This is a genomic window from Achromobacter ruhlandii (assembly GCF_902859695.1).
In the GTDB taxonomy this organism is placed as follows: Bacteria; Pseudomonadota; Gammaproteobacteria; order Burkholderiales; family Burkholderiaceae_B; genus Achromobacter; species Achromobacter ruhlandii.
In genome coordinates this window covers 1-53,218 of sequence record NZ_CADIJL010000040.1, presented here as the reverse complement: position 1 = coordinate 53,218, position 53,218 = coordinate 1, and the positions used below count along the sequence as shown (strand labels likewise).

The window sequence follows — 53,218 nt, the reverse complement described above, 5'->3', positions numbered from 1 at the left end:
GGTGACGCGGCGGCGGGGGCCTGCGGGGCCGGCTTGGCGGCGGGCGCCGGCGCGGGCGGCGCCTGGACCGCCGAGGCACGGATCGGGCCGTCGCCGCCGGTGCCGAACATCTGGTGCAGCGTGGCCAGCAGCGTGATGGCGGGCACGCCCACCATCAACGCCACGGCGATGAGGATGCCATTGCGATGTTCGATCATGATCACACCAGCCGTCCCGGCGAACGCAGGTAGTCCGCCTTGATTTTCTCGACAATCCAGTAGGCCGTGGCGCCTACCGTGCCCGTGGGGTTGTAGCCCGAGTTCTGCGGGAACAGCGCCGCCCCGGTGACGAACACGTTGGGCACGTCCCACGATTGCCCGTAGCGGTTCACCACGCTGGTGGCGGGATCGGCGCCCATGGCCGCGCCGCCCGTCAGGTGGGTCGACTGGTAGACCGTGGCCGAGAACGGCCGCTTGCGCGGGCCGGGCTCGGTGCGCGTCACGCCCTTCATGGCGCGACCGATCTCGTCGCCGCGTTCGGTCAGGAACGCCGACATGCGGATGTCGTTGTCGGGGAAGTCGTAGGTCACGCGCAGCAGCGGCAGGCCCCAGGCGTCCTTGTAGGTCGGGTCCAGGCTCAGGTAGCCCCCGCGCCACGGCTGGGCCGAGCCGGTGATGGTGATGTTGGCGGCGTGGTTGTAGTAGCGCTTGACCGCCTTTTTCCACTCGGCGCCCCAGGCCGGCGTGCCCTTGGGCGTGGGATGAAAGCCGATCGGCGCGCCGCTGACCACCTGGATCTGCAGATAGCCGCCGCCAACGAAGCCATGCGGACCGTGGTCGAAGTTGTCGGCGCTGAAGTCGTCCATGGTGACGGCCACCGCGCCGGCGCCCATGAACGGATTGATGTTCACCGATTCATCGAAGAACAGATTCACCCCCGAGGTGGTCTGGTGGGTATAGTTGCGGCCCACCACGCCTTTGTCCGTGACCGGATCGTAAGGCTGGCCGATGCCGGACAGCAGCAGCAGGCGCACGTTGTTGATGCCGAAGGCGCACAGCACCACGATCTCGGCCGGCTGGAAGACCTCTTCGCCGGCCGCGTCCACATAGGTCACGCCGCGGGCGCGCTTCTTGTCCGGGGTCAGTTCGACGCGCAGCACGTGCGCGCCGGTGCGGATCTCGAAGGTCGGCAGCTTCAGCGCCACCGGCAGGATACAGACCTGCGGCGATGCCTTGGCGAAGTGTTCGCAGCCGAAGTTGGAACAGAAACCGCAGTACACACAGGCGCTCATGTGCAGGCCTTCGCTGTTGACGTAGGGCCGGGTACAGAGCGCGGACGGCTGCACGTAGGGGTGGTAACCCAGTTTCCTGGCGGCCTCGCCGAACAGCGCCGGCGCGTAGGGCACCTTCATGGGCGGGTTGGGGTAGGGCCGCGAGCGCCACGGTTCGAAGGGATTGCCGCCTTCCTGCTTCTGGCCCTTGAGATTGCCGGCCTGGCCGGAAGCGCCGATCAGGTAGTCGTAGCGGTCGAAGTACGGTTCCAGCTCATCGTAGGTCAGCGGCCAGTCCTGGCAGGTCAGCTCGGGGTCGAAGATCTTGGCGCCGTAGCGTTCCGTGTAGTGGCTGCGGATGCGGAAGTCCGTCGGGTCGAAACGGTAGTACGCGCCGGACCAGTGGTTGCCCGCGCCGCCCAGGTGCGTGCCGGGGTAGGCGAACTGCCAGCGCCGCATCGGCAGCGCCTTCTGGTCGGTGTTGTTGCGGAAGGTGAAGGTTTCGGTGGCCGCGTTCTGGTGCAGTTCGTGGCGCCGCGTGTACTTGAGTTCGTCGTGGACGTAGGGGCCCTGGAAATCGGGCGAGGGCCAGCGCGCTTCGCCGCGTTCCAGCACCACCACGCGCTGGCCGGCCGCGGCCAGCTCCTTGCCGATGATGGCGCCGGTCCAGCCGCCGCCGACGATTGCCACATCCACCGCGGGCAGGGTCTTAGCCATGGCCGTCTCCCGGTTTCATCATGTGGCCGCGCGCATTGGCGATGGACACCGGCTGGCCGGCCCAGATCACGCCATGACGCTCGATGTCGTTCGAGAACGAGGCGTAGGCGCCGGGAAACCCCACCAGCTTCCAGCCCACCATGTCGACATTGCCGCCATAGAGCGGGTCGGAGAAAAAGCCTTCGATGGTGGCGTCCAGCAGGGCCTGGAAGAACACCTCCGACGGCAGCGGCGAGAAATCCGGCTTGCCTGCCTGCATGTCGTGCAGCCAGGCGTCCTGGCGCGCGCTGTCCAGCTCGGCATAGGGCTTGCCGTCCTGCTTGCGGGTGGCGGCGTCCAGCGCCGCCAGGCCGCGGCGGAACATCTCGGCGGGTGTGAACGACAGCTGGTAGCCCTGTTCCGGCGTGCCTTTTTCGAAGGGGCCCTGGCGATAGAACTGTTCGCCCGCGCCCCAGGCGCCGGCCAGTTGGCCATCGATGAACTGGGTCACGCCGGCTTCCTTGGCGCCCGGGCCGAGCTCGTCGGCCGGAATCAGGCGCGCGGCAATGGCGTCCATGGCGCGCGCCTCCTGGGCGTTGAAGAATCGGAGCGCGCGGTTGGGGGCCTGGGCGGGCGCGGCGGGCGGTGAAGTCGCCGATGAGGCTGCCGGCGGGGTGGCGGCTTCGGGCGCGGCCAGGGTGGCGGGCACCCAGGCCGCGCCGGGGACACCCACGGCCAGGGCCTTGAGCAGGCCGCGCCGTCCGGATACAGGTTGGTCTTTCATTCATCGCTCCAGCATTGGCGCCGGCGTCCGGACAGGGCGGGCCTGGCGGCGCTGCGGCCCGCGAGGCGACGACCTCCGGAGCGTTCGGCTCCCGAGTGAATGGGATCCCGCGACAGCTTATGTGTAGTGGTGTAGTGCACGTGCGCTGAGTTTGTCACTGATTCCATGACCACGACAACCTTCCAATGCGGGTCGACCCCGATTTTTCTCTTTTTTACCTTTCAGCTAATATTCAGATTCCTGAAAGAATGAGAGCAGGGCGGAACACGCGGCCTGCGCTTGCCCGGCAAGCGCGGACGGTTTCGCCATCTATGACCGACGACCCGCCTCCTAGTAGGGCGCCGCTCGCGCAGCGGCGCCCGATTCCCCCTCCCAGCCGGCTTCCGGCGTCTGGCCGCTCCTGGCCGGCTCCTCACGATCGCGCCGCCGCGCCCACGCCCCGCATAGGCGGACGGGCGCCGCCGGCCCGCCGGATCACCCGCGCCCGGCCGCGCCGGACCGGCGCCGCTGAACTATCCTTTTCCTGCCTGTCCCTTGCGACAGCCTCCGGGCTGCCGGACGCGTGCGCGCGTCCGCGTCCGATCCTTTTTGTGGAACGTTGATGATCTTCGACTGGATGTCCGACCCGACCGCCTGGCTTGGCCTGGCGACGCTGGTCATTCTTGAAATCGTGCTGGGTATCGACAACCTGGTATTCATTGCCATCCTGGCCGACAAACTGCCGCCGGCGCAGCGCAACCGCGCCCGCATGATCGGCCTGACGCTGGCCATGCTGATGCGGCTGGGCCTGCTGGCCAGCATCGCCTGGGTAGTGACGCTGACCGCGCCGCTGTTCACGGTGCTGGGCGCCGAGATCTCGGGGCGCGACCTGATCCTGATCCTGGGCGGCCTGTTCCTGTTGTTCAAGGGCACCATGGAACTGCACGAGCGGGTCGAGGGCAGCCGTGGTCACGACACGGGCCAGAAGGTCCAGCACGCGGTGTTCTGGCAGGTGATCCTGCAGATCGTGGTGCTGGACGCGGTGTTCTCGCTGGACTCGGTGATCACGGCGGTCGGCATGGTGCAGGACCTGAGCATCATGATGATCGCGGTGGTGGTGGCGATGGCCGTGATGATGCTGGCCAGCCGCCCGCTGATGGGCTTCGTGGCGCGTCACCCGACCGTGGTGATCCTGTGCCTGGGCCTGCTGCTGATGATCGGCTTCAGCCTGGTGGCCGAAGGCCTGGGCTTCCACGTGCCCAAGGGCTACCTGTACGCCGCGATCGGCTTCTCGATCCTGATCGAGCTGTGCAACCAGCTGGCGCGCCGCAACCGGGCCAAGGGCACGCATGCCCTGGGCCGCCGCCAGCGCACCGCGCAGGCCGTGCTGCGGCTGTTGCGCGCCGACCGCGGCGCCCAGGCGTCGCAGCAGGCCGACGATGTGGTGGCGCTGGTGGACAGCGCCGGCGAGGAGCCGGCCTTCGCGCCCGAGGAAAGCTCGATGATCGAACGGGTGCTGGCGATCGGCGGCCACGACGTGCGCGCCATCATGGTGGCGCGCGGCGACATGGTCTGGCTGGACGTGGCCGATACGCCCGACGCGATCGTGCGCAAGTTCGCCTCGGGCCACTCGCGCCTGCCGCTGTGCGCTGGCGATCCGGCCAACGTGCTGGGCGTGCTGCACTTCAAGGACCTGCTGCCGCTGTTGCAGAACCCGGGCCCGATCGACCTGGTCGAACTGGCGCGCGAGCCGCGCTACGTGATGGAAACCACGCCGGTGCTGAAGGTGCTGGACGAATTGCGCGCCTCGCGCGACCACATGCTGATCGTGGTCGACGAACACGGCGTGTGCGAAGGGCTGGTGACGCCGATGGACGTGCTGACGGCGGTGGCCGGCGAGCTGCCGGAGGACAGCGAGGCGGCGCCCGAGGCGCTGCAACTGTCGGATGGTTCCTGGCTGCTCGACGGCCGCCTGGCGCTGGCCGAGGCGGCGCGGGTGCTGGAGGTGGCGGACCTGGCCGATGACGCCGGCGACGCGACGCTGGCGGGCCGGCTGCTGCGCGCCGAAGGCCGCATTCCCGACACTGGCGATGTGATCGTGTGGCGCGACTGGCGCTTCGAGATCACGCGCCGCGACGGCCTGCGCATCGACCAGATCCACGCGCGCAAGGCGGCGGGTCCCGAACCCGTCGGCACCTGAATGCTGTCGGCGCCGCTTACTCCGCGACCGGCGCCGACAGCCAGCGCAACACGAAGCGCGCGCCGCCCATCGGGCTGTCCTGAACCTCGATGGTGCCCTTGTGGCTGGCGGCGACGCGCTTGACGATGGCCAGGCCCAGGCCGGCGCCGCCGGTGCCGCGGTCGCGGCTTTCGTCGAGGCGGATGAAGGGTTCGAAAATGCGCTCGCGGTCAGCGGGCGCGACGCCGGGGCCATCGTCGTCGACGATCAGCTCGTAGCCGCCGGCGGGGCAGCTCGTCAGCGAAATCTCGATGCGCGCGCTGGCATAGCGCACGGCGTTCTGCACCAGGTTGAGCAGGGCCCGGCTCATGTAGCGCGGATGCAGCTGCACATGCGCCGGCAGGCCGTCGCGCACATGGCAATGCACGCCGCGCGCATCCGCCTGGTGGGCCACCTGCGCCAGCGCTTCGCCGAGCCAGTCGCGCACGTCCACGGTTTCCTGCTTGACGACGTCGTCGGCGGGGCGTTCCAGCCGCGCGTACACCAGCAGTTCGTCGACCATGGTTTCAAGCTCGTGGATATCGGTGCGCATGTCGTGCAGGATCTGCTCGCGCCGCGCCTGGAATTTTTCCTGGCCCAGCATGTCGACCTCGAACGACAGCCGCGCTAGCGGCGTGCGTAGTTCGTGCGAGACGGCGTTGGTCATGCTGCGCTGGTTTTCCACCAGGGCGGAAATGCGCTCGGCCATATGGTTGAAGCTCTCGCCGACGTGGCGGATGCCGGAGAAATGCGACAGTCGCGCCCGCACGCCGAGATCGCCCTGGCCCATGCGCAGCGTGGCATTGCGCAAGGCGTCCAGGTCGCGCCACACGGGCAGCGCCCACAGCACCAGCAGCACCACCGCCAGCACCATGCTGAGCGCCAGCCAGGCGCCCCAGGTGATCCACTTTTCCAGCGTCGGTTCGCCGGGCAGGCGCATCTCCAGCCACTGCCGCGGCTCGCCGGGCAAGGGGGCCAGATAGGTGTTGTATTCATCGCGCATGATGAAGCCGCGCGTGGCCAGGTCCTGCTTTTCCTGCGCGGTGGCTTCGATCCGCTCCGGCGTAACCAGTTTCAGTTCCAGGCCGTAGTGGGGCCGCAGCGAGTCTCGGATGAAGGCCGCGCGGGACTCGGGTTCGATCGGATCCAGTTCCTTGTGCAGTGCGTACATCTGGCCGCGCACGGCCTGGTAGGACAGATCGGCGCTGACCGATTCGAGCAGATAACCCAGGCTGCGGTTAACCAGCTGGGAGGCGGCGATGTAGGCAATGGCGGCGACCACGAAGATTCGGATCGTGAACTTGAGCATGCTGGAATTCCTGTGGGCGCGTGGGCCGCACATCTGCCGTCCGGGCGCGCCGATCCACCGCGTGGGCTGCCGTATGCTACCGGGCAGGACCGTGGCGATCCGACGGTATTTGTATGGAAATTGTGAAGATTCATGCAGCATTTCAGCCGGGCCCGTCCGGCGGGGCGATTGAAACGCCGACGCCGCCCGGCTATAAGCTTGACTGATGGCGCTCCGGGATCCAGGGGCGCCGCCCGTTTTCGAGTGTCCCGTCCCATGCCGCAGCAACCGCCTTTCCACGATGAACATGTGGCCAGCAAACCGGCCGCCAGCGAGGCCGCGCCGGCCACGCGCGGTTCCTGTATGGAGGTGTTCCTGGCCTTCCTGCGGCTGGGGCTGACCGCGTTCGGCGGTCCGGTGGCGCACCTGGCTTACTTTCGCGAGGAATTCGTTGATCGCCGCCGCTGGCTCGACGACTACGCCTTTTCCGACCTGGTGGCGCTATGTCAGTTCCTGCCCGGCCCGGCCAGCAGTCAGGTCGGCATGGCGCTGGGGCTGAGGCGGGCGGGGTGGGCCGGCATGCTGGCCGCCTGGCTGGCGTTCACGCTGCCGTCGGCGGTGGCGATGATCCTGCTGGGATTGGGATTGGCGCGGTTCGGCGGGCTGGCGGCGATGCCGGCGGTGCATGGCTTGAAGGTGGCCGCGGTGGCGGTCATCGCCCAGGCGGTGTGGGGCATGGGGCGCTCGCTCTGTCCGGACCGGCCGCGCGCCGGGCTCGCCATCGTCGCCGCGCTGGTGACGGTGGCGCTGCCGACCTCCTTGGGGCAGGTCGGCGCGATCCTGCTGGGCGCGGTGGCCGGCGCCGCGCTGCTGCAAGTGCCGCCGCGGCCCCTGCTGGCCAATCGGACGCAGGGCGCGTCGCGCGCCGGCGGCTATGCCTGCCTGGCGCTGTTCGGATTGCTGCTGGCGGCGCTGCCACTGTGGGCCCAGTTGTCGGGCACGCCGCTGGCGGCGCAACTGGCGGGCTTCTATCGCGCGGGCGCGCTGGTGTTCGGCGGCGGCCACGTGGTGCTGCCGCTGCTGGAAACGGCCGCGGTGGGCGGGGGCATGGTGCCCAGCGCGGATTTTCTCGCGGGCTATGGCGTCGCGCAGGCGCTGCCGGGGCCTTTGTTCACTTTTGCCGCCTTCCTTGGGGCGGCCTCGTCCGGCCCGCTGTCGGGCTGGGCCGGCGGCCTGCTCATGCTGGCGGCGGTCTTCCTGCCGGGCGCGCTGCTGGTGGCGGCGGCCCTGCCATTCTGGGAAAGCCTGCGGCGACGCCCCGGCGTGCGCAACATGGTGGCGGGCGTGAACGCGGCAGTGGTCGGCATCCTGCTGGCGGCGCTGTACGACCCGGTCTGGACCCAGGCGATATCGAGCAAGGCGGATTTCGCCCTGGCGCTGGCGCTGTTCGGCCTGCTGGTCTACGCGCGCTGGTCGCCGCTCTGGGTGGTGCTGGCCGCCGCGGCGGCCGGCTGGGGGCTGAGCTGGCTGGCTTGAGCCCGCCGCCGCGCGGCGACGCCGCGGGCGCGGCCATCGGCCCATGTCACTGGCGCCAGCGCGGCGCGCGCTTTTGCAGGAAGGCATCGATGCCCTCGGCGGCGTCTTCTTCCATCATGTTGCGCGCCATCACTTCAGCCGCATAGTCATAGGCCAACGCCTGCGGCATCTGGCGCTGGGCGTAGAACATGCGCTTGCCGTAGCGGATCGCGGCGGGACTCTTGGCCACGATGACCTCGACCAGCGCCCGCACGCGCGCGTCCAGTTCGCCGGCGGGCGCGACGTCGTTCAGCAGGCCCCAGTCGCGCGCCTGCGGCGCGTCGATGAAGCGGGCGGTGACCAGCATCTCGAAAGCGCGCTTGGCCGATATATTGCGGCTGAGCGCCACGGCCGGGGTCGAGCAGAACAGGCCGGCGTTGATGCCGGACACGGCGAAACGCGCATCGTCGGCGGCCACCGCCAGGTCGCAACTGGCCACCAGTTGGCAGCCCGCCGCGGTGGCGATGCCGCGCACCTTGGCGATGACCGGCACCGGCAAGGCCTGCAGGCCCTGCATTACGCCGCCGCACTTGCGGAACAGCGCCAGGTAATAGTCGAACGACGGCTGGCTGCGCATCTCGCGCAGGTCGTGGCCCGCGCAGAAGGCGCGGCCGGCGGCTTCCAGCACCACGCAGCGCAGGGATGGCTCGCGCGCCAGGATGTCGATCTCGGCGCGCAGCGCGTCCAGCAGGCCTTCGGACAGGGCATTGAATTGCGCCGGACGGTTCAGCCGCAGCGTCGCGACGCCGTCGCTCAGGCTGCGCTCCAGTACGGGTTCGCGCGTTGTGGAATCGAGGGCCATGACATCTCCGTCAAAGGGGGGGCATGCCTCGATAGTAGGCCAATGCCGCGTCGGCGCGCAGGCGCGGCGCCGACGCCGCAAGCGCCGATCAGGCCAGCACCTGGCTCAACAGGCCGCGCAACCACCCCAGGCCCGCGTCGCCATCGGCGCGTTCGTGCCAGATCATTTCGAACGCCAGCGGCGCGATGGGGAAGGGCACCGGCGCCACGGCCACGCCCGGCGGCGCGGGGTCGAGCGTGCGGCGCGCCACCGTCAACACCAGGTCGGTGCCCGCCAGCGCCGCCGGCGCCGCCGTCCAATGCGGCAGGCGCAGCGCGACGCGACGCGCATGGCCCAGCCGCGCCAGCGCGGCATCCACTTCCGCCGCGCGCTGGTCCTGGCTGGCGGCCACCAGCACGTGCGGCCGCGCCAGATAGCCGTCGAGCGTGGCGGGCACGCCCTGGCCCGCGTCGGCGGCGCAGACGAATCCCTCATGAAACAGCACGGCGCGGCGGATATCGGCCGGGGTTTCGCCGAACACCGCCAGCGCCAGATCGAGCTGGCCGTCGGCCACGCCGGCGATCATGCCGCTGCGGCTGGCATAGCTGATCTCCAGGTCGATGCCGGGCGCGTCGCGCCGCAGGCATCGCATCAACGGCGGCAGCGCCACGCTGGCGCCGTAATCGGACATCGCCAGCCGGAAGACGCGCCGGCTGGCCCCCGGCTCGAACACCGCGCCCGCCAGCAGGCGGCGCACCTGCGCCAACACCTCGCGCAGCGGCGCCTCCAGCGCCAGCGCATGCGGCGTGGGCCGCAGGCCGCTGCGGGTGCGATGGAACAGCGGATCCCCCAGCAACAGCCGCAGGCGCGCCAGCGCGTGACTCATGGCCGGCTGGCTCATGGGCAGTCGGGCGGCCGCGCGAGTCAGGTGGCGCTCATGCAGCAAGGCATCCAGCACCACGAGCAGATTCAGGTCGATGGTCCGTAGGTTATTCGTTGGCTGCATGTTTAATAGACAAAAATCGAATTGGATTCAACGGATCATGAATAAGAGAATAACGCCAATCCTTCTTGAATCGGAGCCGCACCATGAATTCCTCGACCTTCTACGCTGTTCCCGCCGCCATCCTGGCTGGCGCGCTGGTGCCGATCCAGGCCGGCGCGAATGCCGCCCTGGGGCGGAACCTGGGCCATCCGCTGTGGGCCACCATGGCCTCGCTGGCGATCAGCGCCATCGCGGCCATGGCAGTGATGGCCGTGCTGCGCGTGCCGGCGCCCAGCTTCGCCGAGATCGGGCGGCTGCCGTGGTGGGGCTGGACCGGCGGGCTGGCGGGCGTGTTCTACATCACGGCAGCGCTGATGCTGGCGCCGCGCTTGGGCGCGGGCGCCTTCCTGGCGGCGGTGATCGCCGGCCAGATGCTGGCGGCGTTGCTGCTGGACCGCTATGCGCTGGTGGGCTTCAGCGCCAGCGCGCTCAATCCCGGCCGCCTGGCGGGCGCGGCGCTGATTGCCGGCGGCGCGCTGTTGATGCACCTGTCGAGCGCGCCGCGGGCGGCGGCCTGAGGCGCGCTGGCGGCGCGAGGCGCCGGTTCAGTGGCCGGACGCGGCGCCGCGCCGGGCCATGACGCCCGACAGGCACAGCAGCGGCGCGACGATCACCACGCCGATCAGTCCCATTGCCACCTGCGGCGCCACGCCCTGGTCCAGCAGCGCGGTGGCAATGACGGCCGAACCGCTCATCTGGAACAGCCCGTAGACCGCGGCGGCGGTGCCGGCGCGCTCGGCGAACGGTTCCAGCGCCAGGCTCAACGCCGAGCCCAACGCCAGCGAAAAGCCGACCGTCAGCACCGCCACCGGCAGCATGAAGATCCACGCCGCCGACGGCCCCCAGCGCCAGGCCGCCAGGTGCAGCAGCGCGGCCAGCAGCAGCGCGATCATGCCGACCCGCAGCATGACGTGGCGGCCGAAGCGCGCGATGAACACGGGCGCCAGGAAGAACGCCGCGATATTGATGGCGGCGTTGCCGCCGAACCAGGCGGAAAAGCCCAGTTCGGTGTAGCCGAGCTGCTGCACCAGCACCACCGGCGCGGCCGAGACGAACACCAGGATCATGGCCATCCCGGCCATGCCGAACACGGCAAAGTACAGGAAGCGGCCGCTCGCGACGATCGGCGCGTAGCGGCGCAGGCTGTACAGCGGCGAGCCCGCCGCCGGCGCCACGGCGCGGGTTTCGCTGAAACGCCAGGCGAGCAGGGCGGCCAGCGCCAGCGCGAACAGCACCATGAAGACGAACGTGCTGCGCCAGCCCGCATGCACCGCCAGCGCGCCGCCCAGCATCGGCGCCAGCGCCGGCACCGTGCACAACGCGCCGTTCAGATAGCTGTAGACACGCGCCCCGACCGCCGGGCTGAAACGGTCGCGCACCGCCGCGAAGGCCACCAGCGACGCCGAGCACGCGCCCAGCCCCTGGATCACGCGAGCCGCGTAGAACAGCTCCAGCGTATTGGCCGCGGCGCCCAGCGCCGACCCGGCCAGGTAGGCCAGCGCGCCGCCCAGCGCCACCGGCCGGCGGCCGTAGCGGTCGGCCAGCGGGCCGATCAGGATCTGGCCGACGCCGACCGAGAAGATGAAGAGGGTGATGCTGGCCTGCAGCGCGCTGATCGGCTGGCCGAAGCCGGCCGCCATGGCGGGCAGCGAAGGCAGGTAGATGTCGATGCCCATCGGTGTCAGGGTGACCAGGCCCATCAGGAGGCCGATCAGCCACCGTTGGCTTCGCGCGGGTAATGCAGACTTCATTGGCGGACTCAGGGCGCACCGCGCGCCCGGGAAAACCTGACATTATCCACGACTGGCGACACGCGCCGCGCGTACCCGGCTGGCGTAGAATGATCCGCGCCATGCAGACCGCCACCCCGCCCGCCGCCCATCGTCCCCGCATCGTCATCCTATATTGCACGCAGTGCCAATGGCTGCTGCGCGCCGGCTGGATGGCGCAGGAGCTGCTGTCCACGTTCTCCACCGACCTGGGCGAGGTGGTGCTGCAGCCCGGCACCGGCGGCATCTTCCAGATCACCTATGACGGCGAGCTGGTATGGGACCGCAAGCGCGACGGCGGCTTTCCGGAAGCCAAGGTGCTCAAGCAGCGGGTGCGCGACCGGCTCGATCCGGGCCGGCCGCTGGGCCATATCGACGGCCATCGCGCGGCGCCGGGCACCCCCTCCGACGCGTAGGCGGGCATCGGGCGCGCCGCGAAAAACAGCCGCCCGCGGGCGGCTGTCCATGGCGCCCGGCGCGGATCAGGCCGCCGAACGGGATTGCTGCAAGGCCGCCCGCGCCTTGTGCTTGTGGCGCACGGCCGACACCAGCAGCAACGCGATCAGCATCACGCAGGCCAGCACGAAGCCCAGGCTGATCGGCCGCGTCACGAAGATCGACAGGTCGCCGCGCGACAACAGCAGGGCGCGGCGGAAGTTCTCTTCCACCATCGGCCCGAGCACGAAGCCCAGCAGCAGCGGCGCCGGTTCGAAGCGCAACCGGATCAGCGCATAGCCCGCCGCCCCGAACAAGGTCACCATGCCCACGTCGAACAGGTTGTTGTTGGTGCTGTAGACGCCGACGCAGACGAAGAATAGCGCCGCCGGGAACAGGTAGCGGAACGGCACCGTCAACAGCCGCACCCACATGCCGATCAGCGGCAGGTTCAGCAGCAACAGCAGCACGTTGCCGACCCAGAAGCTGGCGATCAGCCCCCAGAACATGTCGGCGTGCTCGACCATCATCTGCGGACCGGGCTGGATGCCGTGGATGATCAGCGCGCCCAGCATCAGCGCCATCACCGGGTCGCCCGGGATGCCCAGGCTCATGGTGGGGATGAAGCTGGTCTGGGTCGAGGCGCTGGTGGCGGCCTCGGGGCCGGCGATGCCTTCGATGGCGCCGCGGCCGAAGCGGCGCGGCTCGCGCGCCACTTTCTTTTCCACCGCGTACGAAATGAACGAGGCGATGGTCGGGCCGGTGCCCGGCAGGATGCCGAAGGCCGCGCCGATGGCGGTGCCGCGCACCAGGGCGCCGCGCGACTGCTTGATGTCGCCAGCTTCCGGACGCATCGACTTCATGCTGACCTTGGTGCTGGTGACCTTGGCGTCGCCGCCGATCTGGTTGATGTTCTTGAGGAAGTCGGCCACGCCGAACAGGCCCATCGCCAGCGCCACGATCTGCAGGCCGTCGCTCAGTTCGAGGATGCCGAAGTGAAAGCGCATGGTGCCGGTGTTGACGTCGGTGCCGATCACGCCCAGCAGCAGGCCGACCACCACCATCGCCACACCCTTGATCGCCGAGCCCTTGGCCAGCGTGGCGCCGGCCAGCAGGCCCAGCATCATCATCGAGAAATACTCGGCCGGGCCGAACTTGAAGGCCACGTCGACCAGCAGCGGCGAGAACAGGATCATCGCCAGGATGCCGACGGACGCGCCGCAGAACGACGAGAACATCAGCATGAACAGCGCCGAGCCGGCCTTGCCGTTGCGCGCCAGCGGATTACCGTCCAGGCAGGCCACGGCGTGCGAGGCGGTGCCCGGCAGGTTCAGCATGATCGAGGTGATGCCGCCGCCGTATTGCGAGCCGTAGTAGATGCCCGACAGCATCACCAGCGCGGCGGTCGGGGTCATGGTGTAGGTCAGCGGCAGCAGGATCGAGATGGCAGCCAGCACGCCCATGCCCGGCAGCACGCCGATCAGGTTGCCCATGAACACGCCGAACACGGCCCATAGCAGGTTGTCGAGCGCGAAGGCGACCGAGAAGCCATGCATCAGGTTATTGAGAATTTCCATCGATCAACCCCAGCGGAACAGCGGAAACTGCAGCTGCAGCGCCCACGAGAAGACGGCAATGCCGAGAATGGTCACGCCCACGGCCAACAGCGCGGCGCTGCGCACGGTGTGCTGGCGGTCGCCCATGGCCGCGATGAAGACCAGCGCGAACGTGGCGGGCACCAGGCCGCCGTACTTGCCCAGCAGGATGAAGGCCATCAGGCCGCCGATGATGCAGCCCCAGCCGCGCCATTCGGGCGCGGGGATGTCTTCGGCTTCCTCGTCCACGTCCGGCGCGGAAAAAGCCGTGCGCGCGATGATCAGGCCCAGCAGGACCAGCAGCACGCCGAGAATGGCGGGGAACATGCCAGGCCCCATGCGGGCCAGGCTGCCGATGTTGTAAGTGGATGCCTGCGCGATGGCGCCCAGGCCGAGCACGATCATCGTGCCCGCGGCCCACGCCTCGCGCTTGATGACGCTGCGTTTGGATTGCATTGGATTCATTCCTCCCTTTGTTGTGGCTTTCATTCGAACTGACTTCTGTCTGAATAAAAGCTGACATTCCAATGAATGCGGGAGTCTAAGAATCCAAACTTCCGATCACCTTTCATGAAAGGGAAAAAATCCCGTCGCGAGGCGGCGCACGGGGGAAAAGGGCGGGAAATCCCTAGGACACGTCGTGCGCGTCAACGCCCCTTGCGAAGACCCGCAAGGCGGGCCGGCGTGGCTTTCAAAGCTCCACACAATGGGTCAAATCCGTGCAATCCCCGCTGGCCACACTGTGCAGACCCGCAAGGCACGCCGCCACCCGCCGCGCCGCCCGCGGGTTCCTGTGTGATTGCCTTGGAGTCCTAGCGCGATGAAAGCAGGCCGGTTAACGACGGATAGGCAGTACCCGCCCGGGCGCCGGCAGCGCGGCTTCACGCTGATCGAGATCATGGTGGTGATCGTCATCATGGGCATCCTGGCGGCGCTGATCGTGCCGCGCCTGCTGGACCGGCCCGACCAGGCCCGCGCCGTGGCCGCGCGCCAGGACATCAGCGCCTTGATGCAGGCGCTCAAGCTGTACCGGCTGGACAACGGCAGCTATCCCAGCACCGAGCAGGGCCTGCGCGCCCTGGTCGAGCGCCCGGCCTCGGGGCCCGGCGCCTCCAGCGCCTGGCGCGCCTACCTGGACCGCCTGCCGAATGACCCCTGGGGGCATCCTTACCAATACCTCAACCCCGGCACCCGCGGCGAGATCGACGTGTTTTCACTGGGCGCCGACGGCAAGCCGGACGGGGATGGCGGCAATGCCGACATCGGCTCCTGGCAGCTGTGACCGGCAGCGCGGCATGGCGGTGATCAGCGCCTTGCTGGTGGTCGCCGCGGTGACCATGATTGTCGCCTCATTGCTGCAGCGGCAAGATGCCTTCCTGCGCGCTGTGCAGGCGGCGCAGACCCGCGCCCAGGCGCAGGCCGTGCTCGAGGCCGGACTTGCCCTGGCGCGCGGACTGCTGCGCGAGGACGGCCGGCGCCAGGCCGCGACACGCGCGGACGGCGACTGGGCCGCGCCCATTCTTGACACCCGCCTGCAGCAGCCCGGCCGCGATACCGCGTTCGTCGGTCGGCTGGAGGACGAGCAGGGCAAGTTCAACCTGCGCAACCTGGTATTCGAAGGTCGCTTGTACCAGGACAGCGTGGATGAGCTGCTGCGCCTGTGCGCGCTGGTGGGCGTGACGCCGGAGACGGGCCTGGCCATCGCCCGCCGCATGCTCGACTCGCAAGCTGGCGCCTTCCCGTTGCCGCCGCCGCGCCGCCTGGACGAACTGGCCGGCGTGCCGGGCGTGGACGCGGCGGTGCTGGCGCGCTTGCGACGCCATGTGACGGTGCTGCCCCGCGTCACGCTGGTCAACGTCAACACCGCCAGCGCCGAGGTGATCGCGGCGCGCGTCCCGGGCCTGTCGCTGGAGCAGGCCAAAGCCATGGTGGCACAACGCGACGCCGGCCTCTGGTTCGTCAACAACGGCGATTTTGCCAATCGCCTCGCCAGCGCCCACGGCGCGCCGGGCGTCCAGGGCCAGGGCAATCGCGGTGGCGACACCGCGGCGCCGCCGGCGCCCGAAGCGCCGCGCGTGGCGGTGGCCAGCGGCTGGTTCACGCTGACCGGCGCGGCCCGCCTGGGTGGCACGGTCCTGCCGTTGCAGGCGCTGCTGGCGCGAACCAGCGATGGCGCGTCGCGCATCGTCTGGTGGCGGGAAGGCGCGTGATGGCCTCGATCCGCGTGCTGCTGCCGCCATTGCGGGCGCTTGCCGCCGATACCCCGCTGCCACTGGCCGTGGAGCAGAAGACCGGCTGGCGCCGCCAGGCGCCGCTGGGCCTGGCGGAACTGGGGCGGCGCTGGCCGCACGCGCGCGTCACGGCTTTCCTGCATCCAGAAGACCTGACCCTGACGGCGATCGCGTTGCCGCCCCTGGCCCGCGCGCGCCTGCGGATTGCGGTGGAAGGCGCCATCGAGCCGCTGGCGCTGGGCGATCCCGACACCTTGCGCATCGGCTACGGCGCGCGCGGCGCGGACGGCCGGGTGCCCGTGGCCTGGCTTGACGCCGAGGCCGCCGACGACGCGCAGGCACTGTTTGGCGCCTGCGGACTGCGGCTGGCGGCTTTCGCGCCCACGCACTTGTGGCTGCCCGAAACCGACAACGGCTGGACCCTGTATTGCCTGGACGGCTACCTGGTGGCGCGCCAGCCGGCCGGCCATGGCGCGCTGTACGCACTGGCGATGGCGGACGGTGACCCGGCGGCGGCTCCCGCGCGCTTGCTTGGCCGCGACGCTGGCGATTATGCCGCCGGTGTCCGCAATTGGATCGGCGCCGGCCCGGCGGGCTGGCGCGACGACGTGGCCGAGGCGGCTTTGCCAGAGGCAGCCTGCGGCGTGATGGCCGAAATTCCCTGGCGCATTGCGGCGGCCAGCGCCGGCGGCGCCGCGACCGGCGCATCGGGCTGGAGCAGGGCGGCTTTGCTGGGCGCGGCGGCGGCCGCCGTATGGATGGCCGGCCTGGTCGCGCAGGCAGGCCGGTGGGAACACGCCGCGCAGGCCATGCGCGAGCAGCAGGCACAAGCGGTGCGCCAGGTATTTCCGTCGCTCGCCACGGTGGTCGATCCGCTTGGCCAGGCGCGCCGCCAGCTGGCTTCGCGCCAGGCCGGCACGGACGATGACTGGGCCGAACTCGGCTTCCTGTTGCGCGCGGCGCGCGACCACATGGGTTTTGCCGCCGGCGACGTGCAGGCCTGGCGCTACGAGGCAGGCGCTCTGGAACTGGACATGCCGCCGGCCGTCCGTCCCAAAACGCCCGACACCCCCGCCGAGGGCAAGCCGGCGGCCGCCCCGGCCTGGATCCAGGCGGCGCGCCAGGCGGGCGTGGCGGCGCAGGCCACCGATACCGGCTGGCGGCTGCGGCGCGCACCAGGGGCCACCGACGGCCGGAAGGCGGAACGCTCATGACACTGGCGCCGCCGCCCCGGCCGCTTGGCCTGTCCGCCCTCTGGCGCACGCGTTTGCGCCAGCGCGGCCTGGCCTGGCATGCGCGCGGCGTGGCGGCTTGGAGCCGCCTCACCTCCAGCGAAAAGCGCTTGCTGGCGCTATGCGCCTGCGTGGTGGGCGCGGCGCTCGGTTGGCTGGCCGTGATCGAACCGTCGCTGGCGCGCATCGAGCGCAGCCAGGAAGAACTGCGGCGACTCGAAGGACGCGCGCGCGAACTCGATGCCTTGCTGCGCCAGGCCGGCCCGGCACCGGCCGCGCGCCAGGCCACGGTGTCGGCCGAGGCGTTGGGGCATTGGCTCGACGCGGCCGGGCTAGCGGGCCGTTACGAACTCAGCAGCGATGATGCCGGCGCCTGGCGCGTCCATTTCCAGCGCGCGCCCGCCGCGCCGCTGGCGGCGTGGCTGCTGGCCGGCCCGGCGCCGTTTCCGCTGGCCCTGACGCGTGTCTCGCTGCAACGCCAGGACGAAGCCGAGGCCGCCGATCCCGCCGTGGCGCCGGGCGAAGGCTTGGCCGGCATCGTGCTGCTCAGTCCCATTTCTCGCAACCAGAGGTAATCCCGTGACGCCGTCCCGTATGCCGCGTGCCGTTGCGCGCGCGCCCGCTCACCGCACCGCCGTCCGCCGGGCAAGGGTGCGGGCGCGATGAACGCGCGCGATCCCGCCAGCCCGAGGCACAAGCTGCCGTATACCTGGGCCCGCCAACACCGCGCGCTGCTGCATTGGCCCGGCGGCGTCGGCGAACTGGTCATTTCAGACCAGACGCCGGCCTGGGCAGTGACCGAGGTGCGGCGCCGCCATGGTCCGATGCCACTGCGCCGCGCCGCCGATGCGGAACTGGACGGCCTGCTGGCCGCGGCCTACGCCGATGCCGGCGATGCCGCCTCGGTGGTGGGCGCCGCCGAGAACGAGGTCGACCTGGATCGCCTGCTGCACGAGATGCCCGAGGTCACCGATCTGCTTGACGCGCAGGACGACGCGCCGGTGATCCGCATGATCAACGCGCTTTTCACGCAGGCGGCGCGCGACGGCGCCAGCGATATCCACATCGAGCCCTATGAAAGCCATTCGGTGGTGCGCTATCGGGTCGACGGCGGGTTGCGCGACGTGGTCAGCCCGCGCAAGGCGTTGCACGGCGCGCTGATCTCGCGCATCAAGATCATGGCGCACCTGGACATCGCCGAAAAGCGCTTGCCGCAGGACGGCCGCATCGCGTTGCGGGTGGGAGGGCGGCCCATCGACATCCGCGTCTCCACCGTGCCCACCGGTCATGGCGAACGCGCCGTATTGCGCCTGTTGGACAAGGAGGCGGGCCGCCTGCGCCTGGAGAAACTGGGCATGGCGCCGGCCGTGCTGCGGGAACTGGACCGCCTGGTGCACCAGCCGCATGGCATCGTGCTGGTCACGGGCCCCACCGGCAGCGGCAAGACCACCACGCTGTACGCCGCGCTAGGCCAGATCGACGCCGCCACCTCGAATGTGCTGACGGTCGAGGATCCGGTGGAATACGACCTGCCGGGCATCAGCCAGATCCAGGTCAACGCGAAGATCGACATGAGCTTCGCGGTGGCGCTGCGGGCCATTCTGCGCCAGGACCCGGATGTCATCATGATTGGCGAGATCCGCGACCTGGAGACCGCGCAGATTGCGGTGCAGGCCTCGCTCACCGGCCACCTGGTGCTGGCCACGCTGCACACCAACGACGCGGTCTCGGCCTTGACGCGGCTGACCGACATGGGCGTGGAGCGCTTCCTGCTGGCATCGTCGCTGCTGGGCGTGCTGGCGCAACGCCTGGTGCGGCGCCTGTGCCCGGACTGCCGCCGGCCGTCGCCGCAGGAGGCGGGCCTGTTCGAGCCGGTCGGTTGCCCGGCCTGCAACCACACCGGCTATCGCGGCCGCACCGGCATCCACGAGCTATACATCGTCGACGACGCCCAGCGCGGATTGATTCACGAGGGCGCCGGCGAACAGCAATTGCGCATGGCGGCGCAGCGCGGCGGCATGAAACCGATGCGCGAGGACGGCGAACGCTGGGTCCTCGCCGGCCAGACCTCGCGCGAGGAAATCATCCGCGTCACGCGGGACGGGTAGGGCGGAGCATGCCGGATTTTCGTTTCGAAGCGGCCGATGGGCTCGGCAAAATCCAGCGCGGCGTGCTGACCGCCGACACCGCCCGCGCGGCGCGCGCGCAGTTGCGCGCCCAGGGCCTGACCGCCCTGGCGGTGGACCAGGCGGCCCGCCGTGGCGCCGGCGCGCTGGAACTGTTCGCCGCCAGGCTGTCCGATAGCGACCTGGCGTGGGCCACGCGCCAGCTCGCCAGCCTGCTGGCCGCCGGCCTGCCGCTGGAGAGCGCGCTGTCGGCCACGGTGGAGCAGGCCGAGAAGAAGCACATCGCCGATACCTTCTCCGGCGTGCGCGCCGACGTGCGCGGCGGACAACGCTTTTCCGATGCCCTGAATGCCCGGCCGCGCGACTTTCCGCCGATCTACCGCGCCCTGATCAAGGCTGGCGAGGACTCCGGCGACCTGGCGCGCATCATGGAGCGCCTGGCCGACTACATCGAAGGGCGCAACGCGCTGCGCTCGAAGGTGCTGACCGCGTTCATCTACCCGGCCATCGTCGGCGTGGTGTCGATCTGCATCGTGGTGTTCCTGCTGGCCTACGTGGTGCCGCAGGTAGTCAGCGCCTTTTCGCAGGCGCGCCAGGAGCTGCCGTGGATCACCCGCGCCATGCTCGCCGCCAGCGACTATGTGCGCACCTGGGGCGGACTGAACGCGCTGGTCGTGGCGTTGCTGTTCGGCCTGTGGCGGCTTTCGCAGCGGGCCGAAGCGGCGCGGCTGGCGTGGCACGCGCGGATCCTGCGGCTGCCCATGATCGGCCGTTTCGCGCTGGGCGTGAACACCGCGCGTTTCGCCGCCACGCTGGCAATCCTGGCCGATGCCGGCGTGCCGCTGCTGCGCGCGCTGGACGCGGCGCGCCAGACCCTGGCCAACGATTGCCTGCGGCGCGCGGTGCTCGACGCCACCGCGCGCATCGAGGGCGGCTCGGGCCTGGGCGCGGCGCTGCGCCAGCAGAAAGTCTTTCCGCCATTGCTGTGCCACCTGGTCGCCAGCGGCGAGAAGACCGGCACGCTGTCGCGCATGCTCGACCGCGCGGCGCAGACGCTGTCGGCAGACATCGAGCGGCGCGCCATGGCCATGACCGCGATGCTGGAACCGTTGATGATCCTGATCATGGGCGGCGTGGTGCTGACCATCGTGCTGGCGGTGATGCTGCCGATCATGGAAATCAACCAGATGGTGGGGTGAACGCCGTATCGCGAACGCCGAAGCCGCGGGCCAGGCACGGGCCGCCGGCGGCGGCGAACTCCCTACATCTCCGCACATTCTTACCTCACTCCACACCTTTTTTCCCGTCGCTGTCACCTCGCTTGATCAACATGTCTTCAACGCATCGGGCAGGCCTTTGCAGAGTGCCGCCGGATGCGTTCTCGGGTCCATCCGTTCTTTTCTCCACAAGCAGTTCTCTCCTAAACGAGTGCAAGGAGCAAGACATGTTCAATCGCAATTCCCTGGTCGCCGCGCTGTCGGCGGTCGGCATGCTGTCCCTGTCGGGCGCCGCCCTGGCGCAACAGGTCGTGGTTTCGGGCGGCGCGACGCTGCCCCTGCCGCTGTACCAGGACGAAATCACCAACTTTCCGGCGCCGACCTTCAAGGCCTACGTCGGCAAGGGCAGCGGCGCGGGCAAGACCGCGTTCCTGACCAACAGCGCCGTCGGGCTGGACAGCACCGGCGTGGTCCACTGGATCGGCAGCGATTCGATCCTGACGCAGACGCAGATCAACGACTACCTGACGACCGGCCTGGGCAAGATCGGCAACACCTCGGGTCATGGCCCGCTGGTCCAGATCCCGTCGGTGGGCACGCCGGTGACGATCTCCTACAAGGGCCCCGCGGCCGGTGTCACGCTGAGCAAGGCGCAACTGTGCGGCGTGCTGTCGGGCAAGTACACCAAGTGGAGCGACGTCGGTGTGTCCTCCGGTTCGGCGCCCGACGCCTTCACGGTGATCTACCGTTCGGAAAGCAGCGGCACCACCGAACTGCTGACCCGCCACCTGCAGGCCGTCTGCGACACCGATTCGAACGTCGCCTTCAGCGGCAAGAGCACCTTCGCCCAGGAATTCCCGGGCAACACGCCGCCCGCCAACTTCATCGCCGCCACCGGCAGCGGCGGCGTGGCCACGGCCATCAACGCCCAGGCCTCGGCCATCACCTACCTGAGCCCGGACCCCGCGTTCACGGTCGCGCTCGAGCAGGCCTCGCTGATCAACAAGAACAACAACACGGCGTACGCGCCGACCTCGGCCAACGTCAGCACCGCCCTGGGCAGCGCCGCCGCCTTGCCGCTGGCCACCGGTGTCGTGCAACGCGACCCGGCTGGCGCCAACTGGACCGACACGAACAACCAGGCCAATCCGTTCAACTGGGTGCGCTCGACGGTCAACCCGGGTTCGGGCTACCCGATCGTGGGCTACACCAACTTCGTGTTCAGCCAGTGCTACACCGACGCGGCCGTGGCCACGGCGATCAAGAACTTCCTGACCACGCACTACTCGACCGCCAACTCGACCGTCGGTGGCAGCAACCCCGGCAGGATCGACCAGCACAAGCTGGTTCCGCTGACCCCGGCGAACCGTACCCGCGTGCTGGCTGCCTTCATCAACGGCACCAACGCTAACCTGAACATCAACAACGCGACGGTGTGCGGCAGCTACGCCGGCCGTGGTTGATTGCGCGGTCTCGCAGTAGATAGGAAGCCATCACGGCACAGCAGGGCGAAGCAGCCGGAATCCGGGGCTTCGCCCTTTTTCCAGGGCGTCGCGATATGCGCCTCCAAGCGCCTGGAGTCCGGAGTCCGTCATGTCCAAGTACATTTCCCGAATCGCGCTGCCATGCCTGCTTACCCAGGCCTGCGTCAGCGGTATCGCGGTCGGGCAGACGATCGTCTCGGGCGGGGCCGGCGCGCCCTTGCCGCTGTACCAGGATGCCATCGCCAATTTCCCCACGCCGGCGTTGCTGCCCTACGTGGCCGTGGACAGTCCTGCCGGACTGCGCGCCTTCCTGCTCAATGCCGCGGACGCATTCGGCCGGGCCGGCCCGGTCCATTGGGTCGGCAGCGAAACCTCGCTGACGCAGGCGCAGATCGCCGACTACCTGACGCGGGGCTGGGGCCGGCAGGGCGACCCGGGCAGCCATGGGCCGCTGATCCAGATACCGGTCGCCTACGTGCCGATCACCATTTCCTACAAGGGCCCTTCGGTGCCCGTTACGCTGAGCCATCAACAGCTCTGCGCGATCTTCTCGGGCGCCGCCGCTCGCTGGAGTCAGCTGGGTGTCGCGGTTGCGCCGTCGCTGGACGCATTCAAACTGGTCTACCGCGCCGACGGCAGTGGCACCACCGGGCTGCTGACCCGTCATCTGGGCGCCGTGTGTGGAACAGACGGTCCCATGCGGTTCGCCGGCAAGGATGTATTCCGGGACGAGTTTCCCCCAGGGCCGCTACCGTCACACTTCGTCGCGGCGGTCGGCGATGGCGGCGCCGCGGCGGCGATGGCGGGCAATGTCTCGGCCATTACCTATATCGGTCCGGACCCCGCCTATACCGCCGGATTGAAACAGGCCTGGCTGGTCAACGCGCACGACGGCGTGGCCTATCTGCCAACGCCCGCCAACGTCATTGCCGCAATGGAATCCAGCGGCGCGCCAATGCTGCCCGATGGCCCGGTGCTGGCGCGCGGACCGGGATCGGCGGGCTGGTTGGCGCCGGACAACCCGGGCAACCCGGCGAACTGGGTGCGGATCCATCCGGATCCGCAACGCGGCTACCCCATCGCCGGCTCCACCAACCTGGTGCTGAGCCAGTGCTACACCGACGCCCTTGCGACGGGCGCCATGCGGCTGTTCCTGAAACGGCTGTATGACGATCCCGCGGCCATCTCCCGCCATCAACTGGTGCCATTGCCCGTGGTCATGCGGACCCGCCTGCTGGGCACGTTCGTCAGTCTTGCGGGGACGCCGGCGCGGCTGAACCTCGGCAACCCGACCGTGTGCGGCGATGTCGCCGGCCGGGGCTGAGGCGGGCGTCGCACTGTTACGCCACTCCACACCTTTTTTCCCGCCGCTGTCATCTGGCGGACACATCATGACCGGTGTCGCGGCCCTTTGCCGCGCGTTCGCGCACGCCGCGAGCGCGCCTGGCCCGCCGCCGGCCCCATATCGACAGCCGCCTTCCGCAGCGGCGCATACCCAGGACCAGAGATACGGCATGAACCAGCAGACAGGTAGCGCAATCCGACGTGGCAACGGCAGGCAACGGGGCAACCCCGCATTCCGGCTGTCGCCAGCCATGCACGCGCTGCTGTTGGCCCTGTCGGCAACGCCAGCGTGGGCGGCCGGGCCGGCGGCGTTCGGATCCGGCTGGTTTTCGGACAAGCGCGCCACCCAGGCGCAAACCGCGGCGACCGGGCGCCTGCCCGGCGGCGGGTTGGCGGGCATTCCGTCGACGCTGCGCGACCAGCAGCGCGCCGACCAGCAGTTGCAGCGTTCGCTCGCCAACCTGAATCGGGGCGCGGCGGCGATCGCGGCGCAGCAGGCGGCCCAGGCCGCCGCGCGCCAGGCCGCGATGAGTCAAGCGTCGGCGGTACCGGACGGCATGGGCGAAGGCGGCTTGAAGGTCGACACCAATCCGCTGACGGCCGGGTGGGTCAATGCGCGTCCGTTGACGCCCGCCTCGCAGTCCGCACGAGACGGGCGCACCGTCGTGACGGTTGACCAGACCGTCGACAAGGCCATCCTGAATTGGGAGACCTTCAACGTCGGCCGCGACACCACGGTATCGTTCAAGCAGCAGGCAAGCTCGTGGTCGGTGCTGAACCGGGTCAACGACCCGCGCGCGCGCGCCAGCCAGATCCAGGGCAGGATCGAAGCGCCCGGCACCGTCATGATCGTCAACCGCAACGGCATCGTTTTCAGCGGCTCCAGCCAGGTCAACACCCGCAACCTGGTCGCCGCCGCGGTGGGCATGAGCGACGCCCAGTTCCGCAGCGGCCTGTATAGCGCCAAGACGGGCGAGAGCGCCAACGAGCGTTTTACGCCCAGCTTCGGCAACGACCTGGTCGGCCAGGGCGATGGCGCCCGGGCCAGCAACGCCACCGGCGACGTGCGCGTCGAGGCCGGCGCGCGCATCCAGACCGCCAGGCCCAGCGGCGTCACCCAAGGCGGCGGTTACGTCCTGCTGTTGGGACGCGAGGCCCATAACGCCGGCCAGATCACCACTCCGAGCGGCCAGACCGTGCTGGCGGCGGGCGATACCTTCATCATTCGCCGCGGCCTGGGATCGGACGCCAACGTCCGTTCCACCACGCGCGGCAACGAGGTCTCGGCGCGGCGCAATACGGGCAGTCAGGCAGGCGTGGCGGCCAATACCGGCCTGATCCAGTCGCCCCTGGGCGACATCACGCTGACCGGACACGAGGTCCGCCAGCAAGGCGTGGCCATGTCCACCACGTCGGTGACCACGCGCGGCACGGTGCATCTGCTGAACTCGAGCGGCGACGCCAGCGGCAGCGTCGTGTTCGGCCCTGATTCCGCCACCGCCATCCTGATCGACAACGATGGCAGTCTCGCGCTGGATGCGCAGCGCGACACGCTGGCGCGCCCGGCCGCTGAGGAGGGCGACAACCATCGGACCGCGGGCCAGGCCTTCGATCACCTGAGCGCCTTGCCCGATCGCCGCGACCAGTCGCGCATCGAGGTGACCAGCGGCGGCACGGTCGAGGCCCAGGACGGCGCGCTGGCGCTGGCCACTGGCGGCCAGATCGCCATCTCGGCCAATCGCCGCACGCTGCTTAACGATGGCGCGTTGCTGGACGTGGCCGGCGCGGTCGGCGTCAGGGTGACGATGGAATCCAACAACCTCAAGATCAACATCCAGGGCAACGAATTGCGCGACGCGCCGGTCAACCGCGACGGCAAGACCTTGAACAACAGCGAAATCTGGGTCGACCGCCGCGCGCTCGTGCAGGTGGCCAAGGGCGTGAACGGCTACGAGCGCGAGCGTTGGTACACCGCCGGCGGGCTGCTGGAAGTGGGTGGCTACCTGGGCACCGAGCGCCACGGCATCGGCGAGTGGGCGGCGATCGGCGGCACGGTGACGGTGGAGGGCGGCGAGCTGGTCGCCCGGCAGGGGTCGCTCATCAACATCTCGGGCGGGACCCTGGATGTGGCAAGCGGCAACATCCGCCAGAGCTGGCTGCGGGGCGAGGACGGCCGCCTGTACGAAGTCTCGCGCGCGCCCGGCGACCTGCTATACAAAGGACTGTATCGCGGCTTTGAAGACATCCACGCGCGCTGGGGCCAGAACGCCAATCGCTATTTCTACAACGCCTTGCTGGCGCCCCGGCAGCGCTACGAAGACGGCTATACGGCCGGACGCGACGCGGGCCGCCTGGTCATCGGCACGCGTACCGCGGTGATGGAAGGCGGTATCGTCGGCGAAGCCTTCCAGGGCGAGCGCCAGACGCAGGCGCGACAGGCGGTGGAGGCGGGCCTGCGGCAGCAGACCGGCTACCAGCAGTCGCAGCTGGCGCGGGCGCAGGCGGGTCAATTGATCGTCGGCCGCTATGTGGCGCGCCAGATCACCAGTGGAACGACGACCGCCTGGGGGTACGACCTGGCGGCCGCGGCCAGCCAGATCCTGTTTGCCGGAGCGACGGCGCCGCTGGCCGACCGGCTTGGGCTGGACGGCGCCATGCCGGCCGATCGCCGCGACAGCGTGTGGCTCGATGCCGCGGCGCTGAGCCGCGCGGGCCTTGGCCAGATTACCGCCGTGGCGGCGCAGGACGTGACGGTCGGGCAGGATGCGCGGGTCGCCACCGGCGGCCTGATCGAACTGTACGCGCCGAACGTGTCCATCCAGGGCAACCTGACGGCGCGCGGCGGCCGCGTGGCTGCTGGCAATGTGCTGCAGAGCGTTGAGCGCGAGGTTTTCCTGGCGCCGCCCGCCAACACCTCGGCGCGGGTCGAGGTGGCGCCCGGCGTCAGCATCGATGTCAGCGGCCCGTGGGCCAATCTGCGGCGCGCGCCGGAAGACGCCGATGCGCTGGCCTGGCGCAATGGCGGCCAGATCGCGCTGCGCGGCACCGGCGCGGTCACTGTGGCGGCGGGCAGTGTGCTGGATGCGCGTTCGGACGCGACTTTGGACGTCAAGGGCAGGCTGAGCGGTGGCAAGGGCGGCGACGTGGCGCTGGAGCAGGTGACGCTGAACGGTAGCGTGCCCGGTCCGGGACCCGTGGGCGTGTCGCTGGCCGGCGCAGTCTATGGTTACGGCGTCAACGGCGGCGGCACCCTGCGCGTGGATGCCAGCCGGGTGTTGATCAGCGATGCCATGGACGCCGAGGCCGGCGCCGACGGCCTGGTGTTGCGCGGCGACCTGTTCCAGCGCGGGTTTGCGCGCTACGACATCAACGGCGCGCGGGGGTTGACGGTTGCGGACGGCATAGCGCTGGACGTGACGATGCCGGTCTATCGCGCCAGGCCCGATGCCTTGGATCCGCGGGCGGACAGCTTCGGTGACGCGCTGATGCTGTGGACCCCGCCGTTGTTCCAGGAGAATGCCGTCACCGGCCGGATGAGCCAGCGGCTAGGAGCCAGCCTGTCGCTGTCCGCCTTCGTTGCGGCGACACCGCAGACGGTCGGCGCCCTGCGGATCGGCCAGGACGCCATGGTGCGGGTCGATCCGGGCCAGACCATCCGCCTGCAGTCGCGCGGCTTGATGCGGGTGCAGGGCACGCTGCAGGCGCCCGGCGGCCAGATCGTGGTGGCGCGGGGCGCGGATGACCAGGGCGCCACCGCGCAATTGGGCGGCCTGCCCAACTCGGTCTGGATTGAATCGGGCGCGCGGCTCGACGTGGGCGGCATTGCGGCGACGGCCGTGGACGCCCGTGGCCGCCGCTACGGCAAACAGCTCGATGGCGGACGCATCGCCATTGACGGCGAGTTCGTGGTCATCCGGCCAGGCGCGGTGCTGGAGGCGTCGGGCTCGGCCATGACCGTGGACATCAATGTGGATGACGGCGCCGGCGCTGGCCCCAGGCGGGTGGGCGGCAAGGGCGGCGAGATCGCGCTGGCCGCCGCCGCCGGCCTCTACCTGGACGGCGCCATGCAAGCCGCGGCCGGCGGCGCCAGCGCCGCGGGTGGCGCCCTGTCCCTGAAGCTGGAAACCCCGCTGTATGCGACCGGTACGCAGCAGCCCCTGCTGCGGCCGCGCGAGCTGCGCATTTCGCAGACGGCGGGCGAGAGCCTGCTGCCGGCCGACGTCACGCCGGAAACCGCCGCGCTGGACTATGGCCTGGGCCGCATCGGCATGGACCAGATCGCCGCGGGCGGCTTTGGCGACGTGTCGCTGTATGCGCGCGACCTGCTGACCTTCGACGGCGACGTGACGCTGCGGGCGCGGCAATCGATCAGCCTGTACCAGGGCGCGCTGGGCAACACCCGGGCGGGCGCCACGGTCAGCATCATCGCGCCCTATGTGCTGTTGAGCGGCCGCACCAGCCTGGCTCCCGCGATCGTGCAGCAGGTCGAGGCCACGCTCAATGCCTGGAAGCCGTCGGCGCTGCCGGGCGCCGCGTTGTTTGAAGTCGATGCCGACCAGATCGATATCCGCAACCGCGTCAACGCCGGCATGTCCGGCGCGGTCAGGCTGGGCGGCGGCAGCCAATTGGCCATCGAACGCCGTGGCTACGACAACGTGGCCTTGCGCAGCCGGGGCGACCTGCGGTTCCTGGCCACCGCCGGCGCCACCGATATCCCCCTCAGCGGGCAGAATGACACCAGCACCGTGCTGACGGCGGGCAACCTGTTGCTGGCCGCGCAGCGGGTCTACCCCGCCACGGGCGCCAAGGGGCTGGCAGTGGCCGGGTGGCGCGGCGTTGGCATGCCCTACGACGCCAACGCGGTGCTGCGGATCGAGGGCGTGGCCGGTGCGCGGGCGGCCGCCGCGCCGCTGTCCGTGTTCGGCGCCCTGACCTTGAACGCGCCCAACGTGGAGCAGGGCGGCAACGTGTTTGCGCCGTTGGGACGCATCGTCATGGGCATCGGCATCAACGGCGACACGCGCCAGGTGCGGCTGCTGCCCGGCAGCCTGACCTCCGTCAGCGCGGCGGGCCTGACCGTGCCCTATGGCGGCACCGTCGACGGCCTGAGCTACCTTTACCAAGGCGCGCCGGTGGAGGCCGTGGGCGTCGGCGGCACCAACATCTTCCAGGTGGTGCGGGGCATTTCCCTGCTGGGCGGATCGATCGCGGTGGATGCCGGCGCGGTCATCGACCTGTCCGGCGGCGGCACCTTGGCGGGCGCGGGGTTCATCAGCGGACGCGGCGGTTCCACCGATCCGCTGTTCCATCCCTTGCCGCGGTTCGATGCCGCGACCGGCAAATTCGACCTCCCAGCGCTGTCCGATCGGCCGGTCTACGCCATCATGCCGAGCCTGGCCGACGGCTACGCGCCGGCGGCGCCGCGCGACGAAGCCAGCGGCTATGCCGGCTCGCGTCCGCGCGCCGGCGAGACCATCACGATCGGCGCCGGCGTGCCCGGTCTGCCCGCGGGCACCTATACCTTGCTGCCGTCGTACTACGCCCTGTTGCCCGGCGCCTATCGCGTCGAGCTGGGGCAAGGCGCATTGGCCGGCAACGCCAGCACGCTGCGCGGGGGATCCTGGTCGGTGGCGGCCGTCCGCGGCCTGTCCAACACCGGCACCGTGGATGCCATGCCGCGGCAGGCGCTGGTCACGCCCGGCGACGTGCTGCGACGGCATGCCCAGTACAACGAGATGGACTACAGCGCCTTCGTGCTGGCCGAGGCCGCGCGTAGCGGCCAGCCTCGGCCGATGCTGCCCGCCGACGCGGCGGCGCTGGAGTTCAACTATCGCAACCTGCCCGGCGCGACGCAGGCGCTGCGGTTCGACGGCCAGGCCCGCTTCACCCCGGCCAAGGACGGTTATGGCGGCCAGCTGCTGGTTCGCACCAACGGCGCCGCGCTGGAGATCGTCAGCGACACGTCCACGTCCACGGGCTCGCCGGCCGCTATCGCGCTGCGGGACAGGGACCTGAACGCGGTGGCCGCCAGCCGCCTGTCGCTGGGCGGCTGGACGTACCAGCCCGTGACGACGGGAGACCGCCGGCTGGGCACCACCACCGCATCCGGCGGCGACGTCATCGTGCGTGCCGGCGCCCAGTTGCGGGCGCCCGAAGTCCTGCTGATCGTCGACCAGGCGAAGTCGATCGTGGTCGAACGCGGCGCGACCATCAATACCCTGGGGATGGGCGCGGCCCCTTATGACGCGCGCCAGGGATACCAGTACGGCGGCGCGGGCGGAAACAACAGCATCCTGGCCATTTCCAACGGCTGGCTGGATTTCAGCAATGGGCTGGCCGCGCAATCGGGCCGGATCGAGCTTGGCGCCTGCCCGACGACCGCCTGCGAAGGCGCGACCCGGCTCTACTCGGATGGCACGGTGGTCTTCGGCAGCAACAATCTGGTGCTGCACGACGCCTTGCGCTACGGCACCCGCAACCTGGTGGTGGCCGCCAGCAGCTTGAACGCGGGCGGCGATGCCGCGCTGGCGGACGCGATGGCGCGCGGCGTGCTGCCCGCGGGGCTGCGACTGTCGCAGGACCTGTTGCGACGCCTGCTGGACGGCGACACCAGCGTCGGCGCGCCGGCGCTGGAGCGGGTGATCTTCTCGTTGCGCGACTCGGTCAATTTCTTTGGCAACGTCAATCTGAGCACACTGGATGCCGCCACCGGCACGTCCAGCCTGGCGCAGTTCGTGCTGAACACGCCCGCCATCTACGGTTATGGCGGCGCCGGCGACGTCGCCACCCTGTCCACGGACACGCTGGTCTGGAACGGCGTCGCCAACGCCGAGCCCGGCCCGATCGCGGCCGGCGGGGCGGGAACCGGCCTGGGCACGCTGAACCTGAGCGCGCGCCGGATCGTGCTGGGCGACGCCAATGGCACGCTGCAAGTGCCGCATCAGCAGATGCGGCGGCAGGCGTTGGGCTTCGCCAGCGTGCGGATGGACGCCGCCGAGCAGATCGCCGCGGGCGGCGAAGGCAGCCTGGAGGTCTACCAGTCGCGCGGCGACTACGTCGATGGCAAGTTCCAGTATCAGGGCGGTTCGCTGCTATTGCGCACGCCCATGCTCACCGGCGGCAACGGGTCGGTCACGCGCCTGACGGCCGGCGACCTGTTGCAATTGACGGGCACCGGCGCGGCGCCGGCCGACGCCGCCGCGCCGTGGGGCGCCACGCTGACCCTGCAAGGCGGCAGCGTCGAGCTGGACAGCGCCATCGTGCTGCCCAGCGGCAAGCTGGTGGCGCAGGCCGAGCATGGCCTGACGTTGGCTGACGGGGCGCGGCTCGACCTGGGCGGCCGCGCCGTGACCCTGGGCGACCAGACGCGTTACGGCTGGGGCGGCGACGTGGAACTCGAAAGCCGCAAGGGCGATATCGTCCAGGCGGCGGGGTCCATCATCGATCTGTCGGCGCGCTATAACCAGGCCGGCCGGCTCACGGTGACGGCGCTGGACGCCGGCGCCGGCCTGATCGACCTGCGCGGCGCCATCAGGGGACAGTCCAGCGGCGAGTACGACGCCGGCGGCACCCTGGTGCCGTTCGAGGCCGGCGGCATCGCGCTGCGGGCCCAGGCCATCGCCGACTTCGTGGCACTGAACCAGCGCCTGAACGAAGGCGGCGTGACCGGATCGCGCGCCTTCCAGCTCAAGCGCGGCGACCTGGTGATCGGCAATGAGATCAAGGCCCGGCGGGTCAACATCGCGGTCGACGGCGGCAGCCTCACGGTCAATGGCGTGGTCGACGCCGGCGGCGCCCAGGTCGGCAGCATCCGCCTGTCCGCCCAGCGCGACCTGATCGTCAACGGCCTGCTGGATGCGCACGGCACCCTGCTGCGGGTGGACAGCCGCGGCGACATCATCGACAGCCCCAACCGCGCGGTGGTCGAACTGACCGCCACGCAGGGCCGCCTGGTGCTCGGCGCCAACGCGGCCGTCGACCTGCGGGCCGGCACGGGCGTGGCGGCGGGCAATGGGCCCGGCCAGCATGACGGGCGTGCGCGCGGCACACTGGACCTGAACGCCCCGCGCCAGGGCGCCGACGACGTGGCGTTGGACATCCTCGGCGCACCCAATGTGCTGGGCGCCGAGCGCGTGTCGGTCAATGCCTTCCGCCGCTACGACGACGCGCCTCTCGCCACGGCGCCGGACATCACCGGCCGCACGCCGCAGGTGATCACCCAGGCCTATCTCGACCAGATCGACGCGGACAGCGTTGCCTACATGAATGCCGCGCAGGCCAACGCCGCGTTGGGCGCGCGGCTGCGGGGCTATGCGTTGCGCCCCGGCGTGGAGATCGTCAGCCGCGGCGCCGACGGCGACCTGCGCGTCGAGGGCGACCTGGACCTGTCGAACCATCGCTACGGGCCCGACGCGGACCGTAGTGATCCGGCCCGGCGCGGCTTTGGCACGGCCGGCGTGCTGCTGGTGCGCGCCAAGGGCGACCTGAACATCTACGGCAGCATCACCGACGGCTTCGCTCCGCCGCTGGGCACCGATGATGACGTCCGCGCCTGGCGCCTGATCGGCCGGGCGGGCCCGGATGACGCCAATGGCGTCGACGTGGCCGGCCAAAGCCTGATCCTGCCGCGCGCGGTCACGCTGGCCGGCGGTACGGTGTTTCCCAACACCGAGACCGAGTCGCTGAATTTCGATCTGCCGATCCAGCCCAACACCATCAAGGCCAATGCGCGCCTGCCGGCCCAGGTTGAACTGGCCCAGTCACTGACCCTGGCGGTCGGCACCGTGCTGGAGGCCGACGTGCGCGCGGCGGACGGCACCCTCTACGCCAAGGGCAGCGTATTGCCGGCCGCCTTGACACTGACGGCCGGCGCCCGCCTGGGCGCGGGCATGGCATTGAATCAGGCGGTTGCCGTGCGGGCCTTCACCGTGCCCAAGGGCACGCGGCTCTCGATCTTCAATGCGCCGCTGGCCCTGGCCGCCGACCTGCCGCTGGCGGCCGGCGCCTACCTGCCCAGCGGGACCGACCTGCGGTTCAACGGCAGCACGGTGGAACTGCGGGACCTGAACGCCGATGGGGTGCAGGGCCGCATCTGGGCCGTCGCGCCCATGCTGGGCCGGGGCGCCTCGTCCTGGAGCCTGCGGCTGGCGGGCGGGGCCGACCTGGATTCGGCCGACACCCGCGCGCTGCTGCCGGCTTTCCAGCTGGGCGACCGCGGGCATGTGAAACTGTCGGATCCGCATTACCTGCAGGACCTGAGCTTCGGCCTGTTGGGTGAATCGCCCATCTTCAGCGTGATCCGCACGGGCCGCGGCGATCTCGACATCCTGGCCGGCGGCAACTTCCAGCAGGGTTCCTACTACGGCATTTACACCGCCGGCACGCCGTCGGACGCCGTGCGCGACGCGCAAGGCAATCCCATTCTGGATGCGTTGGGCCGGGACGCCTACAACCTGCCGCGGGCCTATGACGAACTGATGAGCCAGACGGACGGTTACGGCTCCGTGCTGGGCGCCGCCGCGGCCAGCTACGAACCCCTCGTCACCGGCGGTCAATACGGCGCCTGGTATCCCGAGCGCGGCGGCGACCTGCTGCTGAATGTGCAGGGCGACATGCGCGGCGCGGTGCGGGGCCTGCCGTCGAAGTTCGACGGCCCGGATCCGCGTGGCGCGGCGCCGGCGCCGGGCAGCTATCCGGGCTACTGGCTGTGGCGCCAGGGCGGCCCCGGCATCGGCCAGCAGGCGGCCTGGTGGATCAACTTCGGCACCTATCTGCCGTCGCCGTACTTCTCCACGTTCTACACCCCGGGCCTGTCGGTGGAGGGCTTTACCGGCTTCGGCACGCTCGGTGGCGGCAATCTGTCGGTCAGCGTGGGCGGCGATGCCGGCGTGCTCTCCCAGCCCGTGGCGCTGTTGAACAGCTATCCGACGGTCCAGGGCCTGGTGCTCGCCGTCGGCAGCACCGGGCGGATTACCCCTGACGGCAAGCGTGTTTCCACGGGTGGCGGAGACTTGAGCCTGCGTGTCGGAGGCGCGCTGAACCCGCTGAAAACCAGCTCCGGGGATGCGATCAACGATATTTCCGGTCCGTACTCCGACCTGAACGGCGTCCTGACCAACCTGCGCGGCGCCATCAAGGTGGAGGCGCGCAGCATCGGCCGGGTCGACCCGCTGTATGGGGCCACGGACCGATCCGATGCCCGCGGCCTGGACCCGCTGCGTCCCACCTTGGCGGCGCCATCCGGCGGTCCGGCCATCGTGGCCGGCGACGCGACCGTCGCGCTGAACGCGCGCGGGGATCTCGTTCTGGGCGGAGTGGGAGATGCCGGCAGGATGTACCAGTTGTCGGCCACCCCCTTCGTTCACGAGGGCGTGGAGCAGCCGGGCGGGGCCTACAGCTGGTTCTCGTTGTGGTCGGCAAGGACCGCGCTGGAGTTGTTTGCCGCTGGCGGCGCCCTGACGCCGATCGCGGCCGCCCACAACGACAATGCCGCATTCAAGAATGCCTACGAATACAGTGCCAGCGCTTATGCGAACGTCTTTGCCTACCCGTCGCGCGTCAGCGCGGTGGCGGCGTCGGGAAGCATCTTCTATCACGCCAGCTCGGCCAACGCGGGAACGGAATGGTCCTTTGCGCCGGGGAGCCAGGGCAGGGTGGAAATGCTTGCGCGCGGCGGTCTCTATGGCGGTGGCTATCGCACCGGCATGTCGGGCGCCGACCCGACGTTGATCGCCGTGCCGGAACGCCCCGCCTACCAGGCCACCTGGAACGACGGGGCGGTCAACGCCGGCAACGCCGTGGGCCAGGAAGGCAGCCTGCTCGCGTTCGGCACGGACTCGGCCGCGGGGCGTCCCGCCCTCACGGCCGCCGGCACCGCGCGCTTTCATGCGGGCGGCGACATCGTGGGCCTGTATGCCGGTGGCACGATAACCACCAAGGACGGCACCGAGTACCATGCCGCCCGGCCCGTCAGCATCCAGGCCGGCGGCGACATCGTCAACCTCAAGGCCCTGATCCTGAACCAGCAGCCCAACGATGTCTCGCGCATCGTCGCCGGCCGCGACATCCTCTACGCCAACGTCGACGTGGCCGGCCCCGGCTGGCTGGAAGTCAGCGCGGGCCGCAATCTGACGCAGGAAGACAAGGGCCGCCTGACCAGCCTGGGCATGATCGACGGCCGGCAGACCACCGGCGGCGGCGGCGCCGGCATCGTCGCCAGCGCCGGCGGCCAGGGCGATTACGCCGCTTTCGCGCGGCGCTATCTGGACCCGGCCAACCGCGCCGATCCCGGCCAGCCGTTGGCCGGCCAACCCGGCAAGACCGTCAAGACCTATGAGGGCGAACTGCTCGACTGGCTGCGCACGCAGCACGGCTACGGCGGCGGCGCCGATCAGGCGCGGGTCTACTTCGATGCGTTGCCGACGGCGCAGCAGCGCGTATTCCTGCGCCAGGTCTACTATGCCGAACTGACGGCAGGCGGTCGCGAGTACAACGATCCGACCGGGCCGCGCGCCGGCAGCTATGCCCGCGGCCGCCAGGCCATCGCCGAGCTGTATCCGGTGACCGGCGCCGATGGCCAGCCGATCCGCTACCAGGGCGACATCACGCTGTTCGGCGGCTCGGGCATCCAGACGCTGTATGGCGGCTCGATTCACCTGATGGCGCCGGGCGGCCAGATGGTCTTCGGTGTCGAAGGCATGGCGCCGCCGTCCACCGCCGGCATCATCACCCAGGGCGCGGGCGACATCCAGATGTACGCCAAGGGCAGCATCCTGCTGGGCCAGAGCCGGGTCATGACCACCTTCGGCGGCAACATCCTGGGCTGGTCGGCCGAGGGCGACATCAACAGCGGCCGCGGCTCCAAGAGCACGGTGGTGTACACGCCGCAGCGGCGCCTGTACGACGATGTCGGCAACGTGACGCTGTCGCCGACCGTGCCCAGCACGGGGGCGGGCATCGCGACCCTCGACCCGATCCCGGAGGTGCCGCCGGGCGACGTCGACCTGGTGGCGCCGTTGGGCACCATCGACGCGGGCGAAGCCGGGATCCGTTTCTCGGGCAACGTCAATCTGGCGGCGCTGCAAGTGGTGAACGCGGCCAACGTGGTGGGGCAGGGCAAGACCACCGGCGTGCCGGCGCTGGCGGCGGTGAACGTCGCCGCGCTGACCAGCGCCAGCGCGGCCGCCGCGGGCGCGACCCAGGGCGCGCAGGAGACCACGCGTCAGCAGCAGGCGGCGGCGCGCCGCAACCTGCCGTCCATCATCAGCGTGCAGATCCTGGGCTACGGCAGCGAGCCGGTGTCGGGCGCGGGAGCGCCCGGCGCCAGCGCGCCGGCGGGCGGCAATCCACCGGCCGGGGCGGCGACGCAGGGCTACGATCCGCGCAGCATCTTCCAGATGGTCGGCAACGGCGAACTGGACGCGGCGCAGAAGGCCCGCCTGACGGAGCCGGAGCAGCGCGGCCTGTCGGGCGGCTAGCGACGGCCATCCACCGCGCAACGGAGGCCTTCATGGCGGCGCACGGGGCCGTCGGCACGGCGCTTGCGCGTGGGCGGAAGACCGGTCGGCGCGCCTGTGAACGACCGCTTGCAACGTCCCTCGATCCTGACGATTCGCTGTCATGCCGCAGTCACAAGCGCGACCTACATTGCCTTTTCACCGATTAGCACGACGTGTTGCGGCTCCCCTCCAGCCGCCGGGGCGCGACAAGGGCAGGGCATGCATCTGGAGCCAATCAGGGCGGGTAAGGGGCCGGCGCGCGGCCATGGGCGCCGCTGGGCGGACTGGTGGATTCTGTGGGGGGTGTGCGCGGCCTTGTGCTGGCGCGCGGCCGCCGCCCAGGAACCGTTGTTGCGGGTCTTCGATTTCGACCTGCCCGCGCAACCGCTGCAATCGGCACTCGAGCAATACAGCAATGTCACCGGCAGTTCAGTGGTGTATCGCGCCGCGTTGGCGGTGGGGCGGCGTTCGGCCGCGGTCAAGGGAATCTATACGCCGGAGGCGGCTTTGCGCATGCTGATCGAAGGTTCGGGACTGGAGGCCGAATACACGGCCGCCAATGCGTTCATCCTGCGGACCGACGCCCGCAGGGACCGCGCGGCATCCGCCTCGCGCCGCGCCGATACCGGCCGGGGCGCGTTCTACCGCAGCTACTACGGCGTGGTGCAGGCCGGCGTGCGCGACGCGCTGTGCCGCAATCCCGCCACCCGCGCCGGAGGCTACCGCGCGGCCGTCAGTTTCGAAGTCTCGCCAATGGGCCGGGTGGAACGGGCGCGGGTGCTCGATTCGACCGGCGACCGCGCCAGGGACGACGAGATCGTGCTGGCGCTGGATCAGGCCGTGCTCGACAAGGCGCCGCCGGCGGATCTGCTGCAGCCGTTCGTGATGGTGATCATGCCGCGGTCGCCGGAACACGACCGGGGCTGCCCCGCGCACTGACGGGCGCGGCGCTCCTTGTCCTTCGATCCATGATGACTTCCAGCCTGTCGATCCTGCGCGATTTCATGCTGCAACGCTATGACGACCTGAAGGCGCGCCTGACGCGGCGGCTGGGTTGCCCGGATTTGGCCAGCGACGCGCTGCAGGACACCTGGCTGCGCCTGGAAGGCAAGGAAGAGCTCGGCCCGATCGACAGTCCCGGGCCCTATCTGATGCGCATGGCCGTCAACGTGGCCGTGGATCAGCAGCGCGTTGAGAACCGCCGCCTGACCGTCGCCGAGACCGAGGTCCTGCTGCACATCGCCGACCCGGCGCCGGGCCCCGAGCGCATCGCCGAAGGCCGCGCCGAACTCGATGCGTTGACGCGCGCCATGGGCGAGCTGCCGGCGCGCCAGCGCGACATCCTGTTGGCGGTACGGATCGAGGGGCTGCCGCAGAACGACATCGCCCAGCGGATGGGGGTGTCGTTGCGCACGGTCGAACGCGAACTGCGCAATGCCCACGAGTACTGTGCGCGGCGAACACGTAAATTATTGTCACCATGAGGCGGGTTCCGGCTGCGAGAGTCGTCCTATGGATGTCAAGGGGAAAAACCCCGCGCCAACGCCCGCAGTGGCGGCGCGGCGGCATCGAGAGAGTAAGCAATGAAGACCGCAAGCCAGCCCGCCGATCGCAGACAGGCGGATATCGAACGCGAGGCCCGCGCCTGGATCCGCCTGATCGCGTCCGGCCGGGCCACGCTGCGCGAAGCCGATGCGCTCAAGCAGTGGTGCGCGGCCAGCGAGCGGCATGCGCGCGCCTTTGGCGAGCAACGCCAGCTCTGGAGCCTGATGGCGCCGGCCGGCAAGGCGTTGCGGCAGCAAGGCGCCTGCCCGCCGGCGCGCGGCGACGCGCGGGGCTGGGGCCGCCGCGCGTTCCTCGGCACCGCGCTGGCCGCTACCGGCGCCATGGCTGTGGCGGCGGTGGTGACGCCGCCATGGCAGCTGTGGCCGGCCTGGGATGAGTGGCTGGCCGACTACCGCACCGACACCGGCGACCGCCGCCAATTCGGCCTGGGCGAGCGGGTGCAGGTGGACATGAATACCCAGACCAGCATCGCCCTGCGCTCGGAGCAGCCGGGCGCAGTGCGGGTCGAGCTGATCGCGGGCGAGGCCGCTTTCGACGGACAGGCCTCGCCCACCGCGGTGACGGTACTGGCCGGGCAGGGCCGCACCGAAGCGCGCGGCGCGCGCTTCGAACTGCGTAACCTGGGCGGCACGGTCTGCGTCACCTGCCTGTCCGGCTCGATACGCGTGGCCCTGCGCGGCGGCGCCACCGTGCTGGGCCCGAACCAGCGGCTGTTCTACGATCGCCAGGGCCTGGGCGCGGTCGAGCGGATCGATCCGGCCGAAACGTCGGCGTGGCGCCAGGGCTCGCTGGTCTTCCGGCAGACGCCGCTGGCCGACGTGGTGGCCGAGATCAACCGCTACCGCCGCGGCCGGGTGGTGCTGCTGGACAGCGCGCGCGGCGCCAGCGCGCTCAGCGGCCGCTTCGAGATCCGCGACACCGACAAGGTGCTGGTGCAGATCGAGAAGGCCTTCGGCCTGACCGCCACGCACCTGCCGGGCAACGTGGTGGTGCTGGCCTGAGACCGGGCGCGCCGGCCTTGGGGCTGGCTTCCCGCGTGGCGGGTTTGGTTCGCGCATATCGTCCTAAGGAGGCAGGCCGCGCAGGGTCGCCATCGAGGGCGCATGCCGCTGCCGCGCGATGGGGAGCAGTCGTGTCGCGTAAACCGAATATCGGTATCCGGGAACTGAAGGAGAATCTGTCGGCCGTGGTGGATTCGGCATGGGAGCATCCCGTGTCGGTGCACCGCTACGGCTCGCCGTGGGTGTGGATCGTGTCGCACGAGGTCTGGTCGCGCAATACCCGCCGGATCGAGTTCAATCCGGCCGGCCATCCACTGGCCGCCTTGCGCGACCATATCGACCGCGCGCTGGCGGCCAGCCAGCCGCGACTGCACGCGGCCGCCATCCGCGCCATGCTGCGCATCGAGGCGCAGCCGCTGCTGCGGGCGCTGGTGATCCAGCTGCTGTACGGCATCGATACCGAAGCCGGGCTGCATGAGCAGATCTCCTGCAACCTGCTGTTCCGCTGGTTCGTCGGCCTGTCGCTGGACCACGAAATCTGGAGTCCGCAGGAGTTCGGCCAGGCGCTCGCACGCGCGCTGGCCAGCGCCGATATTGTCGACATCCTGGAACGGGCGCTGGATGGCGCGCCGGTCGCCCCTATCGAGCACGCCACCGGCATCGACCTGAATCGCGCGCTGCTGCGTGCCTGGCGCCAGCGGGCGACCCATCCCGATTAAAAAACCTGGCGGGTTCCGCGACGCCATGTCGTCTTAGGGGTACAGGGCGCGCCACACGCAGCGCGTCCCACCGGACATGGGCCTACCCGGCCCTGGGAGGGCGTTGTGTCGGTCACCGTCAACGTAGGCATGCTCGAACTGGACCGCAAACTGTCCAAGGTGCTCGATTGCGCCAGGCAGCAACCCGTATCGGTATCCCGCTACGGCTCGCCCTGGGTCTGGGTCGTGTCGCACGAGACCTGGATCGGCCAGATCCAGCTGACCCGCTATGTGCCGCCGCGCCATCCGCTGGTGGCGTTGCGCGATCACATCGACGACACGCTGCGCGCGCACGCCGGCCTGCTGCGCCAGGCCAGCGAGGAATGCGGCCTGACGCTTGACCCCGCCATCCTGTGCCGCACGCATGTCCTGCAGCTGCTGTATCCGGCGGGCAGCAAACCGTATTTCCACGAACAAATCGCCTACAACCTGCTGTTCCGCTGGTTCGCCGGCCTGTCGGAAGGCCATGGCTGCGAATGCGCGCCCAGCTTCGACCAGGAACTGGATGCGCTTGCGGGCCATGCCGGCGTGGCCGCGCTGCTGCGCGAGGCGCTTGAGGATGGCCTGCTGCCCCCGGCCAATTGGGCAATGCGCAAGCGGGCCGCCCAGCGTCCGGCCGGCACCGGACGGCGCCCGCTTGCGCCCGGGGGCAGGCCCGCTACGGAGAATCGCCATGTCCTTATGCCTTGAGCCGGGGCCGACGCCGCAGCGGCGCCGCGACGAGTTTGCGGCCGGCGGCGCCTTGGCGCCCCGGGCGCGCCAGGCCTGCCTGGGCGATTTCGTGGCCGCCAACTACACGCGGCTGATGCAGGCATTGCGGGGCCATCTGGGCTGTGCCGACCTGGCGGCCGACAGCCTGCATGACGCCTGGCTGCGCCTGGCCGACGGCGCCGCGCCGCCGGCGCCGGCCATTGCCAATCCGGGCGCCTACGTGTTCCGCATGGCGTGCAACATCGCCATCGACCGGCTGCGCGCCGAACGGCCGCTCAACACCGCCGATGTCGTGCTCGAAGACGTCGAGGATGCGGCGCCGGGGCCGCTGCGCATCGCCCAGGCGCGCTCCTCGGTGCGCGGCCTGATGCGGCTGATCGAGACCTTGCCGCGGCAACAGCGCGAGATCTACATCGGCGTGCGCATCGAAGGCATGCTGCAAAGCGAGGCGGCGGCGCGCTACGGCGTGTCCGGTCGCATCGTCAGGCGGCATCTGCGCGATGCCCGCCAACAGGTCGAAAGCCAGGCGGCCCGGCTGCAGGCATGACCCGGCTCAAGCGCGGCCAATCCACCGCGGCGCCGCGCGGCGCCCGCGCCCGGCGGCCGCGCCAGCGCGGCTTCACCCTGATCGAACTGATGGTGGTGCTGGTAATCGTGGGCGTGGCCACCGCCGCGCTCGGCCTGAGCATCCGCTCGGACCCGGCGCGCCAATTGCGCGACGATGCCCAGCGGCTGGTCGAACGGCTGGCGGCGGCCCAAAGCGAGGTGCGCGTCGATGGCCGCGACATCGCCTGGCAGGCCGACGCCGACGGCTACCGCTTCGTGCGGGGCGCCTGGACACTGGACGGCGCGGTGCCGGTGCTGGATCCGGCGCGGACCGACGACTTCCCGCGCGATCCGGCGCTGCGGCCACGGCAATGGCAGGCGGGGCCGGTGCGGGTGGCGCCCGCGGGACCGGTGCTGTTGACGCCCGAGTGGTTCGGCCAGCCCTGGCGCCTCACGCTGTCCAGCGCCGCCGGGCAGGTCGAGGTGCGCCGCGATGCCAACGGCCGCTTCCAGGTGCATTGAAATGAATGCCAGGGAATCGCCCGGCCTGCGCCTGAACCGCCGCGCCCGCGGGTTGCCGGGGCCACCGCGCCCGCCGGCGCGGGCAGCCGGTTTCACCCTGTTGGAGATCCTGATCGCGCTGGCCATCGTCAGCGTGGCCCTGGCCGCGGTCATGCGCACCACCGGCATGCTGACGACCAACAACGGCGTGCTGCGCGAACGCGCGCTGGCGCTGCTGTCGGCGCGGAACCGGCTGGTGGAACTGCAGTTGGCGCCGCCAGCGCTGACCGCCGGCCGCGACACGGTGGCGTGCCCGCAAGGCGCGCTGGCACTGGTGTGCGACAGCCGCTATGCCGATGCCCGGCAGGGCGCGCGCACCGTGACGGTCGACGTCTACCTGGACCACCGTCCGACGCCACGCCTGGCCACCCTGTCCGGCACCGTGGAAGCCCCAACACCATGAGCATGCGGCGCCAGGGCGGCTTCACCCTGATCGAAGTCATCATCGCCATCATGATCATGGCCATCATCAGCCTGATTTCCTGGCGCGCCATCGATAGCGTGGCGCTGACCAGCCGCACGCTCGACCAGCACACCGAGGACGCGCTGGCGTTGCAACGCGCCTTCGACCAGTTCGAGCGCGATATCGGCGCGCGCAGCCTCGCGCTGGCCGAGTCCGCGCCGCCGGCGCCAGCCGAGGCGGCCGCAACACCCGAGGCGCAGGAGGTCGAACCGCCGTCCGTGTTGCCGCAGTTGTTGCCCGAAGCAATCCGGGTAAGCGGCATGAAGACCCCCGCGCCGCGCCTGGACATCATCCGCGGCGCGCCTGGCCGGCCCGATGCGCGCCAGCGGGTGGTCTGGGAACGCAAGGGCGGCAGCCTGACGCGCGCGGCGGGCCAGCCCACCGCGCTCACGCCGTTGCCCGAGCCGCCGGCCGATGCGGCCGCCGTCGTACTGGATCGGTTGCTGGATTTCAGCGTGCGGGCCTGGGCGCCCGGACGCGGCTGGGTGGCGCTGCCGGCGCAGGGGGAGCCCCCCGCGCAGGCGCTGGAGCTGGTGATCTCGCGCGGCGTGCTCGGCCAGACGCCGCTGCGCTACCGGCGCGTGCTGTTGCTGCATTGACGGCCCGTCGCGCCACTGACGCACAGGCCGCGTAGCATCGACACGCGGGCGGCGCGGGGTGGCCGGACCCGGACTTTTGCGAGACGTGCCCGGACCCGCGGGCCCTGGAACCTGGAGCTTGCCGCCATGGCATTGAACTTGCGCGTTGACCCGCCCCGTCTGGCCAGCCTGGCCGGCGCCGTCGCCCTGCTGGCCGGGCTGGCGTGGTGGGGCTGGCGCTTGAGCCAACCCGTCACGCGTCCTGTCGTCCCACCGGCGCCGGCGGCCGCGGCGACGGACAATGGCGCCGCCGAGGTCGCGGCCTGGATGGCGCCGGGGCCGGCGCGCCTGGACGTGCGGGTGGCGGGCGCCCTGGCCGGCGGCGGCAGGGGCGCCGCGGTGCTGTCGGTCAATGGCGGACCGGCACAGGCCTATGCGATCGGCGACAGGCTTACCCGCTCGGCGCGCCTGGTGGGCATCGACGCCCAGGGCCTGCTGGTCGAGCATGGCGGGCGCGAAGTACGGTTACCGTTCCCGGTGCTGGCTGGCGACGACGGCGAAGGCATCAAGCGCGTGACGCTGCCCTGACGCCGCGCGGGCCGGCGGAGCCTACAGGCCCAGATCCGACAGGCCGGGATGGTCGTCCGGCCGGCGCCCCAGCGGCCAGCGGAACTTGCGTTCGGCTTCCAGGATCGGCAGGTCATTGATGCTGGCATGTCGCTGGGTCATCAGGCCGTCCTCGCCGAATTCCCAGTTCTCGTTGCCATACGAGCGGAACCAGTTGCCGGAATCATCGTGCCATTCGTAGGCATAGCGCACCGCGATGCGGTTGCCGCCAAAGGCCCATAGTTCCTTGATCAGCCGGTACTCCAGTTCCCTGGCCCACTTGCGGGCCAGGAAGTCGCGCGCCTCGTCGCGGTTGCGGACGAACTCGGCGCGATTGCGCCAGCGCGTGTCCAGGCTGTAGGCCAGCGCGACCTTGTCGGGGTCGCGGCTGTTCCAGCCGTCCTCGGCCAGGCGGACCTTCTGCACCGCGCTGGCGTGCGTGAACGGAGGAAGAGGAGGGCGGGTGGCGGGGGTCGATGTCATCGCGGATGCCTCGTTGGTGGGGGAAGAAAAGGGACGCGCGCCTTACCTCAGCAAGATCGCGGCGGCCCGCCGCGCGCTGTCAGCGATGGCGGGATCGCGCGCCACCAGCGCCACGGCGATGGCGCCGTCGATCAGCACCAGCCACTGGTCGGCGGCATCGTCAGGGTCCGGCAGCGCGGCGGCGCGCGTCAGCGTGCGCACGTAGTCCAGCAGGCGCGCCTTGTGTTCGCGCGCGACAGCCAGCACCGGGCTGGCCTCATCGCCGATCTCGCCGGCGGCGTTGAGAAAAGCGCAGCCGCGGAAATCGTCGGACGCGAACCACTCGCGCAGGGCGTCGAACATGGACAGCAGGCGCGCGCGGGGTTCGGCCGCGCGCGAGGTCGCCGCGACGAACCATTGCATCCAGCGTTCGTCGCGCGCCCGCAGGGCGGCGGCCACCAGCGCGTCTTTGTTCGGGTAGAACTGATACACGCGCTTGCGCGCCACGCCCGAGGTCTTGACGATGAGATCCATGCCGGTGGCGTGGATGCCGCCGGCGTAGATCAGGTTTTCGGTGGTCCGCAGCAGGCGCTGGCGCACGTCGTCGGCGGAAGGGAGCGTCGGGGAGGACATGGAGAATGATCGTTCTATATGAATGGAGGCATGCTAGAACGATCGTTCTCTGGTGTCAATCCGTTGCGCGCAGGATCGACCGGCGCGCAATCCGGCAAGGAACGCGGCCGCCGCCCCCCTTTGCCTGCACCATCCGGATACATAGCTAGCCTTCAAATTGCTTGCAATATCGTCCAATTAGGACTAAAATGATTTCTTCGTCGCGCAACAATCTGGCATTTTTTACCGCGCCCCGCATGCAGCCCCGCGCTGCACCGCCGATTGGCGGCACGCCGCCGCACCCCATGCCCGACGTCCCAGGGCTACGCCCCTGGCGCCCGTTCCTGATGCTTTTCCCGCATTTCCGCCAGCATCCCGGGCGCGCTGGTTACCCGAGTCGTGGGCCTGCGCGGGGCAGGCCCAAACCGCACACAGGAGTACGCACATGTCCCAACCGATCAGCAAGAAGACGCGCTTCGAGATTCCGCCGCTGAACTGGAAGGCACCTGACACCCGTCCGGATCCTGAAACCACATCGCATCCGGCGCCTGCCGAACCGGCGCAGGAACGCAGCGCAGCCAGTGTTCCCGCCTGACCCGCGCCAACCCGAAGCACGAGCGCCGCATCGATCAACGATGCGGCGTTTTTTTATGGGCCTCGGCCAGTTTCAAGTGATATCGCCAAGCACCACGCGGTTCTTGCCTTCGGTCTTGGCGCGGTACAGCAGCTCGTCCGCACGCCGGAACAGGGTGTCGGCCGCCGCGGCGTGGCGCCATGCCACACAGGCAACGCCGAAGCTGGCCGTCAACGTGAAGACCGTGCCGTCTTCGGCCACCACCCTGGCCTGGGCGATGCGCACACGCATGCGCTCGGCCATCTCGATCGCGTGGCCGGATGTCGGCGCGTGGCAGAGCACCGCGAATTCCTCGCCGCCGACACGGGCCGCCACATCGCCGCGGCGCCAGGTCTGGCGGCACAGATCCGCCACGATCTTCAGCGCCGCATCGCCGCTGGCATGGCCGTAGGTGTCGTTGATGCCCTTGAAATCATCGATATCGAACAGGATAAACGCCAGCACGGCGTGCTCGCCGCGCCACCGTGCCAGCGTCTGCTCGAAGCGGTTCTCGAAGGCGCGGCGGTTGAGCAGGCCGGTCAGGAAGTCGGTCTCGGCCATGACCGCCAGGTCGACGATCAGGCGGTCGCGTTCCCGTTCGACCTGACGGCGCGCCGCGGCATTGTCCTTGAGCACGCTCAATGCCGTGAACATGCCGTCGACTTCGCCGCGGTACTCGCCCACCGGAATGGATGCGACTTGCGCGCCGTCGGCGATGGCGCCGATGATGCGGGTGGCCTGCACGAACGGCCGGATCACGCGCCGCCGGAATTGTCGCAGCGCCAGCATCAGCGCGGCCGCCAGCGCGGCGGCCGCGAACAGGGTGGTGAGCAGCAGGCGGATCGCCTCGGCGCGATGCGCGTGAATGCGTTGTTCCATTTCGTCCAGCATCAGATCGCGGAACTGGGTGATGGCCTGCATCAGCGGCACATAGGTCGCCGCCAGCTCGGCCGCCGTGACATCGGCCCCTTCCGGTCGCAGCGCGGCAGTGTCGCGCACCCGCTCCAGATAGCGCAGCGCTTCGCCGAAATACAGGGTTCGCATCTCAGAATAGAGCTGCGAGGCGCGCAGATCCGGCCTCGGGGCCAGCCGCGCGTCCAGCAGGTCGCGCAACTGGTCGATGCGGCCCAGCACGCGCTCCATGCGGAACTGATCCGCTTCGGTCAGGCGCCGCTGCTTGGCCAGCGCGGGCGTGAAGGTCGAACCCAGCAGTCCGGCCTGTTCGCGCAGGTCGCTGGCCAGCAGCGCCGGCGTCAGCAGCTGCGGCGCGTCAAGCTCGTGTTGCATCACCACGCCGACACTGTCGGCCATGGCCATCTGCAGTTCGGGCACCAGCGCCACCATGCCGTCGACCACGTCGAGCACGTGCTGGCCCGACATCTCGGCGCGCGGCGACGCGATCAGGGCATCGGCATCTTCGCGCGCCTTGAGCAGGGCGTAGCGGATGCGCTGGATGTTGGTGAATTCCCGGGCGCTGTCCGGCCGCAGCGGGGCGCGATAGAGGGCCAGCAGGTCGGCGATGCGGGTGTCGCTGCGCTCGCGCGCCGCCTGCAGCGCATCGCGCAGGCGCTGGCTGACGGGATGGTCGGCGCCCAGCGCGGCGTTCATCGGACCGCGTTCGGCCGAGACCATTTCCATGGCGATGACCGTGGCCCGCACCACCTTGAACGCCTGCAGGGCGTCGGAGGTGGCGACGTAGGCGGCGCGGCTCTGGATAAGCAGGATCGCGGTCAGGACCGACATCGGCAGCAATACGCCGGCCGCCAGTATCAGGAAATAGCGCTCGAGCGACTTAATCGAAAATCTACTGCACAGCATACGGGTGAACCGGCCTGATGCGATGTGTCTGTGCGCGCAGGATACTGTAATTACAGGGCCTGAAACCCGGCCGGGACGCCTGCGTGCGCTTATCTTGGCGGCGTCCGCAACACTATTGCAATCGAACACAAGCGGTTGCGCAACTAACCGAAATTAATGCGCTTTATCTCCGATCCGGTCGCGCCAGGCCGCGCGAGCGAGGCCGCGCCCGGCGCCACCGCCGGCCGGCTCGCTAGGGACGTTCCAGGATGCGTGGACCGGGCCCATCGCGGCCCAGCACGTCGTCGGGATTGCGCAACGGACAGTCCCGCAGCGACAGGCAGCCACAACCGATGCAGCTGTCCAGCTCATCGCGCAGCCGGGTCAGCTTGCGGATGCGTTCGTCCAGGTTGGCGCGCCACTGCGATGACAGCGCTTTCCATTGCGCCGGCGTGAGCTTGTGGCTGTCCTGCGGAAAGCGGGCCATGGCCTCGCGGATCTCTTCCAGCGGAATGCCGGTGCGTTGCGCCACCTTGATGATGGCGATGTAGCGCAGCACGATGCCGGGAAAGCGCCGCTGGTTGCCGTCACTGCGCGAGCTGTGGATCAGCCCCTTGGACTCATAGAAGTGGATCGTGGAAACCGGCACGCCGCTGCGCCGCGCCACTTCGCCCACGGTCATGACGCGGGTGATATCGATCGGCTTGTCCGCCGTCATGGTGTTGACCTCAAGTTAGGTTGAGGTCTTATAGTCCGTCGCGCCCCATTTGGCAACCCGGAGCACTATCCCGAACGGCTCCGGCGGGCGCGTCCGCCTATCAGGAACACACGCATGCAGACACCGCAGTTCATCGAATCGCTGTTGGAGAGCAGCTGGCTCTGGTTCATCGCCCGGCTATGCCTGGCGACGCTTTTTCTGTCATCCGGCGCCGCCAAGCTGATCGATTTTTCTGGCGGCATGGCCGAAATGCGCGCCGCCGGCCTGCACCCGGCGTGGCTGTTCAATAGCGCGGTGGCCGTGTTGATGCTGGCCGGCGCGGCGCTGATCCTCGCCGACCGCGCCATGTGGCTGGCGGCGGCCGCGCTGGGCCTGTTCCTGCTGCTGACCATTGTGATCGTGCACGCCTTCTGGCGACTGCCCGGCCCCCAGGGCAGGCTGGCGCTGTTCTTTGCCCTGGAGCACGTGGCCGTGATCGGCGGCCTGCTGGCGGCCGCCGTGGCCAGCCACTACCGCGCGCTGCTGACCTCGCCGTAGCGGCGCGCCGCTACGAAGCGGCGTGCAGCACCACCCGGTTGCGGCCCTGCTGCTTGGCGCTGTAGAGCGCGGCGTCGGCGGCGTGGAATGCTTGCGTCACGTCCGGTCCACAGGTCGGCCACTGCGCCACGCCGGCCGACACGGTGACGCCGCCCACCCGGTCGATGTCGCGATCGGCGATGCGCTGACGCAGCCGCTCGGCCACGATCACCGCCTCGTTCGCCCCCACCTCGGGCAACAGAATCAGGAATTCCTCTCCGCCGTTGCGGCACAGGATGTCGCCGGGACGCGAGCCGTCGCGCATCAGCTGGGCCACGCCCTGGATCACCTGGTCGCCCACGGTGTGGCCATAGGTGTCATTGACGCGCTTGAAGTGATCGATGTCCAGCGCCACCACCGAGAACGCCGTGCCGCTGGTCTGCAGATGATCCACCGCATCCTGGGTGCCGCGTCGGTTGCGCAGTCCGGTGAGCGGATCCGTGATGCTGGCCAGGTTGAGCTTGCCGATCTTGTCCTGCAGGCTGGTAAAGCTCCAGATCACCGCGCGCTTGAGGCGTTCAGCCTCGAAATACCAGGCCCTGACGGATTTGACGCGCTGCATCGCCACCGCCACGTCGTGGTGTTCGACGTTGGTGGCCAGCTGCGACAGCGGCAGCGAAATCTGCCGCGCGCACCACCAGATCGCCAGCAGGAACACCACGGCCAGCGGCGCGGCATAGCCGAGCAGCGCCCACAGCAGGCCGTCAAGCGGGGTGAGCGTCACGGCGGTGGGGCGCTGGGCCACCACGCCCCAGCCGCTGCTGGGCACCGGCGCATAGCCGGCCAGCATGTCCACGCCGCGCGAATTGACCAGGCGCCGGGCGCCGGCCTGGCCCTCGATCACCGCGTCGATCACCGGGTTGCCCGTCACCACCTCGCCGATCCGGTCCGGGTCGGCGTGATAGATCAGCCGTCCGTCTCCATCCACCACGTACAGATAGGAACCGTCGGTATAGGGATGACGCCCCAGCATGTCCTCCAGCGGGCTCGCCTTGCGCAGATGCAGGCTGCCGGCCACATAGCCCAGGAACCGGCCATCGGCGGCGATGATCGGATAGGACAGGTTGATCATCAGGTTGCCCGCGATCGATACGTAGGGCTTGCTGATTTCCGGATGACGCGACCGCAGCGCGACGCGACTGCCCGGGGTATCGACCCGGGTGCCCAGGAAAGTGCGGAAGTTCTGCGTGGTGGCCAGGATGAGGCCGTCGGCGCCCACCACGCCGACGGAATTGAAGCTGTCGCTCTGCTCCTGCACCCGCAGCACTTCGGCCGCCAGCACGGCCGGCGCGTCCATGTTGCCGGCGATGTGGCGCGCGCTGTAGCCCAGCTGACGCTGCGCCGCCTTGAGAAAATCGCCGGCGCTTTCGGCAAGCTTGGCCGCGTAGACGCGATTGGCTTCCAAGGTGTTGGCGATGAGTTGTTCGCGCTGCAGCCGGTAGCTGGCATACAGGGCATTGGCGGTGGCGGCAACGGCGCTGAACACCGTGAGCGCGAGCACCAGGCCGCGCAGATTGATTCGCAGGGAAGACACAGCAGGCTTGGACCTCGGGGCACGCGCGGCGCGCCCTGGCGCCGGCAGCCGCCATTGTATTCAAGTGCGCGTCAGAGCCGAAACGGGGGCGTGCCCGCCGGCGGTCCCCGGCGGATTGGCCGGCGCGCCAGGGCGGTTCAGGCGTCCGGCGGCGTCTCTTCGCCGTTCTCCAGCAATCGCGCCGCGCGCGACTGCGTGGCGGCGCCGGCGCGGTGATAGCCCATCACGGTGGCGACACTGGCATGTCCCGTCATGGCCATGGTTTCCGCCAGTGGCACGTTCTGGCGCCCGGCCTCGGTGACGAAGCCCGACCGCAGGCTGTGGGCCGAAAACGGTTCGGCCAGCCCCGCCAGCCGGCTGCGCTTGACCACAACGTCGCGCACCGCGGCGGCGGCCAGCGGTTCGCCGACCACGCCGCCGCGCCGCACCCGGCGGAACAGCGGGCCCTCGCTGATCCCGGCCGCCGCCAGCCAGGCGTCGAGCGCGGCCGCGGCGGCGCCGACGATGGGCTTGATATTGTCGGCGTGCGCCGCGCCGCCCTGGTTGGTCTTGGAATGCGCCAGCGCATAGAGATAGCCTTGCGGCGTGCGCAGCGTATTGGCCGTGGTGGCGCGCACCACCTCCGAGCGCCGCCGCCCGCCGCTGGCCCAGGCAAACAGCAGCAGGGCGCGGTCGCGCAAGCCTTCGAGCGAGTCATCGCAGGTGTCCAGCAGCGCCTGCAACGGCGCGCGGGTCAGCGCCGGCTTTTTCGCGGGCAGCTCGCCGCGCCGGGCATAGGCGCGCCGGGCGCGCGACAGCAGCGTCGCCACCTGCTCGTGGCGGCAGGGGTTGATCAGTTCCTGCAGGGCGTGCGCCTTGGACAGCACCGCCACCCGGTGCAGCACGGTATTCAAGGACAGCGGCCCGGGCCGCGCCTTGACGCCCTGCGCCACCAGTTGTTGGTCGATCGGCTCCGGCAGGCCGTGATGCAGGCCGTCGGCGCCCTGGACCCGCAGATGGTCAACCACGAATTGCATCACCGCGGGCGCCGCGACCGGCAGCGTCAGCGGCTGGCCGAAACGCAGGGCATACCAGGCCGCCCAGTAGCGCATGGCGGTGCGGTAGGCGGCTTCGGTATTGGCCGAACTGCCTTCGCGCAACAGGGCGCGCACCGCGGCCTCGGTCGCCGCGTCCAGCGACGACGGGTCCAGCGGCGCGACCGGCCGCGCTGGCACGGCGGGCAACGCGGCAGAGGAGGGCGGGGCGGAAGGGCGCATGCGAAGGCCGGGCAAAAACCGCATTGTGCCCGATCCCGCCCACGGCGCGCCGAGGCGGGGTCGTCCGCAATCGCGCCAGCATTGTTACTCCCCGCCCCAGGCCGCGCGACCGCACTATGTCACCCAGACCAACGCGTCGCATGCCGCGGACCGCATGCGCATCCCCCCTTTACCGAGGAGCCCATCATGGCGACACACGAGATCACGACCCGCGATGAATGGCTGACGGCCCGCCGCCAGCTGCTGGAGGCGGAAAAGCGCCTGACGCGCAGCAGCGACGAGGTGGCGCGGCAACGCCAGGCGCTGCCCTGGGTCCGACTGGACAAGTCGTACCGTTTCGACACCGGGGCCGGCGCCGCCACTCTGGAGGATCTGTTCCAGGGACGCTCGCAGCTGCTGATCTATCACTTCATGTTCGGTCCGGATTATCAGGCCGGCTGCCCGTCCTGCTCGTCGATCGCCGATGGCTTCAACGGCATCGTCACGCACCTGGCCCATCACGATGTCATGTTGTGGGCGGTATCGCGCGCGCCGCTGGCAACGCTGCAGGCCTACCAGCGGCGGATGGGATGGACGTTTCCCTGGGCCTCGTCGGCGGACAGCGATTTCAACTTCGATTTCCACGCCTCGTTCACCCCGGCGCAGCAGCAGGCCGGCGCGGAGTACAACTTCCGCCGCGACGACCCGGCGATGAAAATGGCGACGGCCGCGGCGCCGCCGGCCGAATTCGTGAGCTGGGCCGGCACCACCGGCACCGACCTGCCCACCTACCTGCGTGAACGGGAGGGCCTGAGCGCGTTCGTGCTGGAGGACGGCGTGGTCTACCACACGTATTCCACTTATTCGCGCGGCACCGACGCGATCTGGGGCATGTATGCCTGGCTCGACCGCGCGCCCCGGGGCCGCAACGAAAGCGGATTGTGGCTGCGCCGGCGCGACGAATACGGCGATGTGGCGGCGGCCGGAAGCGGCCGGCCATGAGCGGCGCCGCGAGCCGGGCGGCGACCGGCGCTGGCGGCCGTGCCGCCGCCCGTGTCCGGGCACGCATCGCCGCCGTCGCGGACGGCCTCTGTCTGGCCGCCACGCCAATCTTCGCGCTGATGGCACTGTGGGGCACCGTGCGCGGCGCCGGCGCCATCCCGGGGCTGTGTGGCGGGGAGGGCGCCGCCTGGCTCGACCGCATGCCCGTCATGTACGCGCTGATGAGCGTCCTGCATGCCGCGCCCTGGTTGCGGCGCATCGCAGGCCATCGTGGCGCGGCGCGCCGGCCGCCGCGCAACGCTATGCCGGGTTCTCGCCCCGGCCGCGCTCAAGCTGACGCGCCCGCCGGCCTGGACAGGCGCGCCACGGTCGCCACCAGGTCGTCCGGATGCACCATCAAGGATCGCGCCAACTGACGCGTGGCGGCCAGATTCAGCGCCGGCCGCCAACGGGCATCGTGCCGCAACGCCTGCCAGAGCGGCGCCAGATCGTCCGGGTCCACCGGCCGGCCTTCGCTCAAGGCGGCGGCATAGGCCAGGCAGGAGGGCGCGGACAGCAACTGCGTCCGGCTGGCCGCGTGCAGCCCGGCATGCGGGGCATCGGCTGGCGCGTCGCTGCAATACAGCACCCGCTCGGCCAGCGCCGCTTCCGTGACCGGCAATGCCGCCAGCGATGCCCCCCGCACCTGGACCCTGCCTTGCTGGGTGGAGAACGCATATGCCTGATCCGGCCGCGCGCTCGCCAGCAGGCGCAGCCCGCGCAGCAAACGCGGCAGGTCGGTGGTGGCCGCCTCGACCGAGGCCTTGGCTTCGATCACCAGGCAGATATCCCAATGCGCCGCCGGATCGGCGGGCGTCGCCGGATCGGCGGGCGTCGCCGTGGCGCCTGCCTGCGCGCGGACCGCCGTCGCCCGCGCCGGGTCGACGCGCCTGAGCAGCACCGCGTCCCATTCGGACTTGGCCCGATCCGCCTCGGCCGCCAGGCCGGCTGGCACGCGTAGCGAAGTCACGACACGATAGCGCGGGGCATCGCCCGCCGTGGCGGCTGCCTCCAATCGGTCCAGGTAAGCCGCGACGGCCTCCAGCGCGCGCGCCGCCAACGTTTCCACCATGACGCCGCGTTGCCGGGCGAGCCGGGCCTGGGCGCTGGCCTCGTCGCTGCCGGCGCGCGGGCCGAGTCGGGCGCGCAGCGATCGATAGCGGCATACCTGCGGATCGCGCGCCAGGGTTTCGATCCGGCACAATCGGGCCAAGGCCGGATCGGCGTCCAGGGCGCGCAAGGCCGAAGCCAGGTCGTCAATGATGGCCACCTCTGCCAGCAGCGGCAGGTTCCGCGCCAGTTCGGCCACCCGCCACCAGTCCGCCGCCCTGGCCGCCGCGTGCAATTGCGCGAGCTGGGTGCTCGCATCGCCGGGCGCCAGGCGCGCGGGTTTGCCGGGATGCGCCCATGCGTCAACCACGGCCCGGACTCTGCGCCGGTCGGCCGCCGCCCCGCCATCGAGCGCCAGGTACTCGCGCACCACGGGCAGGCGATAGGCCAGCACCGCGGCCTGGAACGCCGGGTCTGCGTCCCGCGGGCTCAGGGCCTCGCGGATGAGCCCGTCGAGCGAGACGACGAAGGCATCGCGCAGCGGCGGGTCCGGTTCCTGTCCGGCCGCCAGCGTGGCTTGCAGGCGGCCGATGACTTGCGCCAATGACGCCGCGTGGCCAGCCGCCACGTCGGCGGCGGCGTCGCCTGCCACGCGATAGCGGCGCGGCACGGCGTCCAGCACGGCATGAAGCGGACAAGGAGAGGGCATGGACGACCTGATGCGGGATGCGGTGGAGTGTGCCGCCGGAGCGCAGGATTATGGCACCGTCGGCTTGAACCCGCGCGCCTCGGGCCAGGCGTTGTTCCCCTGCAAGGGCCGCAAATGCGGCGGCGACGCCTGGACAGGCGCGCGCCGCCGGCCATGGGGAAATCCACAACTGCAACATTTCGCCAGGGTTGCCGCCCAGCTTTTACAATCGGCATCGATTTGATGACCTTGGCGCCGGTGCCCCGGCGCGCTGTCAGGCGCACATCCTCCAACGTGGCGGCCGCGGATTGATCCGCCGCATGCCCCCAACGCTCGCGCAATATGAAGAACAACGCCATCCATCGACTGGTATTGCCGATCGCCATCCTTTCCACCACGGCGCCATCGCCCACGCTCGCCGCCCCCGGCGACATCGCCACCGCCGGCGGCCAGGGCGGCACCGGCGCCAACGCCAGCTACGGCAATGGCGGCGGCGGCGGGGCGGGAGGACTGGCGGGCGGCGGCGGCGGTGGCGGCGGCGGCCAGGGCGGCGTCCT

General features: G+C 70.2%; 44 protein-coding genes and 1 pseudogene. 29 read left to right on the top strand and 16 right to left on the bottom strand.

Annotated elements, in window-relative coordinates:
• The 3 genes and pseudogenes from HV742_RS28415 to HV742_RS28405 form a co-directional block, all read right to left on the bottom strand.
• Window positions 1-197 (bottom strand): annotated as a pseudogene (locus HV742_RS28415) (c-type cytochrome); the annotation flags it as partial.
• Window positions 198-199: 2 nt separating this feature from the next.
• Window positions 200-1,966, bottom strand: coding sequence for a GMC family oxidoreductase (locus HV742_RS28410; RefSeq protein WP_049073611.1), 1,767 nt, complete (start codon window positions 1,964-1,966; stop codon window positions 200-202).
• Entirely contained in the window at window positions 1,959-2,729 is a 771-nt protein-coding gene (locus HV742_RS28405; RefSeq protein ID WP_059270591.1) for a gluconate 2-dehydrogenase subunit 3 family protein, read from the bottom strand. Before HV742_RS28405 ends, HV742_RS28410 begins: the two co-directional genes overlap by 8 nt.
• A gap of 601 nt (window positions 2,730-3,330) precedes the next feature.
• On the opposite strand from HV742_RS28405, the gene HV742_RS28400 reads away from it, so the two are divergent.
• Window positions 3,331-4,908 carry a TerC family protein gene (locus HV742_RS28400; protein WP_175146975.1) on the top strand — a complete coding sequence of 526 codons (1,578 nt, stop codon included), beginning with the start codon at window positions 3,331-3,333 and terminating at the stop codon, window positions 4,906-4,908.
• Window positions 4,909-4,924: 16 nt separating this feature from the next.
• Here HV742_RS28400 and HV742_RS28395 read toward each other — a convergent pair whose 3' ends face one another.
• Entirely contained in the window at window positions 4,925-6,235 is a 1,311-nt protein-coding gene (locus HV742_RS28395) for an ATP-binding protein (protein ID WP_175146974.1), read from the bottom strand.
• Window positions 6,236-6,490: 255 nt separating this feature from the next.
• On the opposite strand from HV742_RS28395, the gene chrA reads away from it, so the two are divergent.
• Window positions 6,491-7,750: a chromate efflux transporter gene (gene chrA / locus HV742_RS28390; RefSeq protein WP_175146973.1), complete on the top strand. Its 1,260-nt coding sequence runs from the start codon at window positions 6,491-6,493 to the stop codon at window positions 7,748-7,750.
• A gap of 46 nt (window positions 7,751-7,796) precedes the next feature.
• On the opposite strand, the gene HV742_RS28385 is transcribed toward chrA, so the two are convergent.
• Together HV742_RS28385 and HV742_RS28380 are read right to left on the bottom strand one after the other, a co-directional pair.
• Window positions 7,797-8,591: an enoyl-CoA hydratase gene (locus tag HV742_RS28385; RefSeq protein WP_054418051.1), complete on the bottom strand. Its 795-nt coding sequence runs from the start codon at window positions 8,589-8,591 to the stop codon at window positions 7,797-7,799.
• Between the two features lie 88 nt (window positions 8,592-8,679).
• On the bottom strand, window positions 8,680-9,576 hold the full coding sequence (locus HV742_RS28380) for a LysR family transcriptional regulator (protein ID WP_175146972.1): 897 nt from the start codon (window positions 9,574-9,576) through the stop codon (window positions 8,680-8,682).
• Window positions 9,577-9,659: 83 nt separating this feature from the next.
• Here HV742_RS28380 and HV742_RS28375 point away from each other — a divergent pair, with 83 nt between their 5' ends.
• Window positions 9,660-10,133: a DMT family transporter gene (locus HV742_RS28375; protein ID WP_049073621.1), complete on the top strand. Its 474-nt coding sequence runs from the start codon at window positions 9,660-9,662 to the stop codon at window positions 10,131-10,133.
• 27 nt (window positions 10,134-10,160) lie between these two features.
• Here HV742_RS28375 and HV742_RS28370 read toward each other — a convergent pair whose 3' ends face one another.
• A complete protein-coding gene (locus HV742_RS28370) occupies window positions 10,161-11,366 on the bottom strand; it encodes a multidrug effflux MFS transporter (RefSeq protein WP_175146971.1) in 1,206 nt (401 codons plus the stop codon).
• 101 nt (window positions 11,367-11,467) lie between these two features.
• Here HV742_RS28370 and HV742_RS28365 point away from each other — a divergent pair, with 101 nt between their 5' ends.
• Window positions 11,468-11,800, top strand: coding sequence for an Rdx family protein (locus HV742_RS28365; protein ID WP_049077789.1), 333 nt, complete (start codon window positions 11,468-11,470; stop codon window positions 11,798-11,800).
• A 66-nt stretch (window positions 11,801-11,866) separates the two neighbouring features.
• On the opposite strand, the gene HV742_RS28360 is transcribed toward HV742_RS28365, so the two are convergent.
• Entirely contained in the window at window positions 11,867-13,396 is a 1,530-nt protein-coding gene (locus HV742_RS28360; protein WP_049073624.1) for a tripartite tricarboxylate transporter permease, read from the bottom strand.
• Window positions 13,397-13,399: 3 nt separating this feature from the next.
• Window positions 13,400-13,870 (bottom strand): tripartite tricarboxylate transporter TctB family protein, encoded by a 471-nt coding sequence (locus tag HV742_RS28355; protein ID WP_175146970.1) that lies wholly within the window; start codon window positions 13,868-13,870, stop codon window positions 13,400-13,402.
• Between the two features lie 364 nt (window positions 13,871-14,234).
• Here HV742_RS28355 and gspG point away from each other — a divergent pair, with 364 nt between their 5' ends.
• The 19 genes from gspG (at window position 14,235) to HV742_RS28260 (ending at window position 42,317) form a co-directional block, all read left to right on the top strand.
• On the top strand, window positions 14,235-14,696 hold the full coding sequence (gene gspG / locus HV742_RS28350) for a type II secretion system major pseudopilin GspG (protein ID WP_068980616.1): 462 nt from the start codon (window positions 14,235-14,237) through the stop codon (window positions 14,694-14,696).
• Window positions 14,697-14,709: 13 nt separating this feature from the next.
• Entirely contained in the window at window positions 14,710-15,624 is a 915-nt protein-coding gene (gspK, locus tag HV742_RS28345; RefSeq protein ID WP_081330282.1) for a type II secretion system minor pseudopilin GspK, read from the top strand.
• Window positions 15,624-16,859, top strand: a complete 1,236-nt coding sequence (gene gspL, locus HV742_RS28340) for a type II secretion system protein GspL (RefSeq protein WP_175146968.1) — start codon at window positions 15,624-15,626, stop codon at window positions 16,857-16,859. The genes gspK and gspL overlap by 1 nt, the downstream gene beginning before the upstream one ends.
• A complete protein-coding gene (locus HV742_RS28335) occupies window positions 16,856-17,452 on the top strand; it encodes a type II secretion system protein M (RefSeq protein ID WP_068950160.1) in 597 nt (198 codons plus the stop codon). Before gspL ends, HV742_RS28335 begins: the two co-directional genes overlap by 4 nt.
• 87 nt (window positions 17,453-17,539) lie before the next feature.
• Complete coding sequence (gene gspE, locus HV742_RS28330; RefSeq protein WP_175146967.1) at window positions 17,540-18,985, top strand: type II secretion system ATPase GspE; 1,446 nt, start codon at window positions 17,540-17,542, stop codon at window positions 18,983-18,985.
• Window positions 18,986-18,993: 8 nt separating this feature from the next.
• Complete coding sequence (gene gspF / locus HV742_RS28325; protein ID WP_175146966.1) at window positions 18,994-20,202, top strand: type II secretion system inner membrane protein GspF; 1,209 nt, start codon at window positions 18,994-18,996, stop codon at window positions 20,200-20,202.
• Window positions 20,203-20,447: 245 nt separating this feature from the next.
• The gene (locus HV742_RS28320; protein WP_068950163.1) at window positions 20,448-21,683 is read left to right on the top strand and encodes a substrate-binding domain-containing protein; all 1,236 of its coding nucleotides are present in this window, start codon (window positions 20,448-20,450) and stop codon (window positions 21,681-21,683) included.
• A gap of 130 nt (window positions 21,684-21,813) precedes the next feature.
• Window positions 21,814-23,028, top strand: coding sequence for a PstS family phosphate ABC transporter substrate-binding protein (locus tag HV742_RS28315; protein ID WP_175146965.1), 1,215 nt, complete (start codon window positions 21,814-21,816; stop codon window positions 23,026-23,028).
• A gap of 190 nt (window positions 23,029-23,218) precedes the next feature.
• A complete protein-coding gene (locus HV742_RS28310; RefSeq protein ID WP_175146964.1) occupies window positions 23,219-35,524 on the top strand; it encodes a filamentous hemagglutinin family protein in 12,306 nt (4,101 codons plus the stop codon).
• 372 nt (window positions 35,525-35,896) lie between these two features.
• Entirely contained in the window at window positions 35,897-36,484 is a 588-nt protein-coding gene (locus HV742_RS28305; RefSeq protein ID WP_232734915.1) for a TonB family protein, read from the top strand.
• A 29-nt stretch (window positions 36,485-36,513) separates the two neighbouring features.
• Window positions 36,514-37,029 carry an RNA polymerase sigma factor gene (locus tag HV742_RS28300; RefSeq protein ID WP_175146963.1) on the top strand — a complete coding sequence of 172 codons (516 nt, stop codon included), beginning with the start codon at window positions 36,514-36,516 and terminating at the stop codon, window positions 37,027-37,029.
• Window positions 37,030-37,128: 99 nt separating this feature from the next.
• Window positions 37,129-38,112 carry a FecR family protein gene (locus HV742_RS28295; protein WP_175146962.1) on the top strand — a complete coding sequence of 328 codons (984 nt, stop codon included), beginning with the start codon at window positions 37,129-37,131 and terminating at the stop codon, window positions 38,110-38,112.
• Between the two features lie 131 nt (window positions 38,113-38,243).
• Complete coding sequence (locus HV742_RS28290; RefSeq protein ID WP_175146961.1) at window positions 38,244-38,831, top strand: transposase; 588 nt, start codon at window positions 38,244-38,246, stop codon at window positions 38,829-38,831.
• Between the two features lie 105 nt (window positions 38,832-38,936).
• The gene (locus tag HV742_RS28285; RefSeq protein ID WP_175146960.1) at window positions 38,937-39,560 is read left to right on the top strand and encodes a transposase; all 624 of its coding nucleotides are present in this window, start codon (window positions 38,937-38,939) and stop codon (window positions 39,558-39,560) included.
• A complete protein-coding gene (locus HV742_RS28280; protein ID WP_157810458.1) occupies window positions 39,544-40,128 on the top strand; it encodes an RNA polymerase sigma factor in 585 nt (194 codons plus the stop codon). Before HV742_RS28285 ends, HV742_RS28280 begins: the two co-directional genes overlap by 17 nt.
• The gene (gspH, locus tag HV742_RS28275) at window positions 40,125-40,649 is read left to right on the top strand and encodes a type II secretion system minor pseudopilin GspH (protein ID WP_175146959.1); all 525 of its coding nucleotides are present in this window, start codon (window positions 40,125-40,127) and stop codon (window positions 40,647-40,649) included. The genes HV742_RS28280 and gspH overlap by 4 nt, the downstream gene beginning before the upstream one ends.
• A 1-nt stretch (window position 40,650) precedes the next feature.
• Window positions 40,651-41,091: a type II secretion system minor pseudopilin GspI gene (gene gspI / locus HV742_RS28270; RefSeq protein WP_175146958.1), complete on the top strand. Its 441-nt coding sequence runs from the start codon at window positions 40,651-40,653 to the stop codon at window positions 41,089-41,091.
• Window positions 41,088-41,750, top strand: a complete 663-nt coding sequence (locus HV742_RS28265; protein WP_175146957.1) for a PulJ/GspJ family protein — start codon at window positions 41,088-41,090, stop codon at window positions 41,748-41,750. The genes gspI and HV742_RS28265 overlap by 4 nt, the downstream gene beginning before the upstream one ends.
• Before the next feature lie 126 nt (window positions 41,751-41,876).
• Window positions 41,877-42,317 carry a type II secretion system protein N gene (locus HV742_RS28260; protein WP_175146956.1) on the top strand — a complete coding sequence of 147 codons (441 nt, stop codon included), beginning with the start codon at window positions 41,877-41,879 and terminating at the stop codon, window positions 42,315-42,317.
• A 21-nt stretch (window positions 42,318-42,338) separates the two neighbouring features.
• On the opposite strand, the gene HV742_RS28255 is transcribed toward HV742_RS28260, so the two are convergent.
• Together HV742_RS28255 and HV742_RS28250 are read right to left on the bottom strand one after the other, a co-directional pair.
• Window positions 42,339-42,818, bottom strand: a complete 480-nt coding sequence (locus HV742_RS28255; RefSeq protein WP_054418063.1) for a nuclear transport factor 2 family protein — start codon at window positions 42,816-42,818, stop codon at window positions 42,339-42,341.
• Between the two features lie 42 nt (window positions 42,819-42,860).
• Window positions 42,861-43,430, bottom strand: coding sequence for a TetR/AcrR family transcriptional regulator (locus HV742_RS28250; RefSeq protein WP_175146955.1), 570 nt, complete (start codon window positions 43,428-43,430; stop codon window positions 42,861-42,863).
• Window positions 43,431-43,854: 424 nt separating this feature from the next.
• On the opposite strand from HV742_RS28250, the gene HV742_RS28245 reads away from it, so the two are divergent.
• Window positions 43,855-44,004 carry a hypothetical protein gene (locus HV742_RS28245; RefSeq protein ID WP_156326874.1) on the top strand — a complete coding sequence of 50 codons (150 nt, stop codon included), beginning with the start codon at window positions 43,855-43,857 and terminating at the stop codon, window positions 44,002-44,004.
• 72 nt (window positions 44,005-44,076) lie between these two features.
• On the opposite strand, the gene HV742_RS28240 is transcribed toward HV742_RS28245, so the two are convergent.
• Complete coding sequence (locus HV742_RS28240) at window positions 44,077-45,840, bottom strand: GGDEF domain-containing protein (protein WP_175146954.1); 1,764 nt, start codon at window positions 45,838-45,840, stop codon at window positions 44,077-44,079.
• A 232-nt stretch (window positions 45,841-46,072) separates the two neighbouring features.
• On the bottom strand, window positions 46,073-46,537 hold the full coding sequence (gene soxR / locus HV742_RS28235) for a redox-sensitive transcriptional activator SoxR (RefSeq protein WP_049073633.1): 465 nt from the start codon (window positions 46,535-46,537) through the stop codon (window positions 46,073-46,075).
• 114 nt (window positions 46,538-46,651) lie between these two features.
• Between soxR and HV742_RS28230 the strand changes: the two genes are divergently transcribed.
• Complete coding sequence (locus tag HV742_RS28230) at window positions 46,652-47,074, top strand: DoxX family protein (RefSeq protein ID WP_059270580.1); 423 nt, start codon at window positions 46,652-46,654, stop codon at window positions 47,072-47,074.
• A 10-nt stretch (window positions 47,075-47,084) separates the two neighbouring features.
• Here HV742_RS28230 and HV742_RS28225 read toward each other — a convergent pair whose 3' ends face one another.
• Window positions 47,085-48,647, bottom strand: a complete 1,563-nt coding sequence (locus HV742_RS28225; protein ID WP_367647976.1) for a sensor domain-containing diguanylate cyclase — start codon at window positions 48,645-48,647, stop codon at window positions 47,085-47,087.
• A 137-nt stretch (window positions 48,648-48,784) separates the two neighbouring features.
• Entirely contained in the window at window positions 48,785-49,903 is a 1,119-nt protein-coding gene (locus tag HV742_RS28220; protein WP_175146953.1) for a tyrosine-type recombinase/integrase, read from the bottom strand.
• Window positions 49,904-50,089: 186 nt separating this feature from the next.
• Here HV742_RS28220 and HV742_RS28215 point away from each other — a divergent pair, with 186 nt between their 5' ends.
• Both HV742_RS28215 and HV742_RS28210 read left to right on the top strand, forming a co-directional pair.
• Entirely contained in the window at window positions 50,090-50,884 is a 795-nt protein-coding gene (locus HV742_RS28215) for a DUF899 domain-containing protein (RefSeq protein WP_175146952.1), read from the top strand.
• A complete protein-coding gene (locus HV742_RS28210; protein WP_175146951.1) occupies window positions 50,881-51,300 on the top strand; it encodes a hypothetical protein in 420 nt (139 codons plus the stop codon). Before HV742_RS28215 ends, HV742_RS28210 begins: the two co-directional genes overlap by 4 nt.
• On the opposite strand, the gene HV742_RS28205 is transcribed toward HV742_RS28210, so the two are convergent.
• A complete protein-coding gene (locus HV742_RS28205; protein WP_175146950.1) occupies window positions 51,213-52,682 on the bottom strand; it encodes a 3-deoxy-D-arabino-heptulosonate 7-phosphate synthase in 1,470 nt (489 codons plus the stop codon). The two genes, HV742_RS28210 and HV742_RS28205, sit on opposite strands and share 88 nt — an antisense overlap.
• On the opposite strand from HV742_RS28205, the gene HV742_RS28200 reads away from it, so the two are divergent.
• Both HV742_RS28200 and HV742_RS32490 read left to right on the top strand, forming a co-directional pair.
• Window positions 52,681-52,905 carry a hypothetical protein gene (locus HV742_RS28200; RefSeq protein WP_175146949.1) on the top strand — a complete coding sequence of 75 codons (225 nt, stop codon included), beginning with the start codon at window positions 52,681-52,683 and terminating at the stop codon, window positions 52,903-52,905. The two genes, HV742_RS28205 and HV742_RS28200, sit on opposite strands and share 2 nt — an antisense overlap.
• Before the next feature lie 98 nt (window positions 52,906-53,003).
• A partial coding sequence (locus tag HV742_RS32490; protein ID WP_175146948.1) for a hypothetical protein occupies window positions 53,004-53,218 on the top strand: 215 nt, incomplete at its 3' end.

Coding starts and splice junctions, on each gene's coding strand:
- HV742_RS28410 (WP_049073611.1), bottom strand. CDS start 1,966: ATGGCTAAGACCCTGCCCGCGGTGGATGTGGCAATCGTCGGCGGCGGC.
- HV742_RS28405 (WP_059270591.1), bottom strand. CDS start 2,729: ATGAAAGACCAACCTGTATCCGGACGGCGCGGCCTGCTCAAGGCCCTG.
- HV742_RS28400 (WP_175146975.1), top strand. CDS start 3,331: ATGATCTTCGACTGGATGTCCGACCCGACCGCCTGGCTTGGCCTGGCG.
- HV742_RS28395 (WP_175146974.1), bottom strand. CDS start 6,235: ATGCTCAAGTTCACGATCCGAATCTTCGTGGTCGCCGCCATTGCCTAC.
- chrA (WP_175146973.1), top strand. CDS start 6,491: ATGCCGCAGCAACCGCCTTTCCACGATGAACATGTGGCCAGCAAACCG.
- HV742_RS28385 (WP_054418051.1), bottom strand. CDS start 8,591: ATGGCCCTCGATTCCACAACGCGCGAACCCGTACTGGAGCGCAGCCTG.
- HV742_RS28380 (WP_175146972.1), bottom strand. CDS start 9,576: ATGCAGCCAACGAATAACCTACGGACCATCGACCTGAATCTGCTCGTG.
- HV742_RS28375 (WP_049073621.1), top strand. CDS start 9,660: ATGAATTCCTCGACCTTCTACGCTGTTCCCGCCGCCATCCTGGCTGGC.
- HV742_RS28370 (WP_175146971.1), bottom strand. CDS start 11,366: ATGAAGTCTGCATTACCCGCGCGAAGCCAACGGTGGCTGATCGGCCTC.
- HV742_RS28365 (WP_049077789.1), top strand. CDS start 11,468: ATGCAGACCGCCACCCCGCCCGCCGCCCATCGTCCCCGCATCGTCATC.
- HV742_RS28360 (WP_049073624.1), bottom strand. CDS start 13,396: ATGGAAATTCTCAATAACCTGATGCATGGCTTCTCGGTCGCCTTCGCG.
- HV742_RS28355 (WP_175146970.1), bottom strand. CDS start 13,870: ATGCAATCCAAACGCAGCGTCATCAAGCGCGAGGCGTGGGCCGCGGGC.
- gspG (WP_068980616.1), top strand. CDS start 14,235: ATGAAAGCAGGCCGGTTAACGACGGATAGGCAGTACCCGCCCGGGCGC.
- gspK (WP_081330282.1), top strand. CDS start 14,710: ATGGCGGTGATCAGCGCCTTGCTGGTGGTCGCCGCGGTGACCATGATT.
- gspL (WP_175146968.1), top strand. CDS start 15,624: ATGGCCTCGATCCGCGTGCTGCTGCCGCCATTGCGGGCGCTTGCCGCC.
- HV742_RS28335 (WP_068950160.1), top strand. CDS start 16,856: ATGACACTGGCGCCGCCGCCCCGGCCGCTTGGCCTGTCCGCCCTCTGG.
- gspE (WP_175146967.1), top strand. CDS start 17,540: ATGAACGCGCGCGATCCCGCCAGCCCGAGGCACAAGCTGCCGTATACC.
- gspF (WP_175146966.1), top strand. CDS start 18,994: ATGCCGGATTTTCGTTTCGAAGCGGCCGATGGGCTCGGCAAAATCCAG.
- HV742_RS28320 (WP_068950163.1), top strand. CDS start 20,448: ATGTTCAATCGCAATTCCCTGGTCGCCGCGCTGTCGGCGGTCGGCATG.
- HV742_RS28315 (WP_175146965.1), top strand. CDS start 21,814: ATGTCCAAGTACATTTCCCGAATCGCGCTGCCATGCCTGCTTACCCAG.
- HV742_RS28310 (WP_175146964.1), top strand. CDS start 23,219: ATGAACCAGCAGACAGGTAGCGCAATCCGACGTGGCAACGGCAGGCAA.
- HV742_RS28300 (WP_175146963.1), top strand. CDS start 36,514: ATGATGACTTCCAGCCTGTCGATCCTGCGCGATTTCATGCTGCAACGC.
- HV742_RS28295 (WP_175146962.1), top strand. CDS start 37,129: ATGAAGACCGCAAGCCAGCCCGCCGATCGCAGACAGGCGGATATCGAA.
- HV742_RS28280 (WP_157810458.1), top strand. CDS start 39,544: ATGTCCTTATGCCTTGAGCCGGGGCCGACGCCGCAGCGGCGCCGCGAC.
- gspH (WP_175146959.1), top strand. CDS start 40,125: ATGACCCGGCTCAAGCGCGGCCAATCCACCGCGGCGCCGCGCGGCGCC.
- gspI (WP_175146958.1), top strand. CDS start 40,651: ATGAATGCCAGGGAATCGCCCGGCCTGCGCCTGAACCGCCGCGCCCGC.
- HV742_RS28265 (WP_175146957.1), top strand. CDS start 41,088: ATGAGCATGCGGCGCCAGGGCGGCTTCACCCTGATCGAAGTCATCATC.
- HV742_RS28260 (WP_175146956.1), top strand. CDS start 41,877: ATGGCATTGAACTTGCGCGTTGACCCGCCCCGTCTGGCCAGCCTGGCC.
- HV742_RS28255 (WP_054418063.1), bottom strand. CDS start 42,818: ATGACATCGACCCCCGCCACCCGCCCTCCTCTTCCTCCGTTCACGCAC.
- HV742_RS28250 (WP_175146955.1), bottom strand. CDS start 43,430: ATGTCCTCCCCGACGCTCCCTTCCGCCGACGACGTGCGCCAGCGCCTG.
- HV742_RS28245 (WP_156326874.1), top strand. CDS start 43,855: ATGTCCCAACCGATCAGCAAGAAGACGCGCTTCGAGATTCCGCCGCTG.
- HV742_RS28240 (WP_175146954.1), bottom strand. CDS start 45,840: ATGCTGTGCAGTAGATTTTCGATTAAGTCGCTCGAGCGCTATTTCCTG.
- soxR (WP_049073633.1), bottom strand. CDS start 46,537: ATGACGGCGGACAAGCCGATCGATATCACCCGCGTCATGACCGTGGGC.
- HV742_RS28230 (WP_059270580.1), top strand. CDS start 46,652: ATGCAGACACCGCAGTTCATCGAATCGCTGTTGGAGAGCAGCTGGCTC.
- HV742_RS28220 (WP_175146953.1), bottom strand. CDS start 49,903: ATGCGCCCTTCCGCCCCGCCCTCCTCTGCCGCGTTGCCCGCCGTGCCA.
- HV742_RS28215 (WP_175146952.1), top strand. CDS start 50,090: ATGGCGACACACGAGATCACGACCCGCGATGAATGGCTGACGGCCCGC.
- HV742_RS28210 (WP_175146951.1), top strand. CDS start 50,881: ATGAGCGGCGCCGCGAGCCGGGCGGCGACCGGCGCTGGCGGCCGTGCC.
- HV742_RS28200 (WP_175146949.1), top strand. CDS start 52,681: ATGGACGACCTGATGCGGGATGCGGTGGAGTGTGCCGCCGGAGCGCAG.
- HV742_RS28205 (WP_175146950.1), bottom strand. CDS start 52,682: ATGCCCTCTCCTTGTCCGCTTCATGCCGTGCTGGACGCCGTGCCGCGC.